The organism is Bacillus sp. FJAT-22090, from assembly GCF_007676755.1.
Taxonomy (GTDB): Bacteria; Bacillota; Bacilli; order Bacillales_A; family Planococcaceae; genus Psychrobacillus.
Window position 1 is genome coordinate 1 of sequence record NZ_VEBK01000013.1, and the last position, 57671, is coordinate 57671.

At 38.1% G+C, this 57671-nt stretch carries 65 protein-coding genes (1 of these 65 running past the window's edge); 48 read left to right on the forward strand and 17 right to left on the reverse strand.

Going from position 1 to position 57671, the window contains the following annotated elements:
* Positions 1-94: 94 nt before the first annotated feature.
* A complete protein-coding gene (locus tag FS486_RS15160; protein WP_144512729.1) occupies positions 95-907 on the reverse strand; it encodes a YitT family protein in 813 nt (270 codons plus the stop codon).
* 231 nt (positions 908-1138) lie between these two features.
* On the opposite strand from FS486_RS15160, the gene FS486_RS15165 reads away from it, so the two are divergent.
* The 8 genes from FS486_RS15165 to FS486_RS15200 all read left to right on the forward strand — a co-directional run bounded on the left by FS486_RS15165 (position 1139) and on the right by FS486_RS15200 (position 7795).
* Positions 1139-1780, forward strand: coding sequence for a VTT domain-containing protein (locus FS486_RS15165; protein ID WP_144512502.1), 642 nt, complete (start codon positions 1139-1141; stop codon positions 1778-1780).
* Positions 1781-1975: 195 nt separating this feature from the next.
* Entirely contained in the window at positions 1976-2404 is a 429-nt protein-coding gene (locus FS486_RS15170; RefSeq protein ID WP_144512504.1) for an Rrf2 family transcriptional regulator, read from the forward strand.
* A gap of 80 nt (positions 2405-2484) precedes the next feature.
* Positions 2485-3123, forward strand: coding sequence for an NAD(P)-dependent oxidoreductase (locus FS486_RS15175; RefSeq protein ID WP_144512505.1), 639 nt, complete (start codon positions 2485-2487; stop codon positions 3121-3123).
* A gap of 5 nt (positions 3124-3128) precedes the next feature.
* The gene (locus FS486_RS15180; protein ID WP_144512507.1) at positions 3129-4178 is read left to right on the forward strand and encodes an LLM class flavin-dependent oxidoreductase; all 1050 of its coding nucleotides are present in this window, start codon (positions 3129-3131) and stop codon (positions 4176-4178) included.
* Between the two features lie 208 nt (positions 4179-4386).
* Positions 4387-5907, forward strand: coding sequence for an aldehyde dehydrogenase (gene adh / locus FS486_RS15185; RefSeq protein ID WP_144512509.1), 1521 nt, complete (start codon positions 4387-4389; stop codon positions 5905-5907).
* Between the two features lie 20 nt (positions 5908-5927).
* On the forward strand, positions 5928-6284 hold the full coding sequence (locus FS486_RS15190; protein WP_144512510.1) for a DUF779 domain-containing protein: 357 nt from the start codon (positions 5928-5930) through the stop codon (positions 6282-6284).
* A gap of 114 nt (positions 6285-6398) precedes the next feature.
* Positions 6399-7130 (forward strand): oxygen-insensitive NADPH nitroreductase, encoded by a 732-nt coding sequence (nfsA, locus tag FS486_RS15195; RefSeq protein ID WP_144512512.1) that lies wholly within the window; start codon positions 6399-6401, stop codon positions 7128-7130.
* On the forward strand, positions 7127-7795 hold the full coding sequence (locus FS486_RS15200; RefSeq protein ID WP_144512514.1) for a DNA alkylation repair protein: 669 nt from the start codon (positions 7127-7129) through the stop codon (positions 7793-7795). Before nfsA ends, FS486_RS15200 begins: the two co-directional genes overlap by 4 nt.
* Before the next feature lie 103 nt (positions 7796-7898).
* Here the strand turns inward: FS486_RS15200 and FS486_RS15205 are convergent, their stop codons facing one another.
* The 4 genes from FS486_RS15205 to FS486_RS15220 all read right to left on the reverse strand — a co-directional run bounded on the left by FS486_RS15205 (position 7899) and on the right by FS486_RS15220 (position 11212).
* Positions 7899-8981: a CAP domain-containing protein gene (locus FS486_RS15205; protein WP_144512516.1), complete on the reverse strand. Its 1083-nt coding sequence runs from the start codon at positions 8979-8981 to the stop codon at positions 7899-7901.
* 17 nt (positions 8982-8998) lie between these two features.
* Positions 8999-9532, reverse strand: coding sequence for a superoxide dismutase family protein (locus FS486_RS15210; RefSeq protein ID WP_144512518.1), 534 nt, complete (start codon positions 9530-9532; stop codon positions 8999-9001).
* Between the two features lie 101 nt (positions 9533-9633).
* A complete protein-coding gene (locus FS486_RS15215) occupies positions 9634-10803 on the reverse strand; it encodes an MFS transporter (protein WP_144512520.1) in 1170 nt (389 codons plus the stop codon).
* A 13-nt stretch (positions 10804-10816) separates the two neighbouring features.
* The gene (locus tag FS486_RS15220; protein ID WP_144512522.1) at positions 10817-11212 is read right to left on the reverse strand and encodes a MarR family winged helix-turn-helix transcriptional regulator; all 396 of its coding nucleotides are present in this window, start codon (positions 11210-11212) and stop codon (positions 10817-10819) included.
* Between the two features lie 179 nt (positions 11213-11391).
* On the opposite strand from FS486_RS15220, the gene FS486_RS15225 reads away from it, so the two are divergent.
* Entirely contained in the window at positions 11392-11670 is a 279-nt protein-coding gene (locus FS486_RS15225; RefSeq protein ID WP_144512524.1) for a hypothetical protein, read from the forward strand.
* A gap of 53 nt (positions 11671-11723) precedes the next feature.
* Here the strand turns inward: FS486_RS15225 and FS486_RS15230 are convergent, their stop codons facing one another.
* Positions 11724-12200 carry a transporter gene (locus FS486_RS15230; protein ID WP_395940861.1) on the reverse strand — a complete coding sequence of 159 codons (477 nt, stop codon included), beginning with the start codon at positions 12198-12200 and terminating at the stop codon, positions 11724-11726.
* A gap of 48 nt (positions 12201-12248) precedes the next feature.
* On the reverse strand, positions 12249-13427 hold the full coding sequence (locus FS486_RS15235; RefSeq protein WP_144512527.1) for an alanyl-tRNA editing protein: 1179 nt from the start codon (positions 13425-13427) through the stop codon (positions 12249-12251).
* A gap of 130 nt (positions 13428-13557) precedes the next feature.
* On the opposite strand from FS486_RS15235, the gene FS486_RS15240 reads away from it, so the two are divergent.
* The 6 genes from FS486_RS15240 to FS486_RS15265 all read left to right on the forward strand — a co-directional run bounded on the left by FS486_RS15240 (position 13558) and on the right by FS486_RS15265 (position 18477).
* The gene (locus tag FS486_RS15240; RefSeq protein WP_144512529.1) at positions 13558-14001 is read left to right on the forward strand and encodes an ASCH domain-containing protein; all 444 of its coding nucleotides are present in this window, start codon (positions 13558-13560) and stop codon (positions 13999-14001) included.
* Positions 14002-14013: 12 nt separating this feature from the next.
* Positions 14014-14670, forward strand: a complete 657-nt coding sequence (locus FS486_RS15245; RefSeq protein ID WP_144512531.1) for a hypothetical protein — start codon at positions 14014-14016, stop codon at positions 14668-14670.
* A gap of 13 nt (positions 14671-14683) precedes the next feature.
* Complete coding sequence (locus FS486_RS15250) at positions 14684-15202, forward strand: DUF4825 domain-containing protein (RefSeq protein ID WP_144512533.1); 519 nt, start codon at positions 14684-14686, stop codon at positions 15200-15202.
* An 18-nt stretch (positions 15203-15220) separates the two neighbouring features.
* Positions 15221-16243 carry a serine hydrolase domain-containing protein gene (locus FS486_RS15255; protein WP_144512535.1) on the forward strand — a complete coding sequence of 341 codons (1023 nt, stop codon included), beginning with the start codon at positions 15221-15223 and terminating at the stop codon, positions 16241-16243.
* A gap of 287 nt (positions 16244-16530) precedes the next feature.
* Positions 16531-16824 carry a DUF6509 family protein gene (locus FS486_RS15260; protein ID WP_144512537.1) on the forward strand — a complete coding sequence of 98 codons (294 nt, stop codon included), beginning with the start codon at positions 16531-16533 and terminating at the stop codon, positions 16822-16824.
* Between the two features lie 111 nt (positions 16825-16935).
* A complete protein-coding gene (locus FS486_RS15265) occupies positions 16936-18477 on the forward strand; it encodes a Mur ligase family protein (protein WP_144512539.1) in 1542 nt (513 codons plus the stop codon).
* A gap of 63 nt (positions 18478-18540) precedes the next feature.
* Here the strand turns inward: FS486_RS15265 and FS486_RS15270 are convergent, their stop codons facing one another.
* The 3 genes from FS486_RS15270 to rluF form a co-directional block, all read right to left on the reverse strand.
* Complete coding sequence (locus FS486_RS15270) at positions 18541-18870, reverse strand: ArsR/SmtB family transcription factor (RefSeq protein WP_144512541.1); 330 nt, start codon at positions 18868-18870, stop codon at positions 18541-18543.
* Complete coding sequence (locus tag FS486_RS15275) at positions 18871-19293, reverse strand: SRPBCC family protein (RefSeq protein ID WP_144512543.1); 423 nt, start codon at positions 19291-19293, stop codon at positions 18871-18873.
* A 98-nt stretch (positions 19294-19391) separates the two neighbouring features.
* A complete protein-coding gene (gene rluF, locus FS486_RS15280) occupies positions 19392-20096 on the reverse strand; it encodes a 23S rRNA pseudouridine(2604) synthase RluF (RefSeq protein ID WP_144512545.1) in 705 nt (234 codons plus the stop codon).
* 99 nt (positions 20097-20195) lie between these two features.
* Here rluF and FS486_RS15285 point away from each other — a divergent pair, with 99 nt between their 5' ends.
* From FS486_RS15285 to mdh, 18 genes are all read left to right on the forward strand, one after another.
* Positions 20196-21158, forward strand: coding sequence for a DUF4003 family protein (locus FS486_RS15285; RefSeq protein ID WP_144512547.1), 963 nt, complete (start codon positions 20196-20198; stop codon positions 21156-21158).
* Positions 21159-21263: 105 nt separating this feature from the next.
* Complete coding sequence (locus FS486_RS15290; protein WP_144512549.1) at positions 21264-21737, forward strand: acyl-CoA thioesterase; 474 nt, start codon at positions 21264-21266, stop codon at positions 21735-21737.
* A gap of 17 nt (positions 21738-21754) precedes the next feature.
* On the forward strand, positions 21755-22132 hold the full coding sequence (locus FS486_RS15295) for a hypothetical protein (protein ID WP_144512551.1): 378 nt from the start codon (positions 21755-21757) through the stop codon (positions 22130-22132).
* A 734-nt stretch (positions 22133-22866) separates the two neighbouring features.
* A complete protein-coding gene (locus FS486_RS15300) occupies positions 22867-24324 on the forward strand; it encodes a sensor histidine kinase (protein WP_144512552.1) in 1458 nt (485 codons plus the stop codon).
* A complete protein-coding gene (locus tag FS486_RS15305; RefSeq protein ID WP_144512554.1) occupies positions 24299-24868 on the forward strand; it encodes an ANTAR domain-containing response regulator in 570 nt (189 codons plus the stop codon). Before FS486_RS15300 ends, FS486_RS15305 begins: the two co-directional genes overlap by 26 nt.
* Positions 24869-25009: 141 nt before the next feature.
* Positions 25010-26266, forward strand: a complete 1257-nt coding sequence (gene eutH / locus FS486_RS15310; protein WP_144512556.1) for an ethanolamine utilization protein EutH — start codon at positions 25010-25012, stop codon at positions 26264-26266.
* 33 nt (positions 26267-26299) lie between these two features.
* Positions 26300-26641 carry an ethanolamine utilization microcompartment protein EutS gene (eutS, locus tag FS486_RS15315; RefSeq protein ID WP_144512558.1) on the forward strand — a complete coding sequence of 114 codons (342 nt, stop codon included), beginning with the start codon at positions 26300-26302 and terminating at the stop codon, positions 26639-26641.
* A 15-nt stretch (positions 26642-26656) separates the two neighbouring features.
* The gene (locus FS486_RS15320) at positions 26657-27178 is read left to right on the forward strand and encodes a EutP/PduV family microcompartment system protein (RefSeq protein ID WP_186321475.1); all 522 of its coding nucleotides are present in this window, start codon (positions 26657-26659) and stop codon (positions 27176-27178) included.
* A 117-nt stretch (positions 27179-27295) separates the two neighbouring features.
* Positions 27296-28744: an ethanolamine ammonia-lyase reactivating factor EutA gene (locus FS486_RS15325; protein ID WP_395940862.1), complete on the forward strand. Its 1449-nt coding sequence runs from the start codon at positions 27296-27298 to the stop codon at positions 28742-28744.
* Between the two features lie 16 nt (positions 28745-28760).
* A complete protein-coding gene (locus tag FS486_RS15330; protein ID WP_144512562.1) occupies positions 28761-30125 on the forward strand; it encodes an ethanolamine ammonia-lyase subunit EutB in 1365 nt (454 codons plus the stop codon).
* A gap of 13 nt (positions 30126-30138) precedes the next feature.
* Positions 30139-31113, forward strand: a complete 975-nt coding sequence (eutC, locus tag FS486_RS15335; protein ID WP_144512564.1) for an ethanolamine ammonia-lyase subunit EutC — start codon at positions 30139-30141, stop codon at positions 31111-31113.
* 16 nt (positions 31114-31129) lie between these two features.
* A complete protein-coding gene (eutL, locus tag FS486_RS15340; RefSeq protein WP_144512566.1) occupies positions 31130-31777 on the forward strand; it encodes an ethanolamine utilization microcompartment protein EutL in 648 nt (215 codons plus the stop codon).
* Positions 31778-31835: 58 nt separating this feature from the next.
* Positions 31836-33308, forward strand: coding sequence for an aldehyde dehydrogenase family protein (locus FS486_RS15345; RefSeq protein ID WP_186321480.1), 1473 nt, complete (start codon positions 31836-31838; stop codon positions 33306-33308).
* Between the two features lie 22 nt (positions 33309-33330).
* A complete protein-coding gene (locus tag FS486_RS15350) occupies positions 33331-33618 on the forward strand; it encodes a BMC domain-containing protein (protein ID WP_144512570.1) in 288 nt (95 codons plus the stop codon).
* A 30-nt stretch (positions 33619-33648) separates the two neighbouring features.
* Entirely contained in the window at positions 33649-34509 is an 861-nt protein-coding gene (gene pduL / locus FS486_RS15355; protein ID WP_144512572.1) for a phosphate propanoyltransferase, read from the forward strand.
* A 17-nt stretch (positions 34510-34526) separates the two neighbouring features.
* On the forward strand, positions 34527-34829 hold the full coding sequence (locus FS486_RS15360; protein WP_144512574.1) for a EutN/CcmL family microcompartment protein: 303 nt from the start codon (positions 34527-34529) through the stop codon (positions 34827-34829).
* The gene (locus FS486_RS15365) at positions 34804-35166 is read left to right on the forward strand and encodes a BMC domain-containing protein (protein ID WP_144512575.1); all 363 of its coding nucleotides are present in this window, start codon (positions 34804-34806) and stop codon (positions 35164-35166) included. The genes FS486_RS15360 and FS486_RS15365 overlap by 26 nt, the downstream gene beginning before the upstream one ends.
* A gap of 24 nt (positions 35167-35190) precedes the next feature.
* Complete coding sequence (gene mdh, locus FS486_RS15370; RefSeq protein WP_144512577.1) at positions 35191-36132, forward strand: malate dehydrogenase; 942 nt, start codon at positions 35191-35193, stop codon at positions 36130-36132.
* A 686-nt stretch (positions 36133-36818) separates the two neighbouring features.
* Here the strand turns inward: mdh and FS486_RS15375 are convergent.
* On the reverse strand, positions 36819-37475 hold the full coding sequence (locus tag FS486_RS15375; RefSeq protein ID WP_144512579.1) for a Type 1 glutamine amidotransferase-like domain-containing protein: 657 nt from the start codon (positions 37473-37475) through the stop codon (positions 36819-36821).
* Between the two features lie 368 nt (positions 37476-37843).
* Between FS486_RS15375 and FS486_RS15380 the strand changes: the two genes are divergently transcribed.
* Positions 37844-38239, forward strand: a complete 396-nt coding sequence (locus FS486_RS15380; protein ID WP_144512581.1) for a VOC family protein — start codon at positions 37844-37846, stop codon at positions 38237-38239.
* A gap of 189 nt (positions 38240-38428) precedes the next feature.
* Here the strand turns inward: FS486_RS15380 and fabZ are convergent, their stop codons facing one another.
* Complete coding sequence (gene fabZ / locus FS486_RS15385; protein ID WP_144512583.1) at positions 38429-38854, reverse strand: 3-hydroxyacyl-ACP dehydratase FabZ; 426 nt, start codon at positions 38852-38854, stop codon at positions 38429-38431.
* 460 nt (positions 38855-39314) lie between these two features.
* Between fabZ and FS486_RS15390 the strand changes: the two genes are divergently transcribed.
* Positions 39315-40121, forward strand: a complete 807-nt coding sequence (locus tag FS486_RS15390; protein WP_144512584.1) for a hypothetical protein — start codon at positions 39315-39317, stop codon at positions 40119-40121.
* A 25-nt stretch (positions 40122-40146) separates the two neighbouring features.
* Here the strand turns inward: FS486_RS15390 and FS486_RS15395 are convergent, their stop codons facing one another.
* From FS486_RS15395 to FS486_RS15405, 3 genes are all read right to left on the reverse strand, one after another.
* On the reverse strand, positions 40147-41241 hold the full coding sequence (locus FS486_RS15395) for an RtcB family protein (RefSeq protein WP_144512586.1): 1095 nt from the start codon (positions 41239-41241) through the stop codon (positions 40147-40149).
* A 54-nt stretch (positions 41242-41295) separates the two neighbouring features.
* Positions 41296-42258 (reverse strand): magnesium/cobalt transporter CorA, encoded by a 963-nt coding sequence (corA, locus tag FS486_RS15400; protein ID WP_144512588.1) that lies wholly within the window; start codon positions 42256-42258, stop codon positions 41296-41298.
* Positions 42259-42405: 147 nt separating this feature from the next.
* Positions 42406-43899, reverse strand: a complete 1494-nt coding sequence (locus tag FS486_RS15405; RefSeq protein ID WP_144512590.1) for a glycine betaine uptake BCCT transporter — start codon at positions 43897-43899, stop codon at positions 42406-42408.
* Between the two features lie 644 nt (positions 43900-44543).
* Between FS486_RS15405 and FS486_RS20215 the strand changes: the two genes are divergently transcribed.
* The 10 genes from FS486_RS20215 (at position 44544) to FS486_RS15455 (ending at position 54628) form a co-directional block, all read left to right on the forward strand.
* Positions 44544-44912, forward strand: coding sequence for a hypothetical protein (locus tag FS486_RS20215; protein WP_186321476.1), 369 nt, complete (start codon positions 44544-44546; stop codon positions 44910-44912).
* Between the two features lie 241 nt (positions 44913-45153).
* Positions 45154-45978, forward strand: a complete 825-nt coding sequence (locus FS486_RS15415; protein ID WP_144512592.1) for a M55 family metallopeptidase — start codon at positions 45154-45156, stop codon at positions 45976-45978.
* 15 nt (positions 45979-45993) lie between these two features.
* Positions 45994-46929, forward strand: a complete 936-nt coding sequence (locus tag FS486_RS15420) for an ABC transporter permease (RefSeq protein WP_144512594.1) — start codon at positions 45994-45996, stop codon at positions 46927-46929.
* Complete coding sequence (locus FS486_RS15425) at positions 46929-47876, forward strand: ABC transporter permease (protein WP_144512596.1); 948 nt, start codon at positions 46929-46931, stop codon at positions 47874-47876. The genes FS486_RS15420 and FS486_RS15425 overlap by 1 nt, the downstream gene beginning before the upstream one ends.
* 6 nt (positions 47877-47882) lie before the next feature.
* Positions 47883-48932: an ABC transporter ATP-binding protein gene (locus FS486_RS15430; RefSeq protein ID WP_144512598.1), complete on the forward strand. Its 1050-nt coding sequence runs from the start codon at positions 47883-47885 to the stop codon at positions 48930-48932.
* A 46-nt stretch (positions 48933-48978) separates the two neighbouring features.
* Positions 48979-50634: a peptide ABC transporter substrate-binding protein gene (locus tag FS486_RS15435; protein ID WP_144512600.1), complete on the forward strand. Its 1656-nt coding sequence runs from the start codon at positions 48979-48981 to the stop codon at positions 50632-50634.
* A gap of 65 nt (positions 50635-50699) precedes the next feature.
* Positions 50700-51623, forward strand: a complete 924-nt coding sequence (locus tag FS486_RS15440; RefSeq protein WP_144512602.1) for a S66 peptidase family protein — start codon at positions 50700-50702, stop codon at positions 51621-51623.
* Between the two features lie 14 nt (positions 51624-51637).
* Positions 51638-52708 carry a mandelate racemase/muconate lactonizing enzyme family protein gene (locus tag FS486_RS15445; RefSeq protein ID WP_144512603.1) on the forward strand — a complete coding sequence of 357 codons (1071 nt, stop codon included), beginning with the start codon at positions 51638-51640 and terminating at the stop codon, positions 52706-52708.
* 22 nt (positions 52709-52730) lie between these two features.
* A complete protein-coding gene (locus FS486_RS15450; RefSeq protein ID WP_144512605.1) occupies positions 52731-53654 on the forward strand; it encodes a C40 family peptidase in 924 nt (307 codons plus the stop codon).
* A gap of 11 nt (positions 53655-53665) precedes the next feature.
* The gene (locus tag FS486_RS15455) at positions 53666-54628 is read left to right on the forward strand and encodes an ABC transporter ATP-binding protein (protein ID WP_144512607.1); all 963 of its coding nucleotides are present in this window, start codon (positions 53666-53668) and stop codon (positions 54626-54628) included.
* A 42-nt stretch (positions 54629-54670) separates the two neighbouring features.
* On the opposite strand, the gene FS486_RS15460 is transcribed toward FS486_RS15455, so the two are convergent.
* Positions 54671-55354, reverse strand: coding sequence for a class I SAM-dependent methyltransferase (locus FS486_RS15460; RefSeq protein ID WP_144512609.1), 684 nt, complete (start codon positions 55352-55354; stop codon positions 54671-54673).
* Positions 55355-55495: 141 nt separating this feature from the next.
* Between FS486_RS15460 and FS486_RS15465 the strand changes: the two genes are divergently transcribed.
* Both FS486_RS15465 and FS486_RS15470 read left to right on the forward strand, forming a co-directional pair.
* A complete protein-coding gene (locus FS486_RS15465) occupies positions 55496-56419 on the forward strand; it encodes an ABC transporter ATP-binding protein (protein WP_144512611.1) in 924 nt (307 codons plus the stop codon).
* The gene (locus tag FS486_RS15470) at positions 56388-57341 is read left to right on the forward strand and encodes an ABC transporter permease (protein ID WP_260858127.1); all 954 of its coding nucleotides are present in this window, start codon (positions 56388-56390) and stop codon (positions 57339-57341) included. Before FS486_RS15465 ends, FS486_RS15470 begins: the two co-directional genes overlap by 32 nt.
* Positions 57342-57430: 89 nt before the next feature.
* Here the strand turns inward: FS486_RS15470 and FS486_RS20220 are convergent, their stop codons facing one another.
* Complete coding sequence (locus FS486_RS20220; protein WP_186321477.1) at positions 57431-57595, reverse strand: hypothetical protein; 165 nt, start codon at positions 57593-57595, stop codon at positions 57431-57433.
* Between the two features lie 42 nt (positions 57596-57637).
* Here FS486_RS20220 and rsgA point away from each other — a divergent pair, with 42 nt between their 5' ends.
* Positions 57638-57671, forward strand: partial view of a ribosome small subunit-dependent GTPase A gene (rsgA, locus tag FS486_RS15475; protein WP_186321478.1) — the beginning only. 1022 nt of this gene lie beyond the right edge of the window; the window shows 34 of its 1056 coding nt (coding positions 1-34); the start codon lies at positions 57638-57640; the stop codon falls past the right edge of the window.

Genomic DNA, 57671 nt, shown 5'->3' on the forward strand with positions numbered 1-57671 from the left:
TTTATTTTAAAACAAAAAAGACTGTAGGCAAACTCGAAATTTCGAGTTTGTCTACAGTCTGAACCGATTGCAGGTATTGCAATCGGTTTTTACTTTAGTGAATATCTTTTTTCTTAAATCGTCCACCACGGACTTCTGCGATATTTCCAATCGCTAAAAATGCATGATCGTCAATTTCTTCTACAATCGATTTTAGTTTTGCTTCTTCTAACCGAGTAACAACTGTGAAGATAACTTTTTTATTATCCCCCGTATAGGCACCTTCGCCGTGTAAGTATGTTACCCCACGACCGAGACGATCCATAATAGCATCCCCGATGTCCTCAATCTGCTCACTAATTATATAGATGGACTTAGATTCATCCAACCCTTGAATAACAATATCAATCGTTTTGAAAGCGATGAAATAGGCTAAAAATGAATACATCGCCTGTTCCCATGTGAATACAAAGCCTGCCACACTAAAAATAACGAGGTTAATAATCATAATAATCTCGCCTACTGAAAATGGTAAGGCTTTGTTAAATAGAATTGCTAATATTTCAGATCCGTCTAAGGAACCACCATTACGAATTACGAGACCGACACCCATCCCTAAAACGATTCCCCCAAACACAGTTGAAAGTAATAAATCAGAAGTGATAGCATCGATATTATGTAAGTAAGATGTACAAATAGACAAAACAGTAATACCAAACAAGGTTGATAATGCAAAGGTTTTACCTATTTGTTTATAACCAAGGAAAAAGAACGGGATATTGAGGATAAATATAAAAATACCTAAACGGAATCCCGTAAGATGTGAAATGATGATAGATACTCCCACAACACCACCGTCTAGTATTTGGTTGGGTACTAAGAATAGCTCCAATCCAACCGCCATTAAAATGGCTCCGATGGCAATCATAAATGTACGCGCAAAGATGACTTTTTTAGGAGTATTTCTATGTGGAGTCTTTTTTGGTTCTAGTACTATGTCACTCAATTTAATCTCCTCTTTTCTGAAAATGTACCTATTCTTTTAGTTTATAGAATATAGTTATATTATTAAAGTGAAAAGCGTTTCATGTCATAAAAGTAGTCTTTTCAGACGTGTGTTATAATAAATGAGAAATTTTCTATGAAAGTGAGAATATAAATGGGAATTATTCAAGGGTTGATCAGTTTTATTTTACATATTGACGAGCATTTAGTAGATATCATTCAAATGTTTGATGTATGGTCGTATGCGATTTTGTTTTTGATTGTTTTTGTGGAAACGGGCGTTGTCATCTTTCCTTTTTTACCTGGTGATTCCTTATTGTTTGCAAGTGGAGCATTTGCTGCAGTTGGAGCGTTTCATCTGGGATTATTGATACTCGTGTTTTTCGCGGCAGCTGTACTTGGAGATACGATGAATTATCACATAGGAAAAAAGATTGGTACTTCGATACCTCCCAATAGCTTTCTTGGTAAATGGATCAATCAAGATAAAATGTTAAAGGCACAGCAGTTTTTTAATAAGCACGGTGGTAAAACGATTGTTATAGCACGTTTTATGCCTTTTATCCGTACATTTGCACCGTTCGTAGCGGGAGCGAGCCAGATGCGTTATCGTTACTTTATCCTCTATAATGTAATGGGAGCTGCATTATGGGTAGGCTTATGTACGATGCTTGGTTATTTCTTCGGGAATATCCCAATCATTAAAGAAAACTTTTCAACGGTTTTATTGCTTATAATATTCATCTCTGTATTACCTGGTATAATTGGATTTTTCAAAGGTCGAATGAAAAAATAGATGAAAGTGTTGCAAATGCTGCAACACTTTTTTAAGATAGGCAAGTTTATACACTTGATTTATTTCTACTTGCGTTACTACATAACTTCACTATCATGCCCTCTCTTATTCTTCTTGGAAACTTCTGAAAAGGATTATTTTATTGACAAAAATATCGGATGTAATTATGATGGTTACATCGAAAGGTGGTACGATATGAAAATCAGTAGTCGATTTACAGTTGCTGTTCATATACTATCTCTCATAACTTTAGATCGAAACATTGTTTGTACTTCTGAATGGATTGCAGAGAGTGTTAACACAAATCCAGTAGTTATTCGAAGGGTAATGGGTAAATTAAAAAAAGCTGGACTCATAGATATTCGACGTGGGCTTGGCGGGGCTACTCTTCAAAAACCTTTACATGACATATCATTATTAGATGTATACCGTGCGGTTGAAGTAGTTGAAGAGGGAGAGCTTTTTCAAATGCATGAAAATCCCAATCCCAATTGCCCTGTAGGTGCTAATATTCAAGCTGTGCTGGAGCTCATACTTTCCCGTGCACAAGAAGCAATGGAAGCAGTTTTAAAGGAAATTACGATGGAAGAGCTAGTTAAAGTATTAAGCCAAAAAATTGGATAATTTATATTCAATTTTTTTGTAATAGTTGTAACTGTTTAGGTTACATCTATTTATATGAATTTAATCGGAGGGAAAAAAACATGAAAATAGGAGTTATTGGAGCAACAGGAAAAGCAGGAAGACTTATCCTAGAAGAAGCAAAGTTAAGGGGTCATGAAGTGACGGCAATTGTAAGAGAAGCTGCTAAAGTGACTACTCAAGACGTTAAAGTTTTGGAAAAAAATATACATGAACTTACATCAGAGATAATAAAACAATTTGATGTAGTGGTTAATGCTTTTGGTGCTCCCCTTGGTGATGAGCAAGCGCATGTGGATGCGGGGCATGCTTTAATAGAAGCCCTTAAAGGAACGGATACAAGGGCAGTTGTAGTAGGGGGCGCTGGAAGCTTATACGTAGATGAAGCCAAGACGGTTCGAGTAATCGACACACCTGATTTTCCAGATATATTTAAGCCAACTGCCACAGGACAAGGGAGAAACTTAAAAGAATTACAAGAGACAACTGATATTAAATGGACATTTGTTAGTCCTGCTGGTCACTTTGATCCAGATGGTACAAGAACAGGATCTTATAAATTAGGAAAAGACAATTTAATATTAAACTCAAAAGGTGATAGCTACATTAGTTACGCAGACTACGCTATTGCCATTGTAGATGAAATAGAAAATCCTCAGCATATGAATGAACGTTTTTCAGTTGTTTCAGAAATGGAGTAAAAATAATGGGTAATGGAATTGAAATCGGTATATATACACTAGGAGATATCGGTATGAATCCTCATACTAAAAGTACAATGAGTATGCAGCAACGCCTAAAAGAAATAATAGAAATGGCTAAACTGGCAGATGATGCAGGGCTTGATATTTTTGGGGTAGGAGAACACCATCGCCTAGATTACGTGGCATCTTCTCCGGCGGTGGTCCTATCTGCTATCGCTCAAATAACAAAGAACATCAAGTTGACCAGTGCAACGTCTGTGTTAGGCACTTTGGATCCAGTTCGGTTATTTGAGGACTTTGCAACAGTAGATTTATTATCAAATGGTAGGGCCGAAGTTATAGCGGGAAGAGGGGCATTTATAGAGTCGTTTCCTTTGTTTGGATATGATTTAGACGACTATGATGCTTTGTTTGAAGAAAATATCAAGTTGTTTCAGCAGTTGAATAAGGAAGAGATTGTCTCCTGGCAAGGACAATTTCGTTCGAATCTTACAAATGCTATGATTTCGCCTCGACCAGTTCAAGAGAAGCTTCCACTTTGGGTCGGTGTTGGTGGAACACCCGAGAGTGCGATTAGAGCAGGAAGGCTTGGAACTGGGATGGCACTCGCTATATTAGGAGGAGATCCTATACGATTCAAACCGTTAGTGGATTTGTATCGTCAAGCGGGCTTAGAAGCTGGTCATACGAGTAATAGCTTAAAGGTGGGGGTAACTGGCCATACTTATATAGCAAATGAGTCCCAACAAGCAAAAAATGAGTTTTACCCATATTATTCGAACTATTGGACCTATGTAAATAAGCAAAGAGGGGTGGAAACTAGAATCTCTCGTACTGAATTTGAACAGATGACGAGACCAGAAACAGCTCTTTTTGTAGGCAGTCCTGCAGAAATTATTGAAAAAGTTTTATATCAATATGAACTTTTTGGACATCAGCGATTCATCGCGCAAATGGATATCGGTGGGCAATCTCTGAAAGAGATTGCAAAAGGGATTGAACTTCTCGCTTCAAAAGTCGCTCCGGTAGTACGCAGAGAAACAAGTAAATAGCTATAAGAAAGATGGTTCAGTTGCAGTTACGCAATTGAGCCATTTTTTATATAAATATATTAAACTAAATAATTGTAATCTTTAGTCTAATCTGACAGAATGAATATAAGACTATTTTTATTTTAATAGTTTTGCAAACGCATACAAATCTATGTGAAGGCATATATATTTGTGATGTGCAAAAGATACTTAGGGGAGGAATTACAGAATGGTTTATGCATTTCCGAATACAGAAGGCTCGAAGGTTTCGTTTAAGGACAAGTATGAAAACTATATTAACGGTGAATGGACACCCCCAGTAAAAGGACAATACTTTGATAATGTTACACCAGTTACAGGTAAAGCATTTACACAAATTGCACGGTCAACTGCAGAAGATATTGAGCTGGCATTAGATGCGGCACATGCGGCAAAGGATGCTTGGGGCAAGACTTCTGTAGCAGAACGTTCAAATATATTAAATAAAATTGCGAATCGTATGGAAGAAAATCTAGAGATGCTTGCAGTAGCAGAAACATGGGACAACGGAAAAGCAGTACGTGAAACGTTAAATGCCGATCTACCGCTCGCAATTGATCATTTCCGTTATTTTGCGGGAGCAATACGGGCACAAGAAGGCGGATTAAGTCAGATTGACAACGATACGGTTGCCTATCATTTCCACGAACCGCTAGGTGTAGTCGGACAAATTATCCCTTGGAACTTTCCTATTTTAATGGCAGTGTGGAAGCTTGCACCGGCACTCGCAGCTGGTAACTGCGTAGTCTTGAAGCCTGCTGAACAAACACCAGCATCTATTTTGGTGCTAACGGAGCTAATCGGAGACCTATTGCCACCTGGTGTTTTAAATATTGTGAATGGTTTTGGTTTGGAAGCTGGAAAGCCACTAGCTTCTAGTCCACGTATTAGTAAAATTGCATTTACAGGAGAAACGACTACTGGAAGATTGATCATGCAATATGCTTCTCAAAACTTAATCCCAGTAACATTAGAACTCGGAGGAAAGTCTCCAAATATTTTCTTTGAAGATATTATGGATGAAGATGATGCATTCTTAGATAAAGCGGTAGAAGGATTCGTTCTATTTGCCCTTAACCAAGGGGAAGTATGTACATGCCCTTCACGTGTTCTCATCCAAGAATCTATCTATGACAAATTCATGGAACGTGTTCTGGCACGAGTTGAAGCTATTCAAACAGGAAACCCATTAGATCCGAATGTTATGATGGGGGCACAGGCATCTACTGAACAAATGGAGAAAATCCTATCTTATTTAGATATTGGTAAGCAAGAAGGAGCAGAATGTTTAATCGGTGGGGAACGTAATACGCTAGACGGAGAATTTGCAGAAGGCTATTATATTAAACCAACCGTGTTCAAAGGAAATAATAAAATGCGCATTTTCCAAGAGGAAATTTTCGGTCCAGTTGTGTCTGTTACGACATTTAAAACGAAGGAAGAAGCATTGGAAATTGCAAACGATACGTTGTATGGACTAGGTTCTGGTATTTGGACGCGTGACATGAATACCGCGTACCGTTTTGGAAGAGGAATTCAAGCAGGTCGTGTATGGACAAACTGTTATCACCAATATCCTGCACATGCTGCTTTTGGTGGGTATAAAATGTCTGGAGTAGGACGTGAAAATCATTTGATGATGTTGGGTCATTACCAACAAACGAAAAACTTACTTGTGAGCTATAGTGAAAACAAACTAGGGTTTTTCTGATAAAGGAAGGGTGAGTGTGGATGGTTGAACGCGTAATAGCTACAGACGCTGCACTGGAACTCATTGAATTATTGAAAAACAAGCATGGTGATTTAATGTTCCACCAGTCAGGAGGCTGCTGTGATGGTTCTTCTCCCATGTGTTATCCAAATGGAGACCTCATCATCGGTGATCAAGACGTGCTCCTAGGTTCGATTGGGAATATGCCATTTTATATGCATAAAAGCCAGTTCGATTACTGGAAGCATACGCAGCTTATTATTGATGTAGTGGAGGGCAGGGGAGGAATGTTTTCTCTCGAAGGAGTAGAAGGGAAACGTTTTCTCACAAGGTCTCGAGCGTTTACTGATGAAGAAAACAAACAATTACAAGCTTAACTAAAAAGCGAATTGGAGAGTCGATTTAGACTTTCTAATTCGCTTTTATTTCGTCTAATGATGGGATTAGGCTATACTGTACACATAATAATTGAATGAAAGAGGTTAGAGACAATGGTAGAAAAACTATTACGTGCGCATGCATCAGTCAGAAAGTACAAAAATTATACATTATCTACAGAAGAGGTTACAGAGCTTATTGAAACAGCTCAACATGCGGCAAGTTCCCACTTTGTGCAAGCGTATAGTGTTATTTGGGTAACAGATGAATCAAAAAAAGAAGAGCTCGGAAGATTGTCCAAAAACCCTAAGCAGTTCGAAACGGCAGGGGCAGCTTTCCTTTTATGTGCAGATTTTAATCGTCTTCAGGTTGCGGGAAATCTACATAATACGAATATTGAAATAGATACGACAGAAAATGTATTGGTTGGAACTGTCGATGTGGCCCTATTTGCTCAAAATTTAGTTATTGCTGCAGAATCTAAAGGATATGGTATTTGCTTCATAGGTGGTGTACGTAATAACCCAACAGAGATTAGTCAATTGTTTGACCTGCCACAAGGTGTCTTCCCTCTATTTGCAATTACATTAGGTGTGCCAGATCAGCAAAATGAGGTAAAGCCCCGTTTGCCAGTAGCTGCTGTATTACATGAGAACAAATACAATAGCAAGAAATATGAATTGTTGTTGAAAGAGTATGATCATACGATGGAAGAATATTATGCAGGCCGTGAAACCAACCAAAAAGTAACAAATTGGACATCTCAAATGGCTGAATTTCTTGAAAAGCCACGTCGGCCACATATGGCGGAGTTTCTTGCAAGTAAAGGATTTCATTTGAAATGAAGTGGTCAACAGAGCTAGTGAAAAGCTATATGGAGCCACATCGCAATAAAGAAAATGCAATGCCAATGGCTAATTATATGAAAAATAATTTTCCGTTCCTAGGTATCAAAACGCCAGAACGAAGAGCGATATTACGTCGACTTATAAAAGAAAATGAAATTCCTCCATACTCAACAGTAAAAGATGAAGTATGGGCACTTTTTCAATTAGAAGAGAGAGAATATCATTATATAGCAATTGAATTATTCGCTAAATACTCAAACCAATTAACGGTAGAAGATTTACCATTTTGCCTTAGGCTGATCGAGCATAAGTCATGGTGGGATAGTGTGGATAGTATCGCTCCTAAAATCGTTGGAGACATTGTCAAAGCCAATCGGATAGAAGGGGAGGCTGTTATGATAGAGTGGGCTAAGTCTGCTAATATGTGGACAAATCGGGCTTCTATTCTACATCAGCTCAAATATAAGAAGGATACTAATGAGGAACTCCTATTTGCAACCATTAAACGACATGCAGCTTCAAAGGAGTTTTTCATCCAAAAATCGATAGGCTGGGTACTAAGAGAATATGCAAAAACAAATCCTGAGGTTGTGCGTCAGTTTGTAGAAAGCACGAAATTAGCCCCTTTAAGTAAAAGAGAAGCGCTAAAGCATATTAAATAGGAAAAGTAAGAAAAAGGTGCTCCAATCACAAACGCGGTATAATTCCATTTTAAAAGTACCATGAACGGGGTGTTCATGGTACTTTTTCATAGTCTTTCCTATCTTATTTTGAGTAAAAATTCTCCGTATAATAAGGTGTTGCGTCTTCGTTAAAAGCGGTACCGACTCCTAGATTGCGATAATCAGCACTTAAAATGTTTTTTCGGTGTCCCATAGAGTTCATCAAGCCTTCATGGGCAAAAATACTGCTCGTTTGTCCATAAGCTAAATTTTCACCTGCGTAAGTAAAGACTAAACCGTCCTCTTCAAGCCGATCGAAAGGAGACAGTCCATTTAAATTCTCATGGCTAAAATAGTTGTGAATCGCCATATCATCACTATGCTTTCTTGCGGTGTCACTTACTGCTTCATCATAGGAAAGAATAGATAGGCCACGAATGACTCGAGCAGAATTCGTGAGATCGAAAAGTTGAAATTCAAATCCTTTCATTAGCTCTTCAGATGGCTCACCAAATGTGGTAGAATGATTTTTCTCTACTGATTCTTCGATAATTTGAATTGCCGTGATCGTATTATTTTCATGCAAATCATAAAAGAACGTGACATAATTTCCATCGATTAAAAACAAATCATATTCTCCTGTATCTGGAAGAATATAAATGATGTTTCCTTTCTTCATCTTCTTAATAGGTTCCCCGAGTTTGGAAAGGACTTCATCTCTTGTGCTATCTAAGTCCAAACCTAAGAAAGAAGATTGAGAAGGCTGATTAGTGAACATGGCATTCACTGTGTTTTTGCTATCGTAAGAAACCATCATAAAATTTTGATAATCTTCATGGTACGTATGCCATACTAAATTGTATTCATTCAAGCTTACCCGTTTTGCATTTCCATGAATTTTCTCAATATCACTTTTTTTCATGCCAATGGAGATTTGGTCTAATTCAATACCACCACCGGGAAGTGTTTGCTGATTGGAAGAAATATTCGTGGTTGGTTCGTTTTTTATTTCTTTCCAGTATGCTTTTGCTTCATTTAAATAATGAGTGACCTCTATAGTATTAATCCATTCATCTACGGGTTCTAAAAAAGAAAGGTCTACATATTTCGCAGCATGCTCTTCCCATAATGGTCTAGAAAAGAAAAGGGCCAACAGTAAAAAGAGTAACCAACCTATTTTTCTCATCCACTTCACCTTCCAACTTACTTGCTAATTTCCCCACATACAATTCGTTTTCCTGAGTTACCAGAGGGATCTGTTTTATAATCATCTGCATTTTCATGAATAATGAGGGCACTTCCATCTGCATCTAACAATGAATTGCTCTTTCCAGCGGCTAAGACGACCGCAGGAGAAACTGTTTCTACTTCCACTTTACCATCTTCGCCGACTTCGATGTTAGGCAAATCACCTACATGATAGCCTTTTGGATTTTGGAAACCATGTTCTTTTTGGGTAGAGTTAAAATGGGCTCCAGCTGTTGTGAACTCGGGTTTCTCACATTTAGCTGTTTCATGGAAATGGATACCTTTCACACCTGGTGTTAGCCCCTCTGCCTTTAATAGAATATGCACACCTTTAGTATTGTCTGTAAGTGTTGCTTGACCAACTTCTTTCCCTTCGCTGTTTATCAATGAAACCTGAACTTGTTCATTCAAATCTGCATCTACTGATGGAAAACCACACCCACTAAGTATTACTATTAAACCCAATAAACTAATGAATTGCTTTTTCATCGTATTCCCTCCTAATTATATGTTCACTCAAGTCTTACCAAATGAAGGGTTTATATACATACATAATCAATAAAATTGGAAAAGAAAACCGTTCAGCGGGTTTACGCTAAACGGTCTTTTTTCTTTTGTAATGCTATAAACAAGGCAAGTGCTACAATTACAATTGCACTAGATAATAAATATAAATTTTGGTAACCAAACTGTGTGGCAACAATCCCAAGTACGAAAGATCCTATTGCTAAGCCTGTATCAAAGAGAGTAAAGAAAGTAGCGGTTGCGTAACCACTTCTTTCATATTTAGTCGATTGGATAGCGAGTGTTTGTAAGCTAGGGACAACAGCTCCGTAACCAAGACCGATAAAAGCTCCCGATAATAGGAAAAGGAAAGGTGAATTCATCAGCGCCAGTAAAACAAGCCCGATAAAGAAAGATAGAAGACCGGGAATAATAATGTACTTCGCTCCTTTTTCATCAAAAATTCTCCCTGTAAAAGGTCGAGTCACTAGCATTACGAGGGCGAATACAGCAAAAAAGCTACTTGTTAAATGCAATACCCCTTTTTGTTGAGAATAGATAGATAAATAAGATAAAACACTGGCGTAGGAAAAAGCAACTATACTAGCGTTTAAAGCAACAGGCAATGCTTTTTTCTCAAATAGATCATTCCACGTTAATTTTGTTTTTGCTAAAGGTGTAGAAGGTTTCTTATCAGCTGGTATCATGAGTGCTGTAAGTGCACCAAGTATTAGTAAAGCTGTTAATACTAAAAACATGATATCGTACGTGAAAAATTGAATAATGGTTAAGGTAACAAACGGGCCTATAACAACTGCCAAGTTCGTAGACATAACAAAATAACCTAAACCAGCACCCCGTCTAGCAGGGGGAACATTATCTGCAGCTAAGGATCCACTTGCAGTAGTGGCGATACTAAAGAAAATACCTTGTACAAGTCGTAAGGCTAATAATGCTTCAAAAGGTTGTACAAAATAATATAATGCTGTACATATTAAATACAAAAGCAGTGTAGTCCAAAGTACTTTTCTCTTACCCGCTAAGTCTAAAATCTTGCCAGAAAAAGGTCGTACGATAATTGCTGAGATTAAAAAGATAGTCATTAATAAACCCGCATCTTTATCAGAGCGAGATAAAATATCAGTCGCGTAAAGAGGCAGGGCAGCTACTAAACCATAAAATATAATAAAAATTGAAAAATTTGTTGCAAACAAACTAATAAATGCTTTTGTCCATATAGGTTCTTTGTTCTTCAAAAAACATTACTCCTTATTTAATTTTCTTTAAGATTTCAATCAGTGTCTTTTCTTCTTCTTTTGAAAGATTAGAGACCATTCTATTTTCAAACTCAAGGATAGAGTCTTTAATTGTTAAAAAATCTTCCGAAGCTTTTTCGGATAAACAAACAATTTTCTCACGACGATCTTTTCCAGGACGAATATCTATCCATCCAAGCTCAACTAAACGGTAAACCGTACGAGTAATAGTAGGTGCTTCCACATTTAAATATTTCCATATTTGAGTTAGAGACATCTCTCCGTGTTTTTGAATACAGTATAAAACCGACCATTGTGAAGCGTATAAATTATGTTTTTTTAATGCTAGATTTACCTCATTAGTTAAAAAGCGTGTTTTCTGAAAAAGTTCATGAAAAAGTGGGTTCATCGTTTAAATGGCTCCTTTTATAAGTAATAAAGAAATTTATTTACCTAGCTAAGTATATTTTACTCCGATAAGCATGTTTTGTAAAGTAAAGTTGAAAAGAGATGATAATACTTTTGAATTGAATATAGAAAGTTTGTACAAACTAATTTGAAACTGCGAGAAAGAGGAGGAGGGAGAAAATGACGGAGTTTCCGATGATACATACGAATATTTGGGACTCTCTTTGGGCAGTGCCGATTATCATTATTGTGACCGAGGTATTGAAGAGAACTTTACCTATACGACCTCAATATATATCGACAATAGCTACGAGTGTTGGTCTGATCATTTCTGTTTTTATAAGTCATCCCCATAATTTGTCTGCAGGTATATTTATGGGTTTTTTTTATAGTGGTGCAGCGATTGGATCCTATTCTTCCATAAAGACTTCGTTAAAAGCATATCGTGGACGAACTTAAAAAAGGACTATAAGCAACCTAGCTGCTTATAATCCTTCTCCCAAAATACAGTATTAGAAACACTGAAAAGATGAGATTCTATTTAAATCTGTTCCGTAAAATGTCCACATACGTCCAGTCCATCTAAACCCGGCGACAGATCTTCTACCGACAAATGTTGGATAAAACCAGAAAGAACTTCCGTTTACAAGCCAAATGAATGTATTTCGGAATAAACAACCTCTTATAGCGCCAGCATCTACCGCAAAAGTCCCTATAGACTGTTGCTGACGTTGGGGAACGAATGAGGGAGGTGGGCTTGTTGGCGGATTTCCTTCAAGATTGTTTTGTTGTCCTGGTGGTGGAAAACTAGGTGGAGCTGATGGTCTTTGTTGTCCTGGAAATTGTCCAGGGAAAAGACCAGGGAACTGATCGATGGGTGGCATCATAGGCATCATATTCCCCGGGAAATTTTGAATGCCGGACTGAAATTCGTTTTGTTCATTTGGAAATGGAAATTGATTGTTCAAAGTAAAAAATTCTCCTTTCATCACATTGTCAAATTAGTATATGAAAGGAGGATTTTTATGGAACGGTGATTAACCTTGTTGAAAATATAAAATGGCTTTTTCTATAAATTGCTCACTAGATAGTATAGTATCTCCCCCGCCTTGCGCAATCATTTCATTGCCCCCGCCTTTACCGTTTATAAGAGGAAGGATTTGGGTAACTAATTCCTTCATGCTTTGTTCGATTGCATTCCCTTTTGCTGCTACTAATTGTAGCTTGCTATCATTTTCGGCTACAAATAAACAAATGCTTTCAGGTGACTCGGTTACAACCATCTTTGCAAGCCTTTGTAGTTCTTGGATGGAACGATTCTGAAAAGTAGCAGAGATAATCGTTTTTTCTTTTGTTGTCATTAGTTCCTTTGCCTCGTATTGATATAGGGATTCTTTTAAATCTGCTAGTTGTTTTTCAAGTGATTTTTCGTTATTTAATAAATGTTTTGCGGCATCTACCAGTTTTTCTTCTGGGGAGCTAAGAGTGCCAATTAAATCTAATAACACGTCTTGCTTTCGATGTAAATGAGTAAGAACCCTTTCCCCACACACAAATTCCACTCGAATAAACCTTTTTTGTTTTTCCGTCTGAAGTATTTTAATAGCCCTTACTTGTCCAGTTTCATTGGGATGTGTACCCCCACAAGCGTTGTAATCAAAGTCTGGAATAATGACGAGTCTAATGTTTTCTGTCAGCTTAGTAGCTTTTCGAAGCTTATATTGTGCAAGTTCTTCTACCGTTACCCATTTTGTTTCGATAGGTCGGTTTTCTAGTATGATTTGATTGGCGAGTTTTTCCGCTTCTCTTAATTGTTGTTTAGAAACTGTAGTCGTATCCAAATCGATGGTCGCACTTTCTTTGCCTAGGTGAAAGCTTACGGTCTGTAAACCAAACAAACTTTCAAAAGCAGCTGATAAAATATGCTGTCCTGCATGTTGTTGCATATGGTCAAAGCGTCTAGCCCATTGGACAACTCCTTCCACCTTTTCCGTATTTGCAGGTAAACTTTTTGCAAGGTAATGCCTAATTTCTCCATCGACTATTTCAACATTTGTTACGTTAACTCCGTTTAATGTTCCAATATCATGGGGTTGTCCACCGCCAGTAGGGTAAAACAAAGTTTCCGAAAGAACAACAAAGTCTCGTTCTAGTTTTTGAATGTTTGCAGTAAACTTTTGAGCGTATGAATTTTCATAATATAATTTGTTTGTCATTCCACTTTACTCCTTCTTGAATAAGCTTGAGCTTTAAATAGTAAGATAAATACTACCATTTGCAATAGTATTTATACAATTGTTCACCTATACTAAAATTATACAGGAACGAGGAAACGAGGAGTCAAAAATGAATGAACTGGCGAAAAAATATTGGAATGTTTTTTGGCAAGGCAAGGAAAAACCAAAATCTGTGAGTGCATGGCAATTCGGAGGGAGTCCAGATGAATTGGCGCAGCTAGTAATAGATGGAGTAAAATCTGCGACATGCTCTGGGCATATATTTTATGAGATAGAAAAAGAACCTCTCCCAAAAGTGGATGATTATAGTATTGTATTAAACAGCAAAGATCAACCTGTTTGCATCATTCGTACATCTGAAGTGACTATAGTACCGATGAATAAGGTTACCGAAGAATTTGCTTATGCTGAAGGCGAAGGAGATCGTTCATATGAATATTGGAAAAGAGTGCATATTGACTTTTTTACCGATGCATTAGGAGAAGTAGGGCTAGATTATTCGGAAGATATGCTGCTGGTTTGTGAACGATTTGAATTGATTGATATTAAATAATGGGGTGAAAAAGTGTTTAAGTCAGTAAAGTTATTTACGGATAAACTGAAACAGCTCAAAGGCTTTTATGGGAATGTACTAGAACTCAACATTATTGAATCTGCTGATGATTATTTTAAGGTGGCTATTGGCACATCTATATTAATCTTTCAACAATCTCCGAATGTGACTTTATATCATTTTGCAATCAATATACCTGGAAATCAGTTTACCCTTGCTAAACATTGGGTGAAGGAAAGGGTCTCATTAAATAGAGAAGCAGCGGTTGATGAAACGTACTATCCACGATTTGATGCGGATGCATTTTACTTTGAAGATCCTGCTGGTAATGTCATAGAACTTATCGCTAGAAGGCATGTAGATAAATGGAGTGGTTTTAGCGTAGATTCTCTATTGAACTTGAGTGAGGTTAGTATTACTACCCCTTTTGTCGAGGAAGTAGGAAAACAGTTGGTGGATAAGGGGGTCCACGTTTTCGGGCATGTTGATATCGAGCCAAACGAACTTAACTTTTTAGGGAGTAAAGATACGTTTATATTGCTAGTACCTCCCAATAGAAGATGGTATTTTTCAAAAAGGATGAGTATGACATCGCCTATTGAAATAGAATTGATGGATGGTTTAAAAATCAGTGTATCTGATGAAGGTAAAATAAAAGAAGGAATATAGGTAGGGAAAACTATTGCAGAAAACAACGTGGACAATAATCGGAATTGCTCTCATCTTACTTATCGGTGTATTTTATGTGCTAAATGGTAACCAAAAGCAAGTGGGACAAGAAGATAGGAACCAATTAAGCGTAAAGACGCATCATTTTAAAAAGGTATTGGCATATGAAAGTGACTATATGGGTGATGCATCAAATATTAATAATCTATTTAGTCATTTACCCTTTTCAAACTTTAAAGGGACAATAGAACTCAATTCGGATGATTTACTATTCACTATTCATTACGATACAGAAAGTGATGAACAAGTGGTTATTTATAACTCTACCGCAGCCTTTGTACTTATTAAGAATTTAGAAAAGGTAAATATGCAATTTTCGGATCAGTCGTATATAATCACACGAGGCAACGTGGAAGAGTGGTTTGGGGGGGACATCGCCAAGCTATTAGACCCTACTGTCTTTGCGGAGAAGGTACAAAAGCCTTTATTAGAGAACACACCTGACGAATGGATCAATCAGTATATAAAATAAAGAGGTATGGGGTAAAGCATGAATATCAGTTTAATGGACCATATTAAAAGTATTCAAAAAGAAACGAGGTTTTCGGGAACTGTTTTTGCTAAACAAGGCGCGAACGAGTTAGCTGAATGCAGTTTTGGTTTCGCTAATCGAGCAGATCAAATAAAAAATGAACCAGGAACCCGCTATGGTATAGCATCGGGATGTAAGATTTTCACTGCGGTCGCTATATGCAAGCTGGTAGAAGAAGGAAAACTATCCTTTCATACAAAGTTAAGGGAGTGCCTAGACATTTCTTTCCCCGAATTTGATGAAAATATTACTATTCATCATCTTTTAACGCATACTTCAGGCATTCCAGATTACTTTGATGAAGAAGTGATGGATGATTTTGAAGAGTTATGGATAAAAAAGCCGATGTACCATATGCGATGTTTAGAAGATTTCCTGCCATTTTTTCAACATGCTCGGATGAAGTTTACTCCAGGCGAGAAGTTCCAATATAACAATGCAGGATTTATCGTGCTTGGCTTAATCGTGGAAAAAGTAAGTGGGTCTATATTTACAGATTATGTACAAAAACATATTTTTGATAAGGCGGGAATGAAGGAGTCAGGCTACTTTGCTTTAGACTCGCTTCCTGGAAAAACGGCAATTGGCTACATTGATTATGGAGATGGATCATGGAAAACAAATATGTATTCACTTCCTGTTAAAGGAGGCTCTGATGGGGGAGCCTTCGTAACCGCAAAAGATATGGGAAGATTTTGGCAAGCTCTTATGACGAATGAGTTATTAAGTGACACTTTGACAAAAGAATTATTAACTCCTCATATTCATGAAGAAGGTGATGATTTTTATGGTTATGGAGTATGGATAAAGAAAAAAGATGATATTATTTTTAAATATCATCTGATGGGATATGATCCGGGTGTAAGCTTCCATTCTTCCTATTGTCCTAAAATAGATGCCCAGCTTGTTGTATGTGCAAATGTTTCTAAAGGTGCCTATGCAATGATGAATAAAATAGAAGAGCAATTAATGAAGTTATGATTTTTTTCTATCTTTACTCTGTTTTCGTAACAGCTTAACAGCAAGATAAAGCATGGTAATACCGAGCACAAATGAAGAGATGGAATAAAAAATAGGGTTTAAGCCTTTACCAAATACTAATAGTAAAAGGTATAGTGGAACGATTATATAGATAATTTTTTCCGCACTTAATTTTATGATAATCACCCCTTACTTTTCTTATTAATATATTCATTATATCAACAATATAGAAATTGCATTATTTTCTTTTCAAAAAGTGATAAACTGTATAAACGGAGGTGGACTTTGTGAAAATTACATCCTATGAGGTTGAAAAGATAAAAGATCCAACAGGCATTATTACAGGTGATCGCTATGAGTTTTTATTGGGGATTGAAGTGCCAGAAGATGACGAGCTATTTGATGAAGAAAACTCTTTAGACTTACGAGTAATCTTGGCGGTGGTAGAAGAGGAAGAACGTATCGTGCAATATCATTTCTTAAATCGCAGTAACGGCAAAGTGTTAGACTTTGGTCTAGAAGAGGAAGAAGAAGCGGAAACTCTTGCTTTTTGTAAGGAACATTATAACGAAGCAATATAAACCGAGAAGGGCATCTTCCTCGGTTTTTCTTTTATAAAGAAAGTTTTCTTCTTCAGTCAATTGGGGTAAACTGTAATGTACTATCGAACTTATATAAAGGTGGTCACTTTAATGGAAATAGCAAAATTAATGGAGCATTTAGACATAAAAGAAACCAAAAATGTAAAACAAATAGATATAACGGGACTTGCCTATAATTCACGTAAAGTAGAAAGCGGACAAGTATTTGTTTGTATAAAAGGGTTCAAAGCAGATGGACACCAATTTGCTGGACAAGCAGTGGAAAATGGTGCAGTAGCATTAGTTGTAGAGGATTTTATAAAAGGCTTGGAAATTCCTCAATATAAAGTAGAAAACGGCCGCGTAGCACTTGCAACACTAGCAGATGCCTTTTACGATCACCCTACTCGAAAATTAAAAACAATTGGGATTACTGCAACAAATGGGAAGACGTCTACCTCCTTTATGACGAATGCTATTTTAGAAAACCATGAATTGAAAACAGGACTAATGGGAACGGTCGTCGTGAAGATTGGTGATTATGCGGAACCTTCTGAACTGACAACTCCAGAGTCTTTAGATTTACAACGTTTCTATGCGCAAATGGTAGAGGAAAATGTAACGCACGCAACGATGGAAGTTTCTTCTTCTGCACTTGAGTTAAATCGAGTAGGCTGCGTTGATTTTGACATTGTCACATTAAATAATATTAGTCGAGAACATATCGATTTGCATTCATCGTTTGAAAATTACTTTGAACATAAATCCAGTCTTATCCGCAACGCAGGAGCAGATAAGGTTGCTATTTTAAACTTGGATGATACGTATTCTGCTTCGCTAATAAACAAAACAAAAGCAAAAGTTATTACAATTGGTGTAGAGCAGCAATCAGCGGATGTTATTTGTAGAGACTTAGATTTATCAACAGGTCGTGCAAAATTTATCGTAGAAATTACAAAAGATATAGTTACTACAGGTATAGTAATTCCGAAGCAACATTTCCAAATTGAGCTTTCTACACCGGGTTTCCATTCCGTGTATAACTCGATGGTTAGTATCGTCATTGGATTATTGTGTGAGGTACCGATCTCCACCATTCAAAAAAGCTTATATGAGTTTGTTGGAGTAGAGCGTCGTTTCGAAATCATCTTCGAAGATGACTTTAAAATTATCGATGATCATTTCGCAAATAGCGGAAACATTGATATTACGTTAGGTACGTTAGAAAAGATGGATTTTCAACGTATATGCCTTGTGTATGCAATACGAGGGGATCGAGGAGTTACGGTGAATAAAGAAAATGCAGAAACAATTGCAAAATGGGCGCCAAGACTAGGGATTCACGAAGTCATTGCTACATTAAGCCGCTCTCATGTAACGCAAAAAGATGTCGTTTCAGACGAAGAGCTTGCTGTATTTAAAGAAGTAATGGACACAGCAGGAATCGATGTTCGTTTATACGAGGAGTTGCCCGATGCAATTGAGCATAGTCTGAATGATGTGGCAGAGGGAGATCTCGTTCTGCTCGGTGGTTGCCAAGGAATGGACTATGGGGCAAAATTAGCGCTGGAACAACTTGAAACGATCCGCCCAAATGTAGATAAAAAGAAACTATTCCAACCACTTGAAAAGCGAGTAGCTGGAAACTCTTAAATACAGAATCAAAGGACCGACAAAATACTTTGTCGGTCCTTTTGTGTCAAGATAATATGAAATTTAAATATTATTTTCGTTTTCTACCATATGCTTTAGAATAGAAAGTTTGTTATTCCAAAATTGTTCATAATAAGATAGCCACTCTTTTAACTCTTTTAACGACTCAGGTTGCAAGCGGTATCTTTTTTCTCTCCCAACCTTTTGTCCCAACACTAATTCGGCTTCAGAAAGAATATGAAGATGTTTGGCAATCGCTGTACGACTCATTGAAAAATGAGATGTAATTTCGGAAATAGGTAATTCTTTATCGGCTAGTAGCTTTAATACCTCTCTACGGGTTGGATCAGCTATTGCTTGAAACACATCGTGTTTATGTGCAGAAGAAGACAATTAGCCTTCAACAACCTTTCGAAGACGCTTCTGAACAATACCTTCCCAACCTTGAGACATTGTTTCACGAATAACAGCGCTTTTTTGATTTGCTTTTGCAATAAGTGCATCGGGTTGTTTCCAGCCACCATGGATAAGTGTAAATTCTGTTTTGTCGTCTAATTCTTTTAAGATAAATGAAACGAACCAACCCTCTGTATCCCATGTAAAAGAAAGCTGATTTGGAGGGTTTATTTCAGTCACTTTGCAAGGGGATGGACCAAAAGGTGACTGCACGTGAAACTCATGTCCTAACTCTAGTTGAAAGTCATTAGGCATAAACCACGATGCGATTCCATCAGAAGTTGAAACAAAATCCCATACTTTTTGAATGGGTGCATTTAATATTACTGTTTGAGTGATTTCTGGTAATGTATTTTCCATATATTTTCCTACTTTCTTCATTAAATAAAACCATTTGGTTTCGCTTTAATGATTATATAAAACCATTTGGTTTCACATCAAGTAAGTCAGTACCTTTTCTACCGTTTTGGTGAGTAACTTAATGTCGCAAATAACTCTTTTTTCTCACTTTCTGTGAGTTCTCTCCATTCTCCAATAGGAAGACCTTCAATTGCAATATTCATAATTCTAATACGTTGTAATCGTTTAACAGTAAAACCAAGTGCAGAGCACATTCTTCGGATTTGCCTGTTTAGACCCTGTGTTAGCGTAATATTAAACATGTTCGGACTTAATTTTCTTACTTTACAAGGAAGTGTTTTCGTACCTAGTATGTTGACGCCTGCAGCCATCTTCTCTAAAAAAGTATCTGTAATTTTCTCGTTGACGGTCACGACATACTCTTTTTCATGCCCTTTTTCTGCACGAAGAATTTCATTTACAATATCACCATCATTTGTTAGTAAAATTAAACCGTCTGAGTCTTTATCTAAACGACCGATATGGAAAATACGAAGAGGATGATTGACGTAATCGACAATATTTCCTTTTATATGACGCTCTGTTGTACTTGTGATGCCGACGGGCTTATTTAAGACGAGGTATACTAATGGCTGTTCGACGACGATTGGTTTTCCATCTACCTGTACATCGTCCCCGGCTTCCACTTGGCTTCCGAGCTCAGCCAGCTTGCCATTTATCATTACTCGACCATCCGTAATCCATTTATCGGCTCCACGTCTTGAGACAATTCCAGCTTCGCTCAAAAATTTGTTAATACGCATAATGACCACCTACTTTTCTTGTTAAGGTTAAAATAAGTATATCAAAGAGTGAAACTATTTCAGAGCAATCAACGTAAAAAAGTAAAGGAGTGAGCGGAAATGATGATTAATGAAAAATTGGAACAAACATTTAATATGTTAAAAAAATATTTGGGATGGTCAGTAGATAAAAGAGTAACTTTAGCACTTGCGGGGTATTATATAACTTTAGAGAAAGAATTTAACGAAAAAAGGTTTCATGAGATTGCCACTCATATTAAAAAAAGAGCCGGAATTTTTTCACCACTGCGTTCACATTTGCATCCGCTATTCGTGGCAACTTTAGATGTTAGTGATTTAGAGCCACAGCAGGCAGTGGATTTGCTTATTGAAAAAGCGGAGGCATTAAAGACAGCCTCTTTTAAAATGAATAGCTACACGTATTTAGCAGCACTCATGATGTCAGAGGACAAAGAAAAGTGGCCACATGAGATGGAACGTGCTAAGCAACTGATGGCAGATATGAAAAAGCACCATCGTTTTTTAACCTCTACTGACGACTATCCTTATGCAATGTTTCTAGGAAAGCTAGAAGGGGATACAGCTGTTCGGGCAGAAACAATGAATCGATACTATGTAGATTTAAAGAAGCATAAGTTTTACGGTGGAAATGAATTACAATGGATGTCACAAGTTTTAACATATACTAACCCAGAATACGAAGAGGACCTGGTGCCTAGAGCAGTAATCATTCGAGACGGTTTAAAAACAGTCAAAATCAAAACATCGGTGCCTCAATATCCAATCATTGGTTTCATGGCTGCGTTAAAATTGAACGAGGACCAACTAAACGAAGTAGTTACTACTTATGAAACAATAGCAAATATGAAATTGTTTTCATGGTATAAGGATTCAGCATTACCTATTGCGTTTGGATTAGCACTTATATCTTCCAAAGACATTTATGCAACAGCAGCAATTTCAATGGCAACTTCCCTAGAACTCATCTTACAAGCCCAACAAGCTATGATGATTTCAACAATTGCTGCAACGAGCGTAGCTGCATCTTCTAGTTCAAATTGATCTTCATGTTATACTAAAAAAGCAAAGTATTAGTTAACAGTATGAGATATATTGAAATTTATACATGCAAAAAATTGAACTATTCACATAAAGGAGTAATAAACAATGAAGACAAACCCTATGAGCCAATCAAGAACAATCCAGTCCCATTTAGTTCTTCCACCAGATACAAATCACCATGAGACTATTTTTGGTGGCAAAGTACTCGCTTATATCGATGAAATTGCAGCTATTACCGCAATGAAACATGCAAAAGGTGCTGTAGTTACAGCATCTATAGACTCAGTGGACTTTGTTTCTTCTGCAAAAGTAGGAGACGTCATTGAATTGGATGCCATTGTATCATCAACAGGTCGAACTTCCATGGAAGTATATGTACGAGTAACATCGATGAACCTATTAACTGGAGAAGAAAAGCTGACTACCGAATCTTTTGTGACAATGGTTGCTGTAGATGAGCATAATAAACCAATTCCCGTGCGAGGTATTCATCCAGAAACGAAAGATGAAATTCGTTTATTTGAAACGGGGCCAGCAAGACGTATACATCGTAAACAACGTATGGAGATGAGATACTAAAAGTAGGATGTGATTGGATGCTAAAGCAAATCGATGAATTTTACAAGTATATAATGATTGTATTGCTCGTCATCTATTTGATTAATGCTGTCTATTTAAAAGAATTAACGATTACTTTTACTGTCATAGGTCTAGTTATAATCCTAGAGTTCATTAGGCATCGTCATCTTATGAAGAAGCTCACTTTTCCGCAACTTTCTATTATCGGAGTCGTATTGTTAGCAGGAGTTGCCGGAACCATTTACTTACTCGTTTTATTCCGTATTTTTTTAGAGCCTTTTAGTTTACCATCAACTGTAGAGACTATGTTGTTAATCCTGTTTATGTTTATTTGTCTCTATATATTAGGATACTTTTTGAAAAGAATATTTGGAAGAGCAATCGAGCACTCTTAAAAAGCCTTTAGAAGCTAATCAAATAGCTTCTAAAGGCTTTTTTTAAGAAAAGCATCTTTATTCGCAACTTGGTTAATCAAGGTTACTTATACCACTCAATTTATTGCTCAACTGTTGGTTTTTATCCACTATTTGGAGTTATTGTTTAATTTTACCCAATATCAACCACGTTCGTTAATATTTCCTCAATAACTATTGCTAATTAGTCTAATTAGTTTTATGCCTCCTCAATCGTATCCTGATTCAATCTTTTATATCTCATTGTGATGTAAGGAGCACCTATTACTACAATCAATATTGTGAGTAGTGCTTGGTAATCCCCGTTGTATTAGGTGGAATTATAGTGAATAGTAATTGTTTCCTAATAGAGAAGGAGGGGTGAGACCGAAATTGTATCTTCGGTCGCTTCTTCTAAGGGTAGGAAAGTGTCGCTTCTCTTCTTCCAAAAAACAGTACTAGACCAGTACCTAAAGTTTGAGAAAGGTAACGGATAGATAAATGCCATATGATTACCGAGAAAAGAGCTGTTGATCGTGACGTCAGTCATGATCAGTAGCTTTAAAAAATCGGTTATCATATAGCATCAGTCTCTCCAAAACACTTCGAAAAGAATAGATACAGGTTTTGTCTTTAAAGGGCACTTGCACTTTTCTTAATAATAAATTGACCATTTGAGTAGTTATTCGTATAATGAATTCAAATAATTCCAATAAAAAAGAGATGAGAATCATACAGTGAGTGAATCTACTTTAGAACAGCTATGTAAGCTATACACGGATTTAAATACAGGCGATATTGAGACATTGAAGAATATAGCCTCTACTCTTCAACTATATGCAGATTTAAACAACGCCTATATGTTTATCGATTGTAAAATGAAAGATAATGAGCAAGCAATTGTTGTGGCAGAGGCATTCCCGAGATCGTCCGAAGCAGTATACGAAAACTCCGTAGTAGGTAAGATTGTTTTTGAGTCGTTTGAACCAGGAGTCTTCTATAGTCACCGAACTGGTAAAAAATCTCTTACTAGACAAGCCGTGACTCAAGAAGGAAAAACAGTTGAACAAAGTGTGATTCCTATTAAAAATGAGACCCATCAAGTTATTGGTGTACTTATATCAGAAGTGGAAGTATTTAAACATGTATCGTTAAAAGGTGATTATGAAAGTGTCTCATTTGGACAGGAAGAGCTGGATGCAATTTTCGGGAATAGTTCAAGTGAAATGCCGATGATTTCAGACCTCCTTATGGAAATTTTCTTATTGACAGATAAAGAGAATCACCTCATCTATGCAAATCCTGCTGGCGTAAAATTTATTAAGGAAATGAGTCCAGTAGATGATATAAGAAAAAAAGATATATTGAGTTTGCTCCCTTTTTTAACACCGATTTATGAATTTAAAGAGGATGTATTCGTTTTTGACTTGACGGTGGATAGAAAAAACTTAATCATAAAAAAGATTCGAATGAGGGGCAAGGAACAGCTAAAAGGAACCATTCTCATTATTCAAGATGTAACTGAGCTACGCACAAAAGAAAAAGAACTGATGATGAAATCCGTTGTTATACAAGAGATTCATCACCGAGTAAAAAATAATTTGCAGACTGTTGCGAGTTTATTAAGACTTCAAATGCGAAAAGGATTTCCAGAAGAAAGTAAGGTCTATTTTGAAGATACTTTAAATAGAATATATAGTATTTCTTCTGTTTATGAACTAATTTTAGCTAATACAGATACAGACGATGAGGATGTAAATATTATTGAATTGACAAGAAAGATATCCTCTACAATGGTATTAAATGAAATTCATAAAAAAGTTAACTTGATTATTCAATCAAATGGCAATAAAATATTAACTACATCAAGGAAAGCGGTTTCAATCGCGCTTATCATAAATGAACTCGTACAAAATTCATTAAAGCATGCTTTTCCAGAGGAAGTTAATGGGGAGATAGAAGTGAGTTTTTATTCCAATAAAGACTTTTTAGAACTTCATATTTTCGACAACGGGGTCGGAATAACACAACCAAAACCTTCTTTAGGATTAGAAATCGTGCATAATTTAGTGATGAATGATTTAAATGGGGAATTTAGATATTTACCTGTAGAGCAAGGGACACATGCTGTTATAACGTTCCCCATCAGTTCGGAGGTTGTTATCTTTTATGAAAAAGAAAATACTGATAGCTGAAGATGAATCCATTATTCGTATGGATATAAAACTAATGCTCCAGGATCATGGCTATGAAGTTGTAGGGGAAGCGGGAGACGGCGACAAAGCGATCGAGCTAGCCTTTTTACATAAACCAGATCTTATATTAATGGATATTAAGATGCCAAAGATTAATGGATTGCAAGCTAGTAAAATAATTGCCAATCAGCTAGATTTACCTATACTTATCATTACTGCTTATAGTCAAAAAGAGTTTGTAGAAAAAGCACAGCAGGACAATATTGTTGGCTATTTAGTAAAACCAATATCAGAGGCTAATCTAATCCCCGCAGTCGAAATTGCTCTTCACCAATCGGATAAAGCAAAAAGACTGAAGCAGGAAGTTTTACATGCGCAGCAAGAGATAGAAAAAAGAAAAACGATTGAACGTGCAAAAGGAATGCTAATGCAAGCGGAAGAACTAACGGAACCGGAAGCTTTTAAAAGATTAAGAGAATCTAGTATGTCTAGGCAAATGACAATGGAGTCAGTTGCGCAGGAGATTATTTTAAAATATAAGTAAATAAGACAAGCAAAGGCGCTTAAAGAGAAAGTTCTTTAAGCGTCTTTTTGTATTTCTTTAGAGGGGGTGTTAGCTATTCAAATAGCTTGTAAGAAAGGTATACAGTGAAAGTTCACATAATTATTCAAAGGGGGAAAACAAATGGCAATGATTGGTACGGTAGTTGTGTACATAATTATGGCTTGTGCAGTGATGGGCGCATTTGCAGCGATAAAAAATCCAGATGATGGATTAGGAAAAGAATTCATGTCTGGCCTTCACGCGGTTGGTCATATTTTTGTACCCGCTGCAGGAATTATGGCATCAATACCTTATTTAACATGGTTTATCGACAAATTTGTAGGACCAATTTTTGATACGATTGGAGCAGATCCTGCAATAGCTGCAACAGCTATTCTAGCTTCGGATATGGGGGGCTATCAATTAGCGAACGCGTTAAAGGAATCTTATGAAGGTTGGATAATGGCACTTATTGTAGGATATATGGCAGGGGCAACAATTGTATTCTCGATTCCGATGGGATTAGCAATGTTAGATAAACGTGATCATAAATACATGGCTCTTGGAATTATGTCTGGCGTGTTAACGATTCCGATTGGGGCATTTATTGCCTCCGTATTAGTAGTTCTATTTGATACAAAAGTGAGAGATGTTATTAGTACTACAGCTGATTCTACTTATGAGTTTGTTATAGGTTATGGGCAAATATTGATCAATTTAACACCGTTGCTTATATTTGTTTTATTAATTGCCGCAGGGTTAAAATTCTTCCCGCGCGGTATGATAAGTGGATTCATGATTTTTGGCCGCGTGATGGACGCAGCGATTAAGCTTGTTTTGGTTTTCTCGATTGTCGAGATTTTCACTGGTTTGTTTACGACAATTTTTGGAGCTTGGGGCTTCGATCCAATTATGGCTGATGAAGCGGATCAGTTCCGTGCATTAGAGACAGCAGGGTATATTGGAATTATGTTAGCTGGGGCATTTCCGATGGTTTATTTATTGCGCAAGTATGCATCAAAACCACTGGAGGCTGGAGGACGTAAGATTGGTCTCACCTCTATAGGAAGTGCTGGTATTTTGGCTACAGTTGCCAACATTTTAGCAATGTTCTCGTTAATACGTTATATGAGACCGAAAGACAAAGTATTAAATATTGCTTTTGGTGTATGTGCGGCTTTCTTGTTAGGGGATCATTTGTCCTTTACGGCAAACTTCCAACCTACCATTATCTTACCGGTAATTTTAGGGAAGCTACTAGCCGGGATATGTGCAATTGCAATTGCTTACTGGCTATCTGTGCCAACAGCATTGAAGTTAGAAGAACAAGACCGTGCATCCGGTGTTATTAAACCAAATGAGTATTTAGAAGACCAAGAAACACCTATTAAAGCGTAATCACCTATTTTCGCATCAGAAAGGAGTGATTCGATGAGTGAAGAGAAAAAAAGATTTATACAAGAGTTCGTGCCAGGTAAACAAATTACATTAAGTCATTTAATAGCAAATCCAGATCCAGATATGTTCGTGAAACTTGGAATTCAAGAAGCTGGAGCATTAGGAATTATGACATGCACTCCGAGTGAAACGGTTATTATTGCAGGTGACTTGGCCACCAAAGCTGCGAATGTTAAAATCGGTTTCTTGGACAGATTTACAGGTAGCCTAGTTATTATTGGAAGTGTTTCAGAGGTCGATATGGCGATGTTGGAAATTAATCGATTTTTACATGAAAGGTTAGGCTATACGCCTGCAGAAATAACAAAGTCTTAAGGAGGTGTATAGATCATGAAAAATCGAGCGATGCTAATCGGTTCAATAGGAGCAGGCAAATCTACATTAACGAATGCATTGCTAGGTAGAGCAGTGCCTGCTGTAAAAACGCAAGCTCTTATCTATTACGATTGGATTGTCGATACACCTGGTGAGTATACAGAAAATCCTTTTTTCTACAAAAATATTATGGCCACTGCATTAGAGGTGACGCATGTCCTTTATTTGCAAGATGCGACGAGTGGGAAAATGATTTTTCCACCTGGATTTAGCACCGGTTTTTCTAAGCTGCCTATTGGTGTAATTACAAAAAGTGATCATGCGGAGGCGGATTTAGAACGTTCCATTGAAATGTTACGCTCCGTTATCTCTTATGGACCTATCGTTATTACCTCTGCTACCAATGGCACAGGTATAGAACAGCTAAAAAAGCTAGTGGAAATGGATACTATGGATTTGATGAGACGTTATGTAATAGATGCACAAGATGAGTGCTTATTGTTTACAGATCATCTTTACAGTTCTCGAAATTTTTGATATATTACATGTAACAATTAAAAGTTAATGAATCGGCAAAGGCGCCTTTACTCACATGTAGATTTTTCTACGTGTTGTGTAGAGGCGCTTTTTTATTATCAAAACGGGGTGTGAAGTGTGCTCGATTTCAATAGCAAAAAAGAAACGATGATTAGTGCCGGTATCGATATTGGCACAAGCACTACAAAGCTAATTATTAGTCGGTTTTCATTGATGAATGTGGCTGGAACGACACATGTTCCCAGAATAGAAATTGTCGATAAAGAAATCATTTATAGAAGTCCAATATTTCGAACACCATTACTTGATGCTACTACCATCGACGTGACCAAAGTAGAGAAGATTATCCGCTCTGAGTATTTAACAGCTGGTATTGAAGCATCAGAAATAGAAACTGGAGCAGTCATTATTACAGGTGAAACTGCCACAAAGCATAATGCACAGGAGATGCTTCACTATCTATCCGATGAAGTGGCAGACTTTTTGGTAGCGACAGCTGGACCCGATTTAGAAGGAATAATAGCTGCAAAGGGATCAGGGGCTTTTGATTATTCCGCACGAACCGGTAAAGTAATTGCCAATATAGATATTGGTGGGGGAACTGCCAATATTGCTGTTTATAAAGATAAAGAGCTGCTAGGTACTTGTACGATGCATATTGGCGGTAGATTAATAGAGTTTGAAGATGAAAAAGTAAAATCTATTTCAGCACCTGTGAAAAGATTACTAGAAGAACAGGGAGTTTCATTACACATTGGAGATTTAAAAAACACAGCAGGTATTACGTTTGTAACACAATTCATGGCTGAATCAATCAGTCGAATTTTAAAGAATGAAGTACAAGAAAAAGATCAGGTCTTAATACTAGGACATCCACCGAACTGGATAGAAGATATAGAAGTCATTACATTTTCGGGAGGCATTTCCGAATGTATATATAATCATGAGCTAGGTGCTCATCAACCGGCCCAATATGATGATATCGGTCAAAAGCTTGCTATGGCTCTTCAACAAAATGAAACACTTCAACAGTTTTCATGGATGGAACCAATTGAAACAGTGCGGGCTACGGTATTGGGTGCTGGTACTCAAACAACTGAAATCAGTGGAGCTACCATTCAAATAGCAGCCGAGGAATTACCGATAAAAAATATGCCTGTTTATAACTTCAATTTTCGCTCCAACTTGCTAGAGGGATTAGAAAGTTTTGATGCGGTTATTAAAAATGCAATAGATATGTATGATGCAACAAAAGAGGGGCAGAACTTTGCCTTGTACATTTCGGAGCTGCCATACATGGGATTTCGTGATATTCAGAAACTAGCGGAGGCAATTAACCGAGTAATGGAGAAGCGCCCAAATCCAACACTACCAATCGTTCTTGTTTTACAAACAGATCATGCAAAAGTGATTGGGCAAACATTGCTTGCAATGCAAGTAAAACAAAGCGTGATATGTATCGACCAAGTAAGCGTTGATCACGGAGACTATATGGATATCGGAAAAGTGTTAGACTCCGGTGTAGTTCCAGTTGTGGTGAAAACGTTAACATTTCACTCGTCGTAAAGGAGGGTTTCCAAAATTGAACTTACAATCAACTTTAGGTGGGATAACTTATAACTTCCAAAATTTAAAGGAAGTAATGGCAAAAGCCAATGAAGAAAAATCAGGAGATCGTCTAGCAGGGGTAGCTGCAGAAACTGTTCAAGAACGAATTGCGGCAAAAGCAGTGGTTAGTGAAATCCTTTTAAGTGATATTCGTAATAATCCATTAATACCAATTGAGCAAGATGAGGTTTCCCAAATCATTGAGGGTGACTTAAATGAGAAAATTTATGGAGAGATTAAAAACTGGAGCGTCGCTGAGTTAAGAGAATATATTTTGAGCAATGACGTTGGCGATAGGGAGCTAAAACGTATTAGTAAAGGACTTAGCTCAGAAATGATAGCGGCTACAGCTAAAATCATGTCCAATCTCGATTTAGTCCACGCGGCCAATAAAATGGAAATACTCTCTACTTGTAATATCACAATCGGTCAAAAAGGAACTATTTCTTCGCGACTCCAGCCGAATCATCCTACAGACAATATTGATGGCATGATTGCAGCACTTAAAGACGGATTGTCTTATGGAATCGGCGATGCAGTAATCGGGATAAATCCCGTGGATGACTCTGTAGAAAGTGTAAAGCGATTGTTACATGCAACGAATGACTTTATCAACGACTGGAAAATTCCTACGCAAAACTGTGTGCTAGCTCATGTTACAACACAGATGAAAGCGATTGAACAAGGTGCTCCTGCAGACATGATATTCCAAAGTATTGCAGGAACAGAAGCCGCGAATCGTTCTTTTGGTATTTCTGCTGAGCTGATTGCTGAAGCTCGTCAGCTTGCACTAAAGCAAGGAACAGGAACAGGACCTCAAGTAATGTATTTTGAAACAGGTCAAGGATCTGAACTATCTGCAGAAGCCCATTTTGGTATCGATCAAATGACGCTTGAATCACGTAACTACGGTTTTGCTAGACATTTTGATCCTTTCATTGTGAATACGGTCGTAGGTTTTATAGGTCCTGAATACTTGTATAACAACAAGCAGGTAATTCGTGCGGGACTTGAAGATCATTTTATGGGGAAAATGCATGGCATTCCAATGGGTGTAGACATTTGTTATACGAATCATATAAAGGCTGATCAGAATGATATAGAGGACTTAGGGGTGCTATTGTCGGCTGCAGGTGTTAACTTCATCATTGCAACCCCAATGGGCGATGATTGCATGTTGAACTATCAGTCGATGAGTTATCACGATGTTGCAACATTACTTAATACATTTGGTAAAACACCGGCACCTGAATTTTTAAAATGGTTAGAAAAGATGGGGATCTACGAGAATGGGTGTTTAAGTGCTTATGCTGGAGATCCGACTCTATTCACACGTTAGGAGATGACATTTTGTGAATGAACAACTGATTAAACAAATTACAAAGATGGTCGTTGAAAAGCTCCAAATGAGTAGTGTGGATACTACTTCTAACGATACAAGCAAGGAACAACAAGTAAACTTATATCAAAATCACCCTGTTGGAAATATTGCAGAAGCAAAGCCTCTATCCGATGTATCCGGAGAAGTTAAGTTTTTTCCGTCCAACAAAGCGCCAAAAAAGAAGGACTTGGAAAAACTTTCAAATAGAATAGAAACGGATTTAAAAGAGGAAGAGAAAAAAGAAAAATACTTATCGGAGCTGCGTAAAAAAACACCGGCACGAATCGCGGTTGGTAGAGCTGGTTCCAGGCCCAAAACGAATACATGGCTTCAGTTCCGATTTGACCATGCTGCAGCAGTGGATGCTGTTTATGGAGAGGTTCCACAAGAGATATTAGAACGTTTAAACTTTTTCCAAGTACACACAAGAGTGCTAGATAAGGAAGAGTATATTAGAAGACCAGATTTAGGTAGAAGGCTTTCTGATGAATCGAAGCAAGTCGTTTTGGACAAATGTAAACGTTCCCCAAAGGTACAAATCGTTGCATCCAATGGGCTTAGCGCTAAAGCGTTAGAGGAAAATTTAGAAGACGTCTATTTAAGCCTAGAACAATCTTTAAAAAACTTAAATATTGAGATGGGTACAACTTTTTATGTTGATAAAGGCCGCGTTGCTTTGATGGATGAAATTGGAGAACTCCTCCAACCAGATATAGTCGTCATTTTAATCGGGGAACGTCCAGGTCTAGTTTCAGCGGAGTCACTAAGTGCTTATATCTGCTATAAACCAAGGATTGGCACAATAGAGGCCGATCGTATGGTTGTATCCAATATTCATAAAGGTGGAATTCCATCTGTTGAAGCGGGAGCCTATTTAGGTACACTCATTCAAAAAATCTTGAAATACGAAGCAAGCGGTGTGTCGTTAGTAAAGAAAGAGGGATAGGGGGCTCTGATCTTAGATGAAAAAAATATTTGCGGATATTTTGTCAATGCAGGTCATTTCAAATGTAGATACAGGACTCGCAGAAAAGCTGAAACTACAGGCTCATCAAAGAAGTCTAGGATTGTTTACTACGACAATTGATGATGTTGGTTATACAGCTGCCGATGAAGCTACAAAAAAAGCTGATGTAGAAGTTGTTTATGCCAAAAGCTTTTATGCCGGTGCGGCACATTCATCAGGTCCGCTTTCAGGAGAGTTTATCGGAATTATCGCGGGTCCATCTCCGGAAGAGGTAAAAAGTGGATTAGAATCGATTCGCATCACTATTGAAAACGATGCTTATTTTGAGGCTATAAATGAGGATGAAAATCATGCACTTTACGCTAAAACGATTTCCAGCTGTGGAAGCTATTTAGCTGAAGTTGCTGGGATTCCACAAGGACAATCATTGGCTTACTTAATAGCCCCACCACTTGAGTCGATTGTAGGGTTAGACGCGGCTTTAAAGGCAGCGGACGTAACGGTATGTGAATTTTTCACCCCACCTTCTGAGACAAACTTTGGTGGAGGTTTACTTACAGGCAGTCAGTCATCCTGCCAGGCAGCTGCGGATGCTTTTAGAGAGGCAATCAGTAATATGTCGAAGCGACCATTAGATTATTAGGGGAGGAGTGAACACGTTGGTTACCGTAATCGATCATGATTTATTAGCCTTGCAGGAAATGCGTACAGCAGTTCAAACAGCAAAGGCTGCTCAACAAGTGTATATGAACTTTACACAAGAGCAAGTAGACCAAGTAGTAAAAGCAGTGGCCGATGCAGCTTTTGCTGAATCAGCCAGACTAGGAAAAATGGCAGCGGAAGAAACAGGAATGGGCGTAGCCGAACATAAAAAGATTAAAAATGAAGTCGGCTCAAGAGATGTCTATGAGAGTATTAAAGATTTAAAAACGGTTGGTATTGTTGGAGAAGATAAAGTCAATAAAGTAATAGAAATCGCAGCTCCATTTGGTGTGGTCGCAGGGATTATTCCTACAACGAACCCAACGTCTACAGCGTTTTTTAAGACAATCATTTCGTTAAAAACGAGAAATGCAATTGTCGTAAGTCCCCATCCCTATGCGGTGAAATGTACGCAAGAAGCACTTAGAGTTTGTGAGGAAGCGGCAATAACGGCAGGTGCTCCTAAAGGACTCATCCAATGCTTGACGATGTCATCAATGGAAGCAACGCAGCAACTGATGAAGCATCCTGACATCAATCTTATTTTAGCGACAGGCGGGGGAGCATTAGTAAAAGCGGCATATAGCTCAGGAAAACCTGCGTATGGCGTTGGACCGGGAAATGTACCTGTATACATTGAACGTACAGCAAAAATTGACAAAGCGGTGGAAGACATCGTCAATAGCAAATCGTTTGATTATGGTACCATTTGTGCTACGGAGCAGGCGATTGTGGTTGATAGAAACGTTGCCGAGCTAGTAACACGTGCACTGAAAAAAAATGGTGCTTATATCTTATCGGATGAAGAAAAAATCGCTATGGAAAAAGTGATTTCTCCAATACCCGGTAAAGTAAATCCTAAAATTGTAGGAAAAAGCCCACAAGTAATTGCAAAGCTCGCAGGGATTTCATTGCCGGTAGGAACTCGCATTATAGTCGGTTTGGAAACGAAAATTGGAAAGGATATTCCATTTTCTCTTGAAAAACTCTCCCCTATATTTGCGATGTATGTAGCGACAGACGTAAATCATGCAAAAGAGCTATGCATGTCTCTGCTACGACTTGGAGGAATGGGGCATACCTTATCCCTCCATACAGAAACAGATGCAATAGCTCGTGAGTTTGCAGTTGAAATGCCTGTTTCCCGAATATTAGTCAATACGATGTCTTCCATTGGAGCTGTCGGTGGTACTACAAGTTTGATGCCTTCATTGACTTTAGGTTGTGGGACATTTGGTGGGAATATAACATCAGATAATGTCACCGCAAAGCATTTGATGAATATCAAACGAATGGCCTACGGGATAAAAGAAGTTACCCTTCCTACACAGGCTGAGGAAGTTTTAGGTGAAGAGGATGAAACAGAGCAAGTAGTGGCAAGCGTATTACATTCATTGGGTTCAAATAACTCTGTCGATCCGAATGTGGTGAAAGACTTAGTTAGTGAAATAGTAAAACAATTATCTAAATAAAACCTATTAGGAGGAAAAGAATATGTCTAGAGAAGGTACAGCATTAGGAATGGTAGAAACAAAAGGATTAATCGGATCAATTGAAGCAGCAGATGCAATGGTAAAAGCTGCAAGTGTAAATCTAGTAGGAAAAGTTCACGTTGGTGGAGGAATTGTAACTGTATTAGTACGCGGTGATGTAGGCGCGGTAAAAGCAGCAACAGACGCAGGAGCAGCTGCAGCACAACGAGTTGGAGAATTACTATCCGTTCATGTAATCCCAAGACCACATAATGAGCTAGAAATGATTTTACCTAAATTAGAAAACTAATAGCTGATTTAATAGAAAGGCGGTTTTATCATGAATCAGCAATTGATTGAACAAATTGTAGGGGAAGTAATGGCACAGCTTGGTAATGTTGAACAAGTCTTCCCGAATGATTCAATCCCAGTCGCTGTTTCTGCCCGTCATGTTCATTTGTCTCCACAACATGTGGAAGCTCTTTTTGGAAAAGGGTATGAGTTAACGAAAAGGGCGGACCTGTCTCAGCCAAACCAATTTGCTGCCAATGAAACAGTTGTGATCGCAGGACCAAAAGGAAGCATTGAACGAGTTCGTGTACTTGGTCCTGCTCGTTCATTGACGCAAGCGGAAGTGAGCTGGACAGATGCGATGAAGCTAGGACTAAAACCACCACTTCGGGAGTCGGGAGATATCGAAGGGTCAGAAGCCTTTACGATAATTGGACCAAAGGGAAGTCTTTTTTTAGAAGAAGGTCTAATAATTGCACAAGCTCATATTCATATGACACCTAATGATGCTACTCGTCTTGATGTTCAAAATGGTGAGTTTGTCACAGTAGAGGTAGATGGAATACGACCAATTGCTTTCCGAAACGTGAAGATTCGTGTTTCCGAACGTTACCGTTTAGAAATGCATATCGATACGGATGAAGCGAATGCAGGATTAATATCCAAGGGTGCAAATGGTCGACTACTAAAAGCTGGAGAAAGTTGTTCACAGGCTAAAGTGGATACCAGGAAGCTAGAAGAAAAAACGAATGATCATTCTAATTTATATTTTCAAAAGAAATTACTTTCAATGGATGATATAAAAGAATGGAAAGCAAAAGAAATAATTGTTGAAAAAGGAACGATCATTACGGCATTAGCCCGTGATACAGCAAGAGAGTTAGGAATATCCATTTCGTTTAGAAAATAGGAATAGGTGATGACGGCATGCAAATTGGAAGAGTGATAGGAAACGTATGGGCAACACGTAAAGAGGAAGGACTTCAAGGATTAAAGCTGCTTATCGTTCAACCCGTTGACGTCAAAGGAAATCCGGTGAAAACGCAGTTTGTAGCAGCCGATCGAATAGGTGCTGGTATCGGAGATGATGTTCTCGTTACAAGTGGTGGTTCTTCGCGTTATATTATGCGTGATAATCCGATTGCAATTGATGCGGTAATCATTGGAATTATAGATTCGACAGAAGTGGAAAGAGGTGAAATCGATGAGTCAAGCAATTGGGATGATTGAAACAAAAGGGTTAGTCGGCTCGATTGAAGCAGCCGATGCCATGATTAAAGCGGCGAGTGTAACCTTGGTCAAACAAGAAATGGTCGATGGAGGTATTGTTACTGTCATCGTACAAGGCGATGTTGGAGCAGTGCAAGCAGCGGTAGATGCTGGTAGGGAAGCAGCCAAACGAGTTGGTGAGCTTTTAGGAGCCCATGTTATTCCACGTCCAGACGAGTCTGTTTATGGCATGATCAAACCGATAACTCAAGAAAAAAATGAAGAAATGATACAGCCAACAAAGTCGACACGTGCTAAGGTCGTGAAAACGGATACGAACTCACAAGCAGAAACGTAAATGTAGTGGAAAGGGTGAGAACGCTTGGCTTTTCGAAGAAACAAAATTGCTGTAATCGGGGCTGGTTATACTGGTGCGACTGTAGCCCTTATGGCAGCTCAAAAAGAACTAGGTGATATCATTCTTGTTGACGTTCCAGAACAGGAAAATCCGGCAAAAGGGAAAGCTCTGGATATTTTAGAAACAGGTCCTGTACAACGCTTCAATGCTAAAATTACGGGGACATCTAACTATGAACAAATAAGAGATGCCGATATGGTTATCATTACTGCTGGTATAGCGAGAAAGCCCGGTATGAGTAGAGATGACCTTGTAAATACAAATGCCAAAATTATGCGTATAGTCTCAGAGCAAATTAAAAAGTATGCACCGGAAAGCTATGTTTTAATATTAAGTAATCCGGTGGATGCAATGACATACGTCTGCTATAAAACAACGGGATTCCCTAAAAATAGAGTAATTGGTCAATCTGGTGTATTAGATACCGCTAGATTTAACACATTTGTTGCAGAGGAATTGAATATCTCAGTTGAAGACATTTCTGGTTTTGTGTTAGGCGGTCACGGAGATGATATGGTTCCGCTTGTCCGTTACTCCTATGCAGGTGGAATTCCACTAGAGAAATTAATTTCGAAGGACAGATTAGAAGCTATTATCGAGAGAACAAGAAAAGGTGGGGGCGAGATTGTTTCTTTATTAGGAAACGGAAGTGCTTACTATGCACCTGCTGCATCTCTTGTGGAAATGGCTGAGTCAATCATTCGGGATAAAAAAAGAATCTTACCTTCTATTGCATATTTAGAGGGAGAGTACGGATACGAAGACTTGTATTTAGGAGTGCCTACTGTCATTGGTGGTAATGGAATTGAAAGTATTATCGAACTTCCGTTAACAATCGAGGAAAAACAAGCACTTGATAAATCGGTTGAGTCTGTTAAATCTATACTTCAAATTTGTAACGTATAAATGTAGTTTTAACATAAAGGTTGACCCTAAGTATCTTCATCACCTACATTTTACATTAAATAATCACATCTGTTGATTATCCATCTTATCCTATTGTGTAAAAAGAAGAGGGCTTACTATTTTATGTTTCTGTTTGCTTGATAGGGAAAGTGCGTTGGAAGGTAGTAATCGCTTGGATTTCCACCGGGTGAGCGATGAGCCATCACCGCCGCTTGCGCGTGCGTTGTGATGGCTCATCTGTCTCACTCATCCGGAAGGAGTCGCCGCCCTTCCGCTCCAATCGATCAAAGTATAGTCATTTATCTGTATTTATTAACCATTAAAAGTTAGGAAATGGCTAAGGGAGACCAGTTGACTCGTGAAAGCAACCAATTCAATAGGCAGAGCAACCAAATTGCACTTGAAAGCAACCATATTGATAACGAGAGCAACCAATTCTCCACGTAAGGGCTAGTGGACACTGTTTATCATGCACATCCCCTTCATTTAAATTGTATCTACAAAACTCCTCTTCTTTAGTTGAAGAAGAAAAAAGAGACGCGTATTCCACAATTGCACCCGATGCAGTAGATGGTTCTGTACAACTTTCCGGTCACTCGTTTTTACCTAGTTCTCTTTAACTAAATTTAAAATAGATTCCTTACATAAAGAAAATAATTCAATTAAGCCGCAGTCATTCACTAAAACTAGAGCGTCTCATCTAGTTTCTGAATCTTTGATTGGGATATTAAAAAAACATTGCCAAAAACGTCGATTTTGTCTCCCTTTACACGTATAGCGCAGTCTTTGTTCGACGCATAAATATTTATTTTTTCCGATAGAGGAGATAGTTCGCTTAGAACCAGTGCAATGTTATTTTCAAGGTCAAAATGGGACAAGACGGAAAAATTATCAAGACCGATTCCGTCGTAAACAGAGTTCATTTCAACTTCATCTCCAAAGTTTTTCGAGCATAACCATTTAGCGGACATGTTGATTGCTCCAGCGCTTGCTCCCATCACAACGGCGCTGCTTTTTTTAATCAAATCCGATAATTCATATTCCATTAAAAAACCATTTAAATTAAGAATATTGCCACCCAACAAGAAAATGACCGAAGAATTTTGAATTATCGTTTGGGCATCTTCCTTCTGTACGTGGTAATTAATTAAATGATACTCATCAAATATAATGCCAGCCTGATCGAGCCACGAGCGTTCAGTAGCACCATCATCTTCATAAATAGATGGATTCGAGCTAATCATAGCAAGTGATTTTCTATCAGTTATATCCTTCTGTAACACTCTGCCCAGATTCTCTGGAAAAAAGTTGTTAAACCAACCTAAATAATAATGAGTTTTCATAAATCCCTCCGTAGTAAAGTGTAAATATCATTTGTTCCCTACATTCACTCATTCTGCCAACAAAATATTCTCAATATGGTCTTGTTGTTGAACACAGGTTAAACAACTCTCTTCAACTAACCCTAGCTTTAGTTCAATTAAGAAAAAAGCTTTACCCATTCTTGAATAAGCACCGTCTCTTTTATTACACTATAGTCGAAAGCTTATTAGATATTAATCGTATTTTGTCCACCCATATGTCATACTTCAGACTTCATGTATCAAATGGAATTGGCGATACATTATTTTCTATTCTTAATGAAACTTAAGAGGGATTTCTTAATTGAGTGTAGAAAAATATATGTGCAAACAAAACAAAGGAGGCTACTATGACTAATTTAATTTCACATATTGCCACACTAGAAATACCTGTTACTAATTTAGAAGAATCTATAGAGTTTTATATCGATATCCTTGGTGCCGAAGTCCACTTTCAAGGAGAAAAAAATGCTATGCTTACTTTGAAATCAAAAGGAGTTCCAACGATTTTCTTGGTTGAAACTGAAGAAATTAATGGATTATCATTTAGAAATACAAATACTAATGTCGTTCATAGCGTAATTGACTTTTATACTCCTTCCTTAAAAGAATTATATGAGTGGCTTGAAGGAAAACAAGTTGAAGTTGGTCCTTTAAATTTACAAGGTGAATTTGGTGGTTTTGGATTTAAAGATCCTTCTGGAAATTGGTTAAGTGCCTGCAATATCCTTCACCCGGAACAGTAAAAAATTTACTATATGAGGTACGGGCGTAACTTTATGGCGCTTTTTTCTCTATTAACATACGATATAAAAACTACCATTCTCTTCTTCAACTAATCTGCCAAGTTAGTTCAATTAAGAAAAATGCTTTACCCTTCTTTAAGTAAAGCATCTTGTGAGTTGAAGAAGCTTTTTTGTAAATTGATCGATATTTTAATCACCGAACGCAAATGTTATTTCTGTTTCGCAAACTAATGTTCCATCAACCGTAGCTTTGCCTTTGCCTTTTCCAATTGGCCCTTTTAATCGAGTGATTTCAATCTCAAGACGGAGTTGGTCTCCTGGTTTTACTTGCTGTTTAAAACGACATTTATCTATTCCTACCAATAAACCTAATCGACCTTGGTTTCCTTCTTTAGTTAACATCACCACTGCACTTACCTGAGCTAATGCTTCAACAATTAATACTCCTGGCATAACGGGGAAGTTGGGAAAATGCCCGTTAAAAAAATCCTCATTTGCTGTTACATTTTTTATACCAACCGCTCTCTTTCCTTCTTCTAATTCCAAAATCCTATCAACTAATAGAAATGGATATCGATGTCTAATTATTTCCATAACCTTTTGAGTATCTAACATTATTTAATCCCCCATAACAATATTATTAAGACTTAATTTTATCACTTGGTATTAATAGCCGGTACTATAAAGCTGGGCTTATTCAACTTAGCTTCCGCGTGAGTTGAATAAAAAAACTTTACTGACTACCTTGTTTGTGGCTACAACAATGATAGAACACCCTTGGCTAAGAAAAAACAATTTGTATTTCGTTATTGAATTTTCCGTTTTAGTTGTTGAATCGGTTTTTTATTTCCTCTTTCACTAACTTGCTCCCTTAATTTAATTGAAAAGAATCACAAACTATATAAATCCTTTTACCACGAAATACCCCTTTAGATAAAAATCCAAAGGGAAAAACCTCCTGACTAGAAACCTTTTGATAAGGCACCTTTTCCGCGGTCGTTGCCTTAACACCCTGCGCTTTTCTTATTGAAACATTTCTCGTATTCATTCGTATCTATATGTAGAGGTGTTAGACATGAAGCATATTTATGAACGAACAGCAAAGTTTGCAAAGCTAGGATCGTTATTTGCATTTGGCGTATATGTTTTACTTGTTATTATTTTTCATAATGTTTTGTGGGAGGATTTTGAAACGCATTTTATGGTAGGGTTTATGCTATTCATGCTGTTAGGATCTTCTTTTTATTTTCAGAATGCTGCTGAAAAGTTGCCAGATGAGCAAGAAATAGATAGCCAATACTATTCCGATAGCTTCCCTATTAAAGAACTTAACTTTCAACGGGATGTATCCATCATTCCTAAAAGTTATTTAGTTTCTAATACAGGGGAAAGGCTTTATATAATTACTCCTACAGAAAATCATCCGTTTATACGAAAGTTATCTTCATTTGCGATTTTTAAGATGGGTATGTTCTTTCCGATTACATACGAATTGAAGACAATGGACGGGAAATTAGTAAGTCAATTTACAATGCAAAACAAATTAAAGTTCATGCAGCTGAAAGTTTATGATCATACGAAAACGCATATTTCTACTGTTGCCTTGCCGGTTATTTCGGTAAAAAATAGAGCCATTATTTTTGGCCCAAACCATGAAAAACTGCATCAAATGGAAGCTAAAAGTATGTATGGGGATATTGACGTCGATGATTTCAATGGGAAACGATTAGCTACCTATCGTTTCGGAATGTTCCCGTATGCAACTCACCCAGCTTTTCAAATACAAGCTATGAATATACATGTGTCGCTTGCAGAAGACTTAACGCATGCAGAAAAACTCACATTTACAGCGTTATTCTATTACTGGACGGCCACAAAATGAGGAGCTAACTAGCTCAGCTCCTTATCTAGTGTGCTTTATAATTATAAAGAGGTTTAATCACTTCTAATACGTCAACCGTGTCTTCAATATGGGCGAGTATATCTTGCATATCTTTATAAGCAAATGGTGACTCGTCAACCGTGCTTGCAACAACAGAAGTACTCCAAACATCCTTCATTGAGTTTTGAAAATCCTCCAGATTCACAAGCTTTCTTGCCTGCGAACGGCTCATTATACGGCCTGCACCATGCGGTCCCGAGTAGTTCCAATCGGGGTTTCCTTTTCCGCGGCAGATGAGCGATCCATCTCGCATATTCATGGGGATAATAACGATTTCTCCGTCCTGGGCGGAAATCGCTCCTTTTCGTAAAATCATATTATCTAAGTCAATATAATTATGAATCGTATCAAATTCCGATTTAATCTTCCAATTCATTCCTCTGCAAATCACATCAACCATTGTTTTCCGATTGAATGCCGCATATTTTTGTGCGATAGAAAGATCATATAAGTAATCTTTCATAGATTCACCTTCCACATACGCTAACTCTTTTGGCACGCTATCTCCAAGCGATTGGTGAGCAACTTGTTGATAATGTTCCGCAATTTGCTTCCCTAAATTTCGACTGCCTGAATGGATAACTAGATAGATGCTTCCATCATTTCCTACGTTCAGTTCGATGAAATGATTTCCTCCACCAAGCGTGCCCAAGCTTAACCGAGCACGGTTTTCATTAATGGGGGCAGTCACTTCAGCAAATGGTATCTCTATTACGTTTCGATGTTCTTTGTTTCGGATGCGTGTCCCGCTCGGCACATTTTTCTTAATCGTTTTGTCTAATTTTTCGAAGTTAATATCTTCTTTTTCTACATCAAGTTTTGCACAAATCATACCACAGCCTAAATCGACACCTACAAAGTTAGGTACGACTTTATCCGTGATGGTCATCGTCGTTCCAACTGTGCAGCCTTTACCTGCATGGAGATCAGGCATCATACGTATTTTCGTATCTTGTAGAAAGGACAGGCTACACAGCTCTTCCACTTGACGCTTTGCGGTCTCCTCGATTGTATTCGTAAAAACAAGAGCATTATTATGCGTTCCTTTTATCTCTATCAAAGTCTCACCTCATTAGTTAATAAACGTCATCATCCTAAAAGTAGTTTCAACAATCTAGTTTTTAAATAGGTTAAACCAGCCTTTGTATTTAAACCAAGCAAGCATAGCCAATGCAACGATTAACATAATGCCAAGAACTATATAATAACTATAATGCCATTCAAGCTCGGGCATATTTTTAAAGTTCATTCCGTACACCCCTGCGATAAATGTTAAAGGGATAAAAACAGTTGATACAATCGTCAAAATCATCATTATACGATTCATATGGCTAGAGTTAATAGACATCTGACTGTCCCGAATATCGGCAGTTAACTCCCTGTTGGACTCCACCATATCCGTGAGTTTTAATAAATGATCGTAAATGTCACCGAAATATGCCCGTTCTGTTTGATGTAATATAATACGTTCGGAATTCATTACCCGATACAATAAATCACGCATTGGAATAATTGTTCGACGCAGTCTCAATAAATCACTTCGTAGATCGAATACTTGCTCTATCGATAAATGACGCATATCAAACGAAAGCTGATCGTCCACTTCGTTTAAATAATCTTCAATTTTATAAATGATTGGAAAATATGCATCCACGACTTTATCGACAATATGATAAGTTGCATGCATAGCTCCGCGCTCCCACCCATTCGGATCTTGGATAATACGTTCACGGGCTTGTTCTAATTCATGCATAGGAGGAAAGTGGAAGGTCACGACAAAACCTTCTCCAACAAATAGATTCAATTCTTCTGCTTCCATTTTTTTCTCATTAAACGTATGCAAAACAAAAAATACTTGTCCATCATAATGATCCGCTTTTGGCCGCTGTAAACGCAGCAGACAATCTTCAATTGCAAGAGGATGGAAATGAAAGAATGAGCTCAGAAGCATTTCTTCTTCTTTAGTTGGTTCTCCAATATCCACCCAATACCATTGCAACTTTTTTTCTTTTATATCTTCTAGTGAAAAATCACTTATTAGTTCTCGATCAGTAGTTACCCCGATTGTTCGAATCATATTAACACCTCACTTCACACTCTATATTTTCTATTATCCCATAATTTTAGAATGTGTAATCAGATTTCACCTATAATAGTAAAATTACATATCGAATCTTTTGGTAATAGAAAATGCCAAGGGATTAATCCCTTGGCATTTCGTTACTTATTTCTTTCGTTTTGAAAGCATGGCCTCACTCTTTAAAGCCATGATTAGAGAGGCGATCATGAATAACATGACAAAAGAGAATGGCAATGCTGCGATAATAATAGTGTTTTGTAAAGCGTTTAAGCCCCCAACGGATAGTAAAATAACAGCGATTACAGACAAAGTGATTCCCCAAGCAAGTTTTACTTTATTAGGTGGTGTTAATGAACCATTTGTCGATAGCATTCCAAGAACAAATGTAGCCGAATCTGCAGAGGTAATGAAAAATGAGGCGATGAGCACTACCGCGAAAATAGAAATGATGAACGATAGTGGCATAGAATGGAACATTTCGAATATAGTCAGCTCTGTTGAAGCTTGAGCTAAATCTGCAACTCCTCTTTTTTGTATATCAATAGCTGTCGTACCGAATGCTGAGAACCAAATTGCCCCAAGGAATGTTGGTGCCACTAGCACACCGATGATAAATTCTCTAATCGTTCTTCCTTTTGATACTCGGGCAATGAACATACTTACAAATGGTGCCCATGAAATCCACCATGCCCAGTAGAATAATGTCCAAGTATTTAGCCAATCCCGATTATTTGCATTCAAGGGTGATGTACGAAAGCTCATTTGAACAAGATTTGACAAATAACCCCCAAAAGAATCCGTGAATACATCGAAAATAAATAATGTTGGGCCGAGGATGATAACAAACCCAAGGAGAGCTAGAGCAAGTACTAAATTTGTATTGGACAAATATTTAATCCCTTTACTTAATCCAGACCATGCTGAGGCAAGAAAAAGAACCGTTACAATAGCGATAATAATAATCTGTGGAAAAATTCCGATGGTCACATTGAAGAGATAGTTTAAACCTGCATTAATCTGAATAGCACCAAGACCAAGTGAAGTAGAGACACCGAATGCAGTTGCAAAAACAGCTAGTACATCGATGAGGATACCTAATGGTCCTTTCATTCTTTCACCGAATATAGGCTTCAATGTTGAAGATACTAACGCGGGTTCCCCTTTCCGAAATTGGAAGAAAGCGAGTGACAGTGCTACTACTCCATACATAGCCCACACATGAAATCCCCAATGGAAGAAAGTTTCACGGAAAGCTTCTTTAAAAGCGGCGTCTGTATTAGGTTCTGCCGTAGCGGGATTGATTGCAAAGTGAGAAAGTGGTTCGGCTGCACCGTAAAAAACAAGACCAATGCCCATTCCAGCAGAAAATAGCATAGAGATCCATGTAACAGTTGTGAATTGAGGACGATCCGTATCTTTACCTAACCGAACTTTTCCGTAAGGACTAAATATAAAAAATAAACTTAATGCTAGCATAAACGTCATAAGCAGCAAATAGTACCAACCAAACGCGGATGCAACAAAACTTTTAATGGTGGTGGTAATTGTCTCAAAACTTTCAGGCATTAATGCCCCATAACCAACGGCCAAAATGATTAAGCCCATAGTGATATAAAATGTTATAGATAGTTTCTTCATACTTCCCCCTCAACGTTCCTATAATTTAAAGTTTTAACTATACTAATAAAATGATGTGAAATCAACTGATTAACAAGGGTTCCGTTTATATATAGTTATTCCCGAAATTCACAGCTTTAATCCATAGAAGAAAAATATTCAAAATGCACAAAATTCAATACTGAACAGAATAAGCGAAAAAGTAAAATCCATTTGCCTATGTAAAGGAGGAGTCTGAATAGGTCCCTTTTAATTGATTAAGTAATAGTCCATATTGTGGTTTGCATTCACGCATCATGGCAACACAGAAGAAAAATAAAGGAAGAAACTAAAAGATATCATTGATATCCCAAAAGGAATCTGGGGTTAACTAGCAGGTACTACCTTTGGGCTTCTATTGGGCTTCTATTTACTCATACGTACAACAACTCACTGAGTAATATATAACACTTTCTTTCCCACCATCTCATTTGATTGAAAGGGAAGGAAAGTGATTAATCGGGATAAAAACACTACACCCATAAGTAACTTAGGAAAAACAAAAAGTGAACGTCTTCTTTTAGATGCGTTCTTTTTTTATTTGCATGGAACTAAGGTGTTTGTCTAGTTTATCGTCCTATCTTCTGCATCTACTAGTATAAGAGCAAGAAGGAGGTGATTTAATCATGAACCAAAATCGTCATTCATGTAGTTCATGCGGGCAAATGCCACAGTGGGGGCAATCATGCGGTTGTGGGCAACAAATGCCATGGCAGCAACCAGCTGCTCAACCAATAGTATGCCCTCCACAATATCGGATGCGGGATTCATTTTTACCAAGAATGCAACCTGTGATTCATCCGATTGTGAATGTAAACAGAGAGCATATCGTCAATGTCCCACAACATTTCTGGACTGAAACAAATCGAAATGTAGTAGTTAATCCACCTCAACAAGCTTTTCCGATGCAACAGGGTGGATTCCAACAGCCTTTTGGTCAACAGTTCGGGCAACCATTCGGTCAACAACAACCTTTTCCAGGTCAACCAAGATAACTGAAGTAGTATATTTAAACTCTCAGTAAGCAAATGCCTTTATTTTAAAGCGCATTTGCTTTTTTAGAGTGCTAGAAGAAACCTCGAAGTATGTGAGGAGTTTAAGAGCATCGTACAAATTAACGAGTATTGATTTTGATTTTTTTGACATATTGTAATATTCTATTTATTTTGATAAAGTATTAATTACTCAACCTTGGAAACGTTTTATCAATAAGAAAAAGATATGGGGGATGATATCATGAAGCTTTTTGTTTCGGTAGATATGGAAGGGATTACAGGTTTATCAGACCATACGTTTGTAGAGTCCAATAAACATAATTATGAACGAGCACGACGTATAATGACTCAAGAAGCAAACGCCATAGTAGAAGGAGCATTATCTAAAGGAATAAAAGAAGTTCTAGTAAATGATAGTCACTCGAAGATGAATAATATTTTAATAGAGGAATTACATCCTGAAGCATCGTTGATAACAGGAGATGCGAAACCGTATTCAATGGTACAGTCTTTGGATGAGACGTACATGGGGGCAGTGTTTGCAGGTTATCATTCAAGGGCAGGACAACCAGGGGTAATGAGTCATTCGATGATTTTCGGAGTAAGAAATATGTATATTAACGAAGTAGAGATTGGTGAGCTAGGATTAAATGCATATGTAGCAGGTCATTTTGGTGTTCCGGTTATTATGGTTGCAGGGGATGACGGGGCATGCAGGGAAGCAGAGGAACTTATCCCAGGGGTTATCACTGCAGTTGTGAAAGAATCTATCTCTCGATCCGCTGTTAAAACTTTGCATCCACAAAAAGCACATGCATTGTTAAGGGAAAAAGTTGCGGAAGCAATTGATAAAAGAGATGAAGTGAAACCACTCACACCTCCTCAGAACCCTACTTTACGGATTGAGTTTGTAAATTATGGGCAAGCAGAATGGGCGGCTCTTATGCCAGGTTGTGAAATCATTGAAGGTACAACAATAGTGAAATTTGAGGCAAAAGATATATTGGAAGCGTATCGTGCGATGCTTGTAATGGTAGAGCTAGCAATGCAAACGAAATTTTGTTAAGAGGAGAGTTTGCTTATGACGAAGTACATTATTAAACGTTTTTTTATGATGATTGCAACGATTCTTATCATTGCTACTTTAACTTTCGTATTAATGCACTCTATTCCGGGTTCTCCGTTCGATGAAGAACGAACGTCTAACCCTACTATTCAAGCAAACTTAGAAAAGTTTTATAAATTAGATGAACCGATGCATATTCAATATTTATACTACTTAAAGTCCATTGTTACCTTTGACTTTGGACCTTCTATAAAAAAACCGAACGAATCTGTAAATGAGTTGCTGGCAAGAGGTTTCCCTATCTCGTTTGAACTTGGAATGCTGACGATATTAGTCGCATTATTGTCTGGTGTTATTTTAGGAACTCTTGCTGCACTGCGGCATAACGGTATTATAGATTACTTGGCTATGACCTTTGCGGTTATTGGTATATCAGTACCGAACTTCGTGTTAGCAACCTTGCTTATCCAACAGATTGCGGTCACTTGGGAGTTACTACCGGCTGCTACATGGAGCAGCCCTTTACATATGATATTGCCTATACTAGCACTTGCAACTGGGCCAACCGCGATAATTGCACGACTAACGAGATCCAGTATGCTAGAAGTTCTAACACAAGATTATATAAAAATGGCTCGTGCTAAAGGACTTTCCCCCTTTAGAATTGTTTTCCGACACGCATTAAGAAATGCATTAATGCCAGTTGTAACAATCATGGGAACGATGCTCGCCGGTATCTTAACAGGTACTTTTGTAATTGAACGGATATTTGCAATTCCTGGCATGGGAAAATATTTTGTGGAAAGTATAAATAATCGTGATTATCCAGTAATTATGGGATCGACAGTCTTTTATAGTGCATTCCTAGTGTTCATGTTATTTTTAGTGGATATTGTCTATGGATTCCTTGATCCGCGCATAAAATTACATCGTAAGGAGGGGGATGCATAATGGTGAAGTCACAAATTATATCGACCCCGCCTAATGTGCCAGATGAATGGTTTAAACCCAAATCGAAAGAGCTGGGTAAAGCAGAATCTGTTGTAAGACCTTCTTTATCTTATTGGAAAGATGCTTGGCGAAGACTACGAAAAAACAAACTTGCGATGGTAGGACTAATTTTTCTTATCTTATTGGCACTTTTAGCTATTTTTGGACCAGTATTTTCTCCATATTCGGTAACAGGTACAGATTATCCAAACCAAAACAAAGCACCTTCTTTAGCTCATTGGTTTGGTACCGATGAAGCCGGAAGAGATGTATTTACAAGAACCTGGTACGGAGCACGGATTTCTTTATTTGTTGGGGTAATGGCTGCTTTGATAGATTTTTTTATCGGTGTTATTTACGGCGGTATTAGTGGATATAAAGGCGGACGTGCGGACGCAGTGATGATGCGCATCATTGAAGTGCTATACGGTTTACCACATTTACTAGTCGTTATTTTGCTGATGGTTGTTATGGGACCAAGCCTAACCACTATCATTGTGGCATTGACTGTAACTGGATGGGTTGGGATGGCTCGGATTGTCCGGGGGCAAGTACTCCAAATTAAAAACTATGAGTTTGTGACAGCTTCCAAATCGTTCGGAGCAAAAACCCCGAGAATTATAAGGAAAAATTTGCTTCCGAATACGATGGGACCTATTATTGTCCAAATGACACTCACTGTACCAAGTGCAATTTTTGCTGAAGCCTTTCTTAGCTTTTTAGGTCTGGGAATTCAAGCTCCTTATGCAAGCTGGGGAGTTATGGCAAGTGATGCATTACCGGTTATTTTATCCGGTCACTGGTGGCGATTATTCTTCCCTGCCTTCTTTATATCTTTGACAATGTTTGCCTTTAATGTACTAGGGGATGGTTTACAGGATGCCCTCGATCCGAAGCTTAGGAGGTGAGAATAGATGATAAGGCAGAAGAAAAGAGAAAAGAAAATAATATCCAAGGAAAAAGTGTTGCAAGTGAACAATTTACAAGTATCTTTTCGAACATACGGTGGAGAAGTAGAAGCTGTCCGAGGGGTTGACTTTCATCTATACAAAGGTGAAACACTTGCAATAGTAGGGGAATCAGGCTGCGGTAAAAGTGTCACGTCTAACGCAGTAATGGGGCTGATACCTCAGCCACCAGGAATTATTAAGAATGGAGAAATCCTTTTTAAAGGCAGCAATTTAGCTACGATGTCTAGCGTCCAACTGCGCAAAATACAAGGTGTCGATATTTCGATGATCTTTCAAGATCCCATGACTGCTTTAAATCCTACTCTGACGATAGGGGAGCAGCTAACAGAAGGGCTTCGCACACATAAAAAAATAGGGAAACAAGAAGCGAAAAAGAAGGCAATTGAAATGTTGACTCTCGTAGGGATTCCCAATCCAGAAGAGCGATTAAAACAATTTCCTCATCAGTTTTCAGGTGGCATGCGACAACGTATTGTCATAGCGATCGCTCTCATCTGTGAGCCAGAAATTTTGATAGCTGATGAGCCTACAACAGCCTTAGATGTAACGATTCAAGCACAGGTTCTAGAATTGTTTGAAGAAATTCAACGGAAAAGAGAAATATCCATTATTTTAATCACTCATGATCTTGGTGTAGTTGCGAAGATAGCTGACCGAATTGCAGTTATGTATGCGGGTAAAATTGTAGAAATAGGAGACAAAAGAGAAATTTTTTATACTCCAGAGCATCCATATACAAAAGGACTATTAAACTCCGTACCTCGCCTTGATTTAATAGAAGAAGAGTTAGAACCAATCGAGGGAACACCGCCAGATTTATTTTCTCCACCGAAAGGGTGCCCATTTACTGCTCGCTGTGATTATGCGATGGAAGTCTGTGAGCATGTTTACCCATTTACTACTAAGTTATCCGAAGCCCATGTTGTAGATTGTTGGCTTCAGGATGAAAGAGCAAAAGGTTTAACAGAGCAGAGTAAAAATAAGATTGGATGAGCGCATGAAAGTGCATTCACATATACAATACAAAGGGGGAATTGGGATGAAGAGATGGTTGTCATTGTTTGTAGTAGCATTATTTGTGCTAGTGTTAAGTGCTTGTACGGCTACTAAAGACGCGGGGAAAACAACGAACACAGAAAAAGAGGGAGACAAAGAGGAAGCACAAACAGACACTGAAACAGAGTCAACTGAAAAGGTACTCTATTTAAACAACGGAACTGAACCAACCTCATTTGATCCGTCTGTTGGATTTGATGCAGTATCTTGGAATTCTTTAAATAACTTAATGGAGGGTCTTGTTAGACTTTCAAAAGATCATATAGCAGAACCAGCTACGGCGGAGAAAGTGGATGTATCGGAAGATGGGCTAACGTATACATTTACCATTCGTGATAACGCAAAATGGTCTAATGGCGACCCTGTTTTAGCAAGTGACTTTGTATTTGGTTGGCTTCATATGCTCAACCCAGAAACTGCATCTCCTGCTTCGTTTCTTGCATACTTCATCGAAGGAGCAGAAGGCTACAATAGTGGAACAGGAGAAGCCGATGCAGTCGCAATTAAAGCTTTAGAAGATAAGGTGTTCGAGGTAAAGCTAAACACCCCAACAGAAGCATTTCTAAATATTATTACTAACCCGAGTTTCTTTCCAGTAAATGAAAAAGTAGCAACAGAGAATCCTAAATGGTTTACAGAAGCGGACTCCTTCGTAGGAAATGGTCCGTTTAAACTAGCAGCGTGGGAACATGATGTAAGTTTCACGTTTGAGAAAAACGAAAATTACTGGGATGCGGATGCTGTTAAGCTTGATAAAGTAGAGTGGGCGATGATCAACGACTCTAATACAGAATACCAAATGTATCAAACAGGTGAACTAGATACATCAGGAGTACCTTCAGAACTTGCTGAAGGATTAATGAATGACCCAGAACTAAAAAATGAAGATCAAGCAGGTCTGTATTTCTATCGTTTCAATGTCTCCATGGAGCCATTTACAAACAAAAAGATTCGTCAAGCATTTGCTTATGCAGTTAATCAACAAGAAATGGTCGATTATGTTACAAAAAATGGAGAAAAGCCAGCGGAAGGATTTATTCCGTACGGATTTATTGGACCAGATGGTAAAGAATTTAGAGAAACTGCAGGGAAGCTAGTTGGATTTGACGCAGATAAAGCAAAAGCTTTGTTAGCAGAAGGTATGGCTGAAGAAGGATACGATAAACTGCCAGAAGTAGCCTTGACTTATTCTACAAGCGACTCACATAAGAAAATTGCTGAAGCGCTTCAAAGTAAATTTAAAGATGTTCTTGGGGTAGATGTGACGCTTCAAAACGTAGAAGCAAGTGTATTCGCATCGGAGCAAAAAGAATTTAAGTATCAACTATCCCGTTCTTCTTTCTTATTTGACTATGCTGATCCAGTGAATGCGTTGGAGAGCTTTATTACAGGTTCCTCGATGAACCGTACAACATGGTCAAATGCAGAATTTGATAAGCTGATCGCAGATATTAAAAACGAGACAGACGAATCGAAACGTTGGGCAATGTTAATAGAAGCGGATGCATTATTAATGGAGGAAATGCCGATCTTCCCTCTTTATTACTATAACCAAGTGACACTTGAAAAGCCGTCGGTATCAGGAATCCTTAGACATCCAGTAGGATACATGGACTTAAAATGGGCTGACAAAAATTAATAAACAAAAGTAGCGGTACCTTTTTAAGGTGCCGCCCCTTTGTCTAAGAAAAGGAGGAATATATAATGAAAGTTCGTCCAAAACGTTTACAAAAAGGTGACACAATTGGAATTATTGCTCCATCCAGCCCACCAAACCTCGATCAGTTAAAACGTTCTTTTACATTTCTAGAGGAACTGGGTTTGTCTTATAAAATGGGACGAAGCGTAGAAAACGTCTACGGCTATTTAGCTGGTACAGATGAAGAGCGTTTAGAAGACTTACATGAAATGTTTGCTGACCCGAGCATTGCAGGTATTATTTGTGCGGGTGGGGGATACGGTTCCGCTAGATACGCGGATAAAATCGATTATCAATTAATGCATGAATATCCAAAAATCTTTTGGGGTTACTCAGATATCACTTTTTTACATACAAGTATGAATGTATACTCCGATATCGTTACTTTCCACGGTCCTATGTTAGCTTCCGATGTTGGGAAAGATACATTTTCCGATTTGTCGAAGAAAATGTTCCAACAGTTATTTGAACCGATGGAACTTCACTACACAGAAGAAATATCACCTCTGGAAAGACTTTCAGCGGGAGTGGCTAGGGGTGAACTAACAGGTGGAAACTTATCCCTTCTTGCAAGTGGGATTGGGACAAAATTTGAAGTGGATACTAAAGGGAAACTATTATTAATAGAAGATATTGGGGAAGAACCATACCGAATAGACGGATTGCTTAACCAACTGCGACAGTCAGGGAAGCTAGAGGAAGCTGCTGGTTTTGTAATTGGAGATTTTAAAGATGCAGAGCCGAAAAAACGTCAAGTCTCCCTGTCCCTTGATGAGGTATTAGACCATTACTTAGGGCATCTCGGAAAGCCGGCAGTCAAAGGGTTTAAAATAGGACATTGCGAACCACATTTTGCCGTTCCACTAGGCGTGCTTGCTGAGTTGGATGCGGATAACTTGTCACTTGCTATTTTGCCAGGAGTGGAATAAAGGAGGCAAACGTATTGATTATTCAATCCATAGAAACGTTCGATGTTGCGATCCCGCTTACCAAGCCATTTAAAACGGCGCTTCGGACAGTGACTACTGCTTATTCTGTTTATGTGAAGATCACCAGTAGTGAAGGGGACATTGGATACGGCGAAGCACCGCCTACCCATGTGATTACAGGTGAGTCGATAGCAAGCATTCGGTATGCAATTAATGATGTGATCGCACCTCAGCTTATAGGGCTAAATCTTTTAGAAAGTGAACGTATTTTTCAACAGCTTCACAGTTCACTCATAAGAAATACTAGCGCTAAAGCTGCCATTGATATGGCGATATATGATTTACTTGCACGTCAATCTAAGCTTCCTCTTTTTCAGTTTCTTGGTGGATTTAGAGATTCGCTTGAAACGGATTTTACAGTTAGTGTAAATGATCCAAATGAGATGGCGGATGATGCATCGCAATATATAAGTGAAGGTTTCCGTGTGCTAAAGGTTAAAGTTGGAATTGGGGCTATTAAAGATGATATCGCTCGTATACAAGCAATAAGGAAAAGAATTGGAAATGAGCCAAAGTTAAGATTAGATGCAAACCAAGGATGGAGTGCTAAAGAGGCGGTTAAAGCAATTCGAACAATGGAAGATGCAGGACTGGATATTGAGTTAGTAGAGCAACCGGTTCCTGCTAATGACATAGAAGGATTGAAATACGTTACAGATCATACAGATACACCAATCATGGCAGATGAGAGTGTATTTTCCGTAAATGATGCAAGAAGAGTTTTAGAAATGCGTGCTGCTGATTTGATTAATATCAAGCTAATGAAATCGGGCGGAATTCATACAGCTAAAAAGATTAATACACTGGCAGAAGCAAATGGGGTAGCATGTATGGTCGGAAGTATGATTGAAACGAAAATAGGAATTACAGCAGCTGCTCATTTCGCTGCAAGTCATCCAAATATTCAATACTTCGATTTTGATGCCCCCCTTATGCTTGCGAAAGACCAAATCGTTGGTGGGGTTATATACGAGGGAAGTAAAATAACTTTCTCAAAAGGATTGGGACTTGGTATTTCAAGTTAGGAGATCGAATAGGAGGGATAAAATGTCGGCAGAAGTGAATGAATGGGTTTGTTCTGTGAAAGTGGCAACTGTTTGGACAGAGCCGTCCTCCGCTAGAGAATTGGATAAGCCGGGAACTGTAAATCCGGTTTCGTTGATTGAGTGGCTTGAAGCGTTAGCCTATAAAGAGCGACTTGCACTTTGTAATGAAAACCGAATACAAACGCAGCTCCTATATGGGGAACCGGTAATTGTAGAAGAGGTAGCAGGTGACTGGGCGAGAATCATTGCCATTTGGCAACCCTCTAAAAAGGATAAACGAGGGTACCCTGGTTGGGTTCCGATAGTGCAGTTACAAAAATCTAAGGATGTAGATGCGGTGGGCGTTGCAAGGGTGTCTGCTATCAGAGCTCAACTGTGGGATAAGCAAAGGAATCCTTTACTTGTAATTCCATTTAATACAACACTGCCCGTTATATCAGAAGATGCCTTCTATTTTACAGTTCACACACCTCATGGAGAAGCATTATTAAAAAAAGATCATGCAGATTTTGCTGCCTCTATGGAAAGGTATCCAAAACGAGCGGCAGTAGATGCAATCACTCTAGGGGAAAAATATTTAGATTTGCCTTATTTATGGGGAGGGATGTCTCCATACGGATATGACTGTTCTGGATTTTCGTATAATATGCTGAAGGCTTGCGGCTATCTTATCCCGCGTGATGCTAGTGATCAAGCACGAAACGGCGAAGAGATTCCTATACAGGATATGTCGAAATGGAAAGAAGGAGATTTGTTATTCTTTGCAAATGACGAGGGGACTGGATCGGTTCGTCATGTTGGATTTTATTATGGAAATGGTCAGTTATTACATTCTCCCTCTACAGGGCAAACAGTTGAAATTACCGTTTTAGCAGGATCTAAATTGGAGAAAGAAATCTGTGCAGTCAGAAGATATGCCGTATAGGGGGGATTTGCATGGCAGAAAAGGTTCTTTTATCCGTACAAGATTTAAAGCGTCATTTTGAGCTAGGGCATGGAGAAACGTTAAAAGCAGTGGATGGCATTAGTTTTGATATCGTAAAAGGTGAAACATTCGGCCTTGTCGGGGAATCTGGATGTGGGAAGTCCACTGCAGGAAGAACGATTTTAGGCTTGTACAATAAAACCGATGGGGACGTTCTGTTTGAGGAAAAAGACGTGCATGGAATGAACGATAAAGAGCGAAAGGAATATCTTAAAAAGATGCAAATGATTTTCCAAGATCCTTATGCATCCCTCAACCCTCGATCAACCGTATTAGAAATTATTGCAGAACCGATGGAAGTACATAAATTGTATAAAACGAAGGAAGAGTTAAAAAGTAGAGTATATGAGTTGCTAGAAGAAGTAGGTCTGAACAGAGATCATGCAAATCGTTATCCTCACGAGTTTTCTGGTGGACAAAGACAACGCATAGGAATTGCACGAGCATTGGCATTAGATCCAGAATTCATCATTGCCGATGAGCCCATTTCAGCTTTAGACGTTTCTGTTCAAGCGCAAGTAGTAAAATTGTTGCAACGTTTACAAAAGGAAAAAGGCTTAACGTATTTATTTATCGCGCATGACTTGTCTATGGTGAAATACATCTCTGATCGAATTGGAGTAATGTATTTAGGACATATGGTGGAATTGACAACGAGTGATCAGTTGTACGATGACCCGCTACATCCTTACACTCAAGCACTATTATCGGCAATTCCCATTCCAGATCCAGACATCGAGGAATCACGTGAACGTATTTTGCTGAAGGGAGAGCTCCCAAGTCCGATTAATCCACCATCTGGTTGTGTTTTTAGAACGCGTTGTGAACACGCAATGTCTATTTGTGCAGAAAAACGGCCACTTTGGAAGGAACAAGAAGCCGGACATTTTGTTGCATGCCACTTATATAACTAAGAAAGAAGCGTTTACTATTTCCATGAGTAAACGCTTTTCCTTTTAAAGCTTGTGACAGATCCATCCGCCAAAAAGTGTCGTGGAGAAAAACTTTGCCACTCTTACAAATCCCGCTTCTTGAAGTAATTGTTCAATCCCTTCTTCCGTTACATAAGAAAGGGAAAGAATATCTTGCTCCATCTTATCAACTTCTTCCACATTTAGTTTAGTTGTATCTAACCAATAGCTTTTCCATAATTTCAACCGTTCCTGAAACTCAGCACTTGTTGGGTCGCCATATTTACTTACTAAAACAAATGGAGCTGCATGCTTTAGCCGGGCATGGATTTCTTTCAATGTTTTCAGTTTATCTTCGTATGACTGGATGAAATGCAAAACTAAAATACAAGTAGCCGCATTGAAAGTCGTTTCAGTACAAATATCTTCAACCGTACCTTGGACTAAGGTAACTCTTCCACTAAGTCCAACTTCGTCACATTTTTGTTTAGCGACTGCGAGCATCCCCTCAGATGGATCCACCCCTGTGAACGTCCATTCGGGATTATTTGAGCCGAAGCCAATCACTTCGTTGCCACCACCAGCTCCTACGACTAATAGTCGTGCACCCGGATCTGAAACATTTGCCCGTAAAAACGTTTGAATCAGTCGCAACATGGAATCATAAGTAGGCAGTGTCCTTCTGATTCCACTATCATATTGCTTCGCTAATATTGCATCAAATTCCATTTCCATCCCCCCTACAAGCACTTTACCATACGAGAGTAAATAGAATAAAGTTTGGTTTTGGAAATTTTATGAAACTTTTATGTAAGAATTGCGTATTACTTAATAGAGACTAGGTAGATACAAATTAAGGAGGGTTATACAATGGAGAAACAGCCAATCGTTACACTTCAGCACGTAACGAAAGTAATTGGGAATAAAAAAATTATCGATGATCTTAGCTTGGACTTATGGGCAGGACAAATTACAGGCTTTCTAGGACCGAATGGAGCCGGGAAAACAACTACTATTCGAATGATGACGGGGCTTATGAAGACGACATCGGGAGAGATATTTGTTGAAGGGCAAGCGATTTCCACCCATTTTGAGGAATCGATGAGTAAAGTCGGAGTTATCGTAGAAAATCCTGAAATGTACAAGTATATGAGTGGTTATAAAAATTTAGTGCATTTTGCAAGGATGAATAAAAATGTATCAAAGGAACGGATAAATGAAGTCATTGCTCAGGTAGGATTACAAAATCGAATTCAAGAGAAAGTATCAACATACTCACTTGGAATGCGTCAGCGTCTAGGATTAGCCCAAGCGCTATTACATCGTCCAAAGTTTTTAATATTAGATGAGCCGACAAACGGACTAGATCCTGCTGGAATTCGTGAGTTTCGTATGTATTTACGCAAAATAGCAATGGAAGATGGTGTTTCTATTTTTGTGTCCAGCCATTTATTAGCTGAGATGGAGTTGATGTGCGATAGAATCGCAGTTATTCAAAATGGAAAGCTAATCTCTATAAAAGAGGTGAAGGAGGAGCAGGAATCACACTATTATGTGGAGGTTTCACCTAAGGATCAAGCTATTGCATTTTTTACTGCTAAAAGTATAACGGTAGAGCCTCAAGAAAATGGCTTTGTTATCCCGATAGAGACAGAAGAAGTTCCTGCTTTGGTTGCCGAAATGGTTGCAAGAAACTTGCAAGTCTATTCTTTAAATCCATATAGAAAAACGTTAGAAGATCAATTTTTAGAAATGACAGGAGGTGGGCAAATTGCTGAATCTCATACAAAATGAATGGATGAAACTATGGAGTAAAAAAGCTACTTGGGTAATGATAGTGCTAGTAGCATTAATGATGATCGGGTCTGCAGGTATTACAAAATGGGTTCAAAATCAAACAGAGCCAACAGTTGACTGGAAACAGGATTCTAAAGGACAAGTTATGTATTTAGAAGGTCAAATAGCGACTACAAATTTGCCTGTTGACCAATTAAATCGATTTAAAGATCAATTGGCTGTCGAAAAGTATCGTTTAGAACATGATATCGCTCCGGTAAGCAAGCAAAGTGTAAATGGATTTATTGGCTCTGTTCCAGATATGCTTTCGGTTATTACGTTATTTACAGTTATTGTAGCAGCCGGAATTGTCGCTACTGAATTTTCCCAAGGGACCATTAAAATGCTGTTAACTAGACCGGTAAAACGGTGGAAGATATTAACTTCGAAACTATTGACGGTAGGTATTTTTGCAATTGTTATGTCAGCTATCTTGCTTTTATTTGGTGTGATAGGTGGTTATATTTTCTTTGATACCATTCCTGGAACAAATTTAGAAGTAGTAAACGGCAATGTTGTGGAAGTATCATTTTGGGGTAGACTTCTTCTATTAATAGCCCTGTCACTTGTGAATGTCTTCGTTATTGGAATGCTTGCATTTATGATTGGCTCCGTATTCCGTTCAAGCTCTCTGGCGATAGGGATATCGATCTTCTTGATGTTCATGGGTGTAAATGTTACGTATATGCTTTCACTAAGATTTGAATTTGCCAAGTATATCTTGTTTGCGAATACGGATTTAACTCCGTATGTTGGTAATAGGGAACCTTTTATGGAAGGGTTAACGATGCCGTTCTCGATTACAGTTATTTTAGTATATCTCATTATCTTTTTATTCATTAGTTATTGGTCGTTTATGAAACGGGATGTAACTGCATAAATTTATATTGACATTTCGAAGAATTAATTGTATTCTGAAAACAACTTAAAGAAAAGGAGTGAGGCATTATGGCAAATTTAATTTTACATTCACAAATCAGTAATTTCATGATGTCCCACTCTAGATATATCTAAAAAAGCAGGATTTTTATGCTTTTCTATTGGATATGCTTCTTTACTAATGACCGGGGAACCATGATTGCTGATTTGTGCAATCATGGTTTTTTTATACTGTTTAGCTTCAGTGTTACACATTGGCATTGTCGCTATTTTACCGAAAATTAGGAGGAAGTAAATTTGAATTTAATCGAACAATATGGTTGGAATGATA

What these genes read in the sequence shown, in the direction of transcription:
- FS486_RS15160 (WP_144512729.1), bottom strand. Translation starts at nt 907, where the DNA reads ATGATTGCCATCGGAGCCATTTTAATGGCGGTTGGATTGGAGCTATTC.
- FS486_RS15200 (WP_144512514.1), top strand. Translation starts at nt 7,127, where the DNA reads ATGAAGTGGTCAACAGAGCTAGTGAAAAGCTATATGGAGCCACATCGC.
- FS486_RS15415 (WP_144512592.1), top strand. Translation starts at nt 45,154, where the DNA reads ATGAAGCTTTTTGTTTCGGTAGATATGGAAGGGATTACAGGTTTATCA.
- FS486_RS15285 (WP_144512547.1), top strand. Translation starts at nt 20,196, where the DNA reads ATGATGATTAATGAAAAATTGGAACAAACATTTAATATGTTAAAAAAA.
- FS486_RS15405 (WP_144512590.1), bottom strand. Translation starts at nt 43,899, where the DNA reads ATGAAGAAACTATCTATAACATTTTATATCACTATGGGCTTAATCATT.
- FS486_RS15265 (WP_144512539.1), top strand. Translation starts at nt 16,936, where the DNA reads ATGGAAATAGCAAAATTAATGGAGCATTTAGACATAAAAGAAACCAAA.
- FS486_RS15440 (WP_144512602.1), top strand. Translation starts at nt 50,700, where the DNA reads ATGAAAGTTCGTCCAAAACGTTTACAAAAAGGTGACACAATTGGAATT.
- FS486_RS15190 (WP_144512510.1), top strand. Translation starts at nt 5,928, where the DNA reads ATGGTTGAACGCGTAATAGCTACAGACGCTGCACTGGAACTCATTGAA.
- FS486_RS15390 (WP_144512584.1), top strand. Translation starts at nt 39,315, where the DNA reads ATGAAGCATATTTATGAACGAACAGCAAAGTTTGCAAAGCTAGGATCG.
- FS486_RS15175 (WP_144512505.1), top strand. Translation starts at nt 2,485, where the DNA reads ATGAAAATAGGAGTTATTGGAGCAACAGGAAAAGCAGGAAGACTTATC.
- FS486_RS15205 (WP_144512516.1), bottom strand. Translation starts at nt 8,981, where the DNA reads ATGAGAAAAATAGGTTGGTTACTCTTTTTACTGTTGGCCCTTTTCTTT.
- rluF (WP_144512545.1), bottom strand. Translation starts at nt 20,096, where the DNA reads ATGCGTATTAACAAATTTTTGAGCGAAGCTGGAATTGTCTCAAGACGT.
- FS486_RS15180 (WP_144512507.1), top strand. Translation starts at nt 3,129, where the DNA reads ATGGGTAATGGAATTGAAATCGGTATATATACACTAGGAGATATCGGT.
- FS486_RS15365 (WP_144512575.1), top strand. Translation starts at nt 34,804, where the DNA reads ATGAGTCAAGCAATTGGGATGATTGAAACAAAAGGGTTAGTCGGCTCG.
- corA (WP_144512588.1), bottom strand. Translation starts at nt 42,258, where the DNA reads ATGATTCGAACAATCGGGGTAACTACTGATCGAGAACTAATAAGTGAT.
- FS486_RS15240 (WP_144512529.1), top strand. Translation starts at nt 13,558, where the DNA reads ATGAATGAACTGGCGAAAAAATATTGGAATGTTTTTTGGCAAGGCAAG.
- FS486_RS15275 (WP_144512543.1), bottom strand. Translation starts at nt 19,293, where the DNA reads ATGGAAAATACATTACCAGAAATCACTCAAACAGTAATATTAAATGCA.
- FS486_RS15350 (WP_144512570.1), top strand. Translation starts at nt 33,331, where the DNA reads ATGTCTAGAGAAGGTACAGCATTAGGAATGGTAGAAACAAAAGGATTA.
- FS486_RS15465 (WP_144512611.1), top strand. Translation starts at nt 55,496, where the DNA reads ATGGAGAAACAGCCAATCGTTACACTTCAGCACGTAACGAAAGTAATT.
- FS486_RS15220 (WP_144512522.1), bottom strand. Translation starts at nt 11,212, where the DNA reads ATGAACCCACTTTTTCATGAACTTTTTCAGAAAACACGCTTTTTAACT.
- FS486_RS15210 (WP_144512518.1), bottom strand. Translation starts at nt 9,532, where the DNA reads ATGAAAAAGCAATTCATTAGTTTATTGGGTTTAATAGTAATACTTAGT.
- adh (WP_144512509.1), top strand. Translation starts at nt 4,387, where the DNA reads ATGGTTTATGCATTTCCGAATACAGAAGGCTCGAAGGTTTCGTTTAAG.
- FS486_RS15420 (WP_144512594.1), top strand. Translation starts at nt 45,994, where the DNA reads ATGACGAAGTACATTATTAAACGTTTTTTTATGATGATTGCAACGATT.
- FS486_RS15230 (WP_395940861.1), bottom strand. Translation starts at nt 12,200, where the DNA reads ATGAAAGGAGAATTTTTTACTTTGAACAATCAATTTCCATTTCCAAAT.
- FS486_RS15460 (WP_144512609.1), bottom strand. Translation starts at nt 55,354, where the DNA reads ATGGAATTTGATGCAATATTAGCGAAGCAATATGATAGTGGAATCAGA.
- nfsA (WP_144512512.1), top strand. Translation starts at nt 6,399, where the DNA reads ATGGTAGAAAAACTATTACGTGCGCATGCATCAGTCAGAAAGTACAAA.
- FS486_RS15255 (WP_144512535.1), top strand. Translation starts at nt 15,221, where the DNA reads ATGAATATCAGTTTAATGGACCATATTAAAAGTATTCAAAAAGAAACG.
- FS486_RS15360 (WP_144512574.1), top strand. Translation starts at nt 34,527, where the DNA reads ATGCAAATTGGAAGAGTGATAGGAAACGTATGGGCAACACGTAAAGAG.
- FS486_RS15320 (WP_186321475.1), top strand. Translation starts at nt 26,657, where the DNA reads ATGAAAAATCGAGCGATGCTAATCGGTTCAATAGGAGCAGGCAAATCT.
- FS486_RS15225 (WP_144512524.1), top strand. Translation starts at nt 11,392, where the DNA reads ATGACGGAGTTTCCGATGATACATACGAATATTTGGGACTCTCTTTGG.
- FS486_RS15425 (WP_144512596.1), top strand. Translation starts at nt 46,929, where the DNA reads ATGGTGAAGTCACAAATTATATCGACCCCGCCTAATGTGCCAGATGAA.
- fabZ (WP_144512583.1), bottom strand. Translation starts at nt 38,854, where the DNA reads ATGTTAGATACTCAAAAGGTTATGGAAATAATTAGACATCGATATCCA.
- FS486_RS15235 (WP_144512527.1), bottom strand. Translation starts at nt 13,427, where the DNA reads ATGACAAACAAATTATATTATGAAAATTCATACGCTCAAAAGTTTACT.
- eutH (WP_144512556.1), top strand. Translation starts at nt 25,010, where the DNA reads ATGGCAATGATTGGTACGGTAGTTGTGTACATAATTATGGCTTGTGCA.
- FS486_RS15295 (WP_144512551.1), top strand. Translation starts at nt 21,755, where the DNA reads ATGCTAAAGCAAATCGATGAATTTTACAAGTATATAATGATTGTATTG.
- pduL (WP_144512572.1), top strand. Translation starts at nt 33,649, where the DNA reads ATGAATCAGCAATTGATTGAACAAATTGTAGGGGAAGTAATGGCACAG.
- FS486_RS15165 (WP_144512502.1), top strand. Translation starts at nt 1,139, where the DNA reads ATGGGAATTATTCAAGGGTTGATCAGTTTTATTTTACATATTGACGAG.
- eutL (WP_144512566.1), top strand. Translation starts at nt 31,130, where the DNA reads ATGAAAAAAATATTTGCGGATATTTTGTCAATGCAGGTCATTTCAAAT.
- FS486_RS15450 (WP_144512605.1), top strand. Translation starts at nt 52,731, where the DNA reads ATGTCGGCAGAAGTGAATGAATGGGTTTGTTCTGTGAAAGTGGCAACT.
- FS486_RS15375 (WP_144512579.1), bottom strand. Translation starts at nt 37,475, where the DNA reads ATGAAAACTCATTATTATTTAGGTTGGTTTAACAACTTTTTTCCAGAG.
- FS486_RS15345 (WP_186321480.1), top strand. Translation starts at nt 31,836, where the DNA reads ATGCGTACAGCAGTTCAAACAGCAAAGGCTGCTCAACAAGTGTATATG.
- FS486_RS15380 (WP_144512581.1), top strand. Translation starts at nt 37,844, where the DNA reads ATGACTAATTTAATTTCACATATTGCCACACTAGAAATACCTGTTACT.
- FS486_RS20215 (WP_186321476.1), top strand. Translation starts at nt 44,544, where the DNA reads ATGAACCAAAATCGTCATTCATGTAGTTCATGCGGGCAAATGCCACAG.
- FS486_RS15170 (WP_144512504.1), top strand. Translation starts at nt 1,976, where the DNA reads ATGAAAATCAGTAGTCGATTTACAGTTGCTGTTCATATACTATCTCTC.
- FS486_RS15305 (WP_144512554.1), top strand. Translation starts at nt 24,299, where the DNA reads ATGAAAAAGAAAATACTGATAGCTGAAGATGAATCCATTATTCGTATG.
- FS486_RS20220 (WP_186321477.1), bottom strand. Translation starts at nt 57,595, where the DNA reads ATGTGTAACACTGAAGCTAAACAGTATAAAAAAACCATGATTGCACAA.
- eutS (WP_144512558.1), top strand. Translation starts at nt 26,300, where the DNA reads ATGAGTGAAGAGAAAAAAAGATTTATACAAGAGTTCGTGCCAGGTAAA.
- FS486_RS15455 (WP_144512607.1), top strand. Translation starts at nt 53,666, where the DNA reads ATGGCAGAAAAGGTTCTTTTATCCGTACAAGATTTAAAGCGTCATTTT.
- FS486_RS15430 (WP_144512598.1), top strand. Translation starts at nt 47,883, where the DNA reads ATGATAAGGCAGAAGAAAAGAGAAAAGAAAATAATATCCAAGGAAAAA.
- FS486_RS15290 (WP_144512549.1), top strand. Translation starts at nt 21,264, where the DNA reads ATGAAGACAAACCCTATGAGCCAATCAAGAACAATCCAGTCCCATTTA.
- FS486_RS15435 (WP_144512600.1), top strand. Translation starts at nt 48,979, where the DNA reads ATGAAGAGATGGTTGTCATTGTTTGTAGTAGCATTATTTGTGCTAGTG.